This window comes from Stakelama saccharophila (assembly GCF_032229225.1).
Taxonomy (GTDB): Bacteria; Pseudomonadota; Alphaproteobacteria; order Sphingomonadales; family Sphingomonadaceae; genus Sphingomonas; species Sphingomonas saccharophila.
The window spans coordinates 1,970,380-2,026,025 of sequence record NZ_CP135076.1 but is presented as its reverse complement, the minus strand read 5'-3'; the positions used below and the strand labels follow the sequence as shown (position 1 = coordinate 2,026,025).

At 66.0% G+C, this 55,646-nt stretch carries 56 protein-coding genes, 1 tRNA gene and 1 pseudogene (2 of these 58 only partly in view); 35 read left to right on the top strand and 23 right to left on the bottom strand.

Annotated elements, in window-relative coordinates; genetic code table 11:
• The 6 genes from RPR59_RS09455 to RPR59_RS09430 all read left to right on the top strand — a co-directional run.
• On the top strand, positions 1-721 hold the final stretch of the coding sequence (locus RPR59_RS09455; protein WP_313913399.1) for a TonB-dependent receptor. It extends 1,580 nt beyond the left edge of the window; 721 of the gene's 2,301 nt are visible here — the last part of the coding sequence; its start codon lies beyond the left edge, outside the window; the stop codon is at positions 719-721.
• The gene (locus RPR59_RS09450; RefSeq protein ID WP_313913397.1) at positions 721-2,388 is read left to right on the top strand and encodes a carboxylesterase/lipase family protein; all 1,668 of its coding nucleotides are present in this window, start codon (positions 721-723) and stop codon (positions 2,386-2,388) included. The genes RPR59_RS09455 and RPR59_RS09450 overlap by 1 nt, the downstream gene beginning before the upstream one ends.
• Before the next feature lie 11 nt (positions 2,389-2,399).
• The gene (locus RPR59_RS09445; protein ID WP_313913395.1) at positions 2,400-3,974 is read left to right on the top strand and encodes a long-chain-fatty-acid--CoA ligase; all 1,575 of its coding nucleotides are present in this window, start codon (positions 2,400-2,402) and stop codon (positions 3,972-3,974) included.
• Positions 3,975-4,021: 47 nt separating this feature from the next.
• Positions 4,022-4,720, top strand: a complete 699-nt coding sequence (locus RPR59_RS09440) for a TetR/AcrR family transcriptional regulator (RefSeq protein WP_313913393.1) — start codon at positions 4,022-4,024, stop codon at positions 4,718-4,720.
• 90 nt (positions 4,721-4,810) lie between these two features.
• On the top strand, positions 4,811-5,707 hold the full coding sequence (locus RPR59_RS09435) for an SDR family NAD(P)-dependent oxidoreductase (protein WP_313913391.1): 897 nt from the start codon (positions 4,811-4,813) through the stop codon (positions 5,705-5,707).
• Positions 5,708-5,826: 119 nt separating this feature from the next.
• Positions 5,827-7,494, top strand: a complete 1,668-nt coding sequence (locus RPR59_RS09430; RefSeq protein ID WP_313913390.1) for an MFS transporter — start codon at positions 5,827-5,829, stop codon at positions 7,492-7,494.
• A 14-nt stretch (positions 7,495-7,508) separates the two neighbouring features.
• On the opposite strand, the gene RPR59_RS09425 is transcribed toward RPR59_RS09430, so the two are convergent.
• A complete protein-coding gene (locus RPR59_RS09425) occupies positions 7,509-8,246 on the bottom strand; it encodes a hypothetical protein (RefSeq protein ID WP_313913388.1) in 738 nt (245 codons plus the stop codon).
• 52 nt (positions 8,247-8,298) lie between these two features.
• Between RPR59_RS09425 and RPR59_RS09420 the strand changes: the two genes are divergently transcribed.
• Positions 8,299-8,619, top strand: a complete 321-nt coding sequence (locus RPR59_RS09420) for a hypothetical protein (protein WP_313913386.1) — start codon at positions 8,299-8,301, stop codon at positions 8,617-8,619.
• Between the two features lie 333 nt (positions 8,620-8,952).
• Complete coding sequence (locus tag RPR59_RS09415) at positions 8,953-10,614, top strand: carboxylesterase/lipase family protein (protein WP_313913384.1); 1,662 nt, start codon at positions 8,953-8,955, stop codon at positions 10,612-10,614.
• Between the two features lie 260 nt (positions 10,615-10,874).
• Here RPR59_RS09415 and RPR59_RS09410 read toward each other — a convergent pair whose 3' ends face one another.
• Together RPR59_RS09410 and RPR59_RS09405 are read right to left on the bottom strand one after the other, a co-directional pair.
• A complete protein-coding gene (locus tag RPR59_RS09410) occupies positions 10,875-11,240 on the bottom strand; it encodes an MmcQ/YjbR family DNA-binding protein (protein ID WP_313913382.1) in 366 nt (121 codons plus the stop codon).
• Positions 11,237-12,559 carry a replication-associated recombination protein A gene (locus tag RPR59_RS09405; RefSeq protein ID WP_313913380.1) on the bottom strand — a complete coding sequence of 441 codons (1,323 nt, stop codon included), beginning with the start codon at positions 12,557-12,559 and terminating at the stop codon, positions 11,237-11,239. Before RPR59_RS09405 ends, RPR59_RS09410 begins: the two co-directional genes overlap by 4 nt.
• Before the next feature lie 115 nt (positions 12,560-12,674).
• Between RPR59_RS09405 and RPR59_RS09400 the strand changes: the two genes are divergently transcribed.
• Positions 12,675-13,232 (top strand): PadR family transcriptional regulator, encoded by a 558-nt coding sequence (locus RPR59_RS09400; protein ID WP_313913379.1) that lies wholly within the window; start codon positions 12,675-12,677, stop codon positions 13,230-13,232.
• 43 nt (positions 13,233-13,275) lie between these two features.
• Positions 13,276-13,596 carry a DUF2218 domain-containing protein gene (locus RPR59_RS09395; protein WP_313913377.1) on the top strand — a complete coding sequence of 107 codons (321 nt, stop codon included), beginning with the start codon at positions 13,276-13,278 and terminating at the stop codon, positions 13,594-13,596.
• Here RPR59_RS09395 and RPR59_RS09390 read toward each other — a convergent pair.
• A complete protein-coding gene (locus RPR59_RS09390; protein ID WP_313913375.1) occupies positions 13,575-14,735 on the bottom strand; it encodes a glycosyltransferase family 4 protein in 1,161 nt (386 codons plus the stop codon). The two genes, RPR59_RS09395 and RPR59_RS09390, sit on opposite strands and share 22 nt — an antisense overlap.
• A gap of 239 nt (positions 14,736-14,974) precedes the next feature.
• On the opposite strand from RPR59_RS09390, the gene radA reads away from it, so the two are divergent.
• From radA to RPR59_RS09365, 5 genes are all read left to right on the top strand, one after another.
• Entirely contained in the window at positions 14,975-16,348 is a 1,374-nt protein-coding gene (radA, locus tag RPR59_RS09385; RefSeq protein ID WP_313913372.1) for a DNA repair protein RadA, read from the top strand.
• 9 nt (positions 16,349-16,357) lie between these two features.
• Positions 16,358-16,900 (top strand): CvpA family protein, encoded by a 543-nt coding sequence (locus tag RPR59_RS09380; RefSeq protein WP_313913370.1) that lies wholly within the window; start codon positions 16,358-16,360, stop codon positions 16,898-16,900.
• A gap of 92 nt (positions 16,901-16,992) precedes the next feature.
• Positions 16,993-17,430 carry an iron-sulfur cluster assembly scaffold protein gene (locus RPR59_RS09375; RefSeq protein WP_313913368.1) on the top strand — a complete coding sequence of 146 codons (438 nt, stop codon included), beginning with the start codon at positions 16,993-16,995 and terminating at the stop codon, positions 17,428-17,430.
• On the top strand, positions 17,430-19,202 hold the full coding sequence (locus RPR59_RS09370) for a cation:proton antiporter domain-containing protein (RefSeq protein ID WP_313913366.1): 1,773 nt from the start codon (positions 17,430-17,432) through the stop codon (positions 19,200-19,202). Before RPR59_RS09375 ends, RPR59_RS09370 begins: the two co-directional genes overlap by 1 nt.
• Complete coding sequence (locus tag RPR59_RS09365; protein ID WP_313913364.1) at positions 19,199-19,531, top strand: DUF423 domain-containing protein; 333 nt, start codon at positions 19,199-19,201, stop codon at positions 19,529-19,531. The genes RPR59_RS09370 and RPR59_RS09365 overlap by 4 nt, the downstream gene beginning before the upstream one ends.
• A 15-nt stretch (positions 19,532-19,546) precedes the next feature.
• On the opposite strand, the gene aroB is transcribed toward RPR59_RS09365, so the two are convergent.
• Positions 19,547-20,647: a 3-dehydroquinate synthase gene (gene aroB, locus RPR59_RS09360; RefSeq protein ID WP_313913362.1), complete on the bottom strand. Its 1,101-nt coding sequence runs from the start codon at positions 20,645-20,647 to the stop codon at positions 19,547-19,549.
• A complete protein-coding gene (locus RPR59_RS09355; RefSeq protein ID WP_313913360.1) occupies positions 20,644-21,183 on the bottom strand; it encodes a shikimate kinase in 540 nt (179 codons plus the stop codon). Before RPR59_RS09355 ends, aroB begins: the two co-directional genes overlap by 4 nt.
• A gap of 197 nt (positions 21,184-21,380) precedes the next feature.
• On the opposite strand from RPR59_RS09355, the gene RPR59_RS09350 reads away from it, so the two are divergent.
• Genes RPR59_RS09350 through RPR59_RS09340 form a run of 3 tightly spaced genes read left to right on the top strand, consistent with a single transcriptional unit; the run spans position 21,381 to position 25,080 of the window.
• Positions 21,381-23,216, top strand: a complete 1,836-nt coding sequence (locus RPR59_RS09350) for a hypothetical protein (RefSeq protein ID WP_313913357.1) — start codon at positions 21,381-21,383, stop codon at positions 23,214-23,216.
• A 42-nt stretch (positions 23,217-23,258) separates the two neighbouring features.
• Positions 23,259-24,119, top strand: a complete 861-nt coding sequence (locus RPR59_RS09345; RefSeq protein ID WP_313918441.1) for a tyrosine-type recombinase/integrase — start codon at positions 23,259-23,261, stop codon at positions 24,117-24,119.
• A 13-nt stretch (positions 24,120-24,132) separates the two neighbouring features.
• Positions 24,133-25,080, top strand: a complete 948-nt coding sequence (locus RPR59_RS09340; protein ID WP_313913355.1) for an acetyl-CoA carboxylase carboxyltransferase subunit alpha — start codon at positions 24,133-24,135, stop codon at positions 25,078-25,080.
• Between the two features lie 194 nt (positions 25,081-25,274).
• On the opposite strand, the gene RPR59_RS09335 is transcribed toward RPR59_RS09340, so the two are convergent.
• Positions 25,275-25,454, bottom strand: a complete 180-nt coding sequence (locus RPR59_RS09335; RefSeq protein WP_313913352.1) for a Flp family type IVb pilin — start codon at positions 25,452-25,454, stop codon at positions 25,275-25,277.
• Positions 25,455-25,573: 119 nt separating this feature from the next.
• Positions 25,574-25,762, bottom strand: a complete 189-nt coding sequence (locus RPR59_RS09330) for a Flp family type IVb pilin (RefSeq protein WP_313913350.1) — start codon at positions 25,760-25,762, stop codon at positions 25,574-25,576.
• An 89-nt stretch (positions 25,763-25,851) separates the two neighbouring features.
• Between RPR59_RS09330 and RPR59_RS09325 the strand changes: the two genes are divergently transcribed.
• Positions 25,852-26,247 (top strand): (deoxy)nucleoside triphosphate pyrophosphohydrolase, encoded by a 396-nt coding sequence (locus RPR59_RS09325; RefSeq protein ID WP_313918438.1) that lies wholly within the window; start codon positions 25,852-25,854, stop codon positions 26,245-26,247.
• Positions 26,248-26,252: 5 nt separating this feature from the next.
• Here the strand turns inward: RPR59_RS09325 and RPR59_RS09320 are convergent, their stop codons facing one another.
• Positions 26,253-27,104, bottom strand: coding sequence for a class I SAM-dependent methyltransferase (locus tag RPR59_RS09320; RefSeq protein WP_313913348.1), 852 nt, complete (start codon positions 27,102-27,104; stop codon positions 26,253-26,255).
• A gap of 44 nt (positions 27,105-27,148) precedes the next feature.
• Here RPR59_RS09320 and RPR59_RS09315 point away from each other — a divergent pair, with 44 nt between their 5' ends.
• From RPR59_RS09315 to RPR59_RS09295, 5 genes are all read left to right on the top strand, one after another.
• Positions 27,149-27,880, top strand: coding sequence for a ComF family protein (locus RPR59_RS09315; protein ID WP_313913345.1), 732 nt, complete (start codon positions 27,149-27,151; stop codon positions 27,878-27,880).
• A gap of 32 nt (positions 27,881-27,912) precedes the next feature.
• Complete coding sequence (grxC, locus tag RPR59_RS09310) at positions 27,913-28,167, top strand: glutaredoxin 3 (RefSeq protein ID WP_313913343.1); 255 nt, start codon at positions 27,913-27,915, stop codon at positions 28,165-28,167.
• Entirely contained in the window at positions 28,164-28,985 is an 822-nt protein-coding gene (locus RPR59_RS09305; RefSeq protein ID WP_313913341.1) for a carbon-nitrogen hydrolase family protein, read from the top strand. The genes grxC and RPR59_RS09305 overlap by 4 nt, the downstream gene beginning before the upstream one ends.
• Positions 28,982-29,428, top strand: coding sequence for a DUF1178 family protein (locus RPR59_RS09300; protein ID WP_313913338.1), 447 nt, complete (start codon positions 28,982-28,984; stop codon positions 29,426-29,428). Before RPR59_RS09305 ends, RPR59_RS09300 begins: the two co-directional genes overlap by 4 nt.
• Positions 29,429-29,464: 36 nt before the next feature.
• Positions 29,465-29,541: transfer RNA gene (locus RPR59_RS09295), tRNA-Arg, on the top strand.
• Positions 29,542-29,567: 26 nt separating this feature from the next.
• On the opposite strand, the pseudogene RPR59_RS09290 reads toward RPR59_RS09295, so the two are convergent.
• The 5 genes and pseudogenes from RPR59_RS09290 to RPR59_RS09270 all read right to left on the bottom strand — a co-directional run.
• Positions 29,568-30,659: pseudogene (locus RPR59_RS09290) on the bottom strand (TonB-dependent receptor domain-containing protein); the annotation flags it as partial.
• A gap of 95 nt (positions 30,660-30,754) precedes the next feature.
• On the bottom strand, positions 30,755-31,474 hold the full coding sequence (locus RPR59_RS09285) for a TonB-dependent receptor plug domain-containing protein (RefSeq protein WP_313913337.1): 720 nt from the start codon (positions 31,472-31,474) through the stop codon (positions 30,755-30,757).
• Between the two features lie 248 nt (positions 31,475-31,722).
• The gene (locus tag RPR59_RS09280; protein WP_313913336.1) at positions 31,723-32,514 is read right to left on the bottom strand and encodes a 3-keto-disaccharide hydrolase; all 792 of its coding nucleotides are present in this window, start codon (positions 32,512-32,514) and stop codon (positions 31,723-31,725) included.
• Positions 32,511-33,917: a Gfo/Idh/MocA family protein gene (locus RPR59_RS09275; protein ID WP_313913335.1), complete on the bottom strand. Its 1,407-nt coding sequence runs from the start codon at positions 33,915-33,917 to the stop codon at positions 32,511-32,513. The genes RPR59_RS09280 and RPR59_RS09275 overlap by 4 nt, the downstream gene beginning before the upstream one ends.
• 78 nt (positions 33,918-33,995) lie before the next feature.
• Positions 33,996-35,030: a LacI family DNA-binding transcriptional regulator gene (locus RPR59_RS09270; RefSeq protein WP_313913334.1), complete on the bottom strand. Its 1,035-nt coding sequence runs from the start codon at positions 35,028-35,030 to the stop codon at positions 33,996-33,998.
• 126 nt (positions 35,031-35,156) lie between these two features.
• Between RPR59_RS09270 and RPR59_RS09265 the strand changes: the two genes are divergently transcribed.
• Genes RPR59_RS09265 through RPR59_RS09230 form a run of 8 tightly spaced genes read left to right on the top strand, consistent with a single transcriptional unit; the run spans position 35,157 to position 43,051 of the window.
• Positions 35,157-36,407: an MFS transporter gene (locus tag RPR59_RS09265; protein WP_313913332.1), complete on the top strand. Its 1,251-nt coding sequence runs from the start codon at positions 35,157-35,159 to the stop codon at positions 36,405-36,407.
• Positions 36,404-37,474, top strand: coding sequence for a sugar phosphate isomerase/epimerase family protein (locus RPR59_RS09260; RefSeq protein ID WP_313913330.1), 1,071 nt, complete (start codon positions 36,404-36,406; stop codon positions 37,472-37,474). The genes RPR59_RS09265 and RPR59_RS09260 overlap by 4 nt, the downstream gene beginning before the upstream one ends.
• Entirely contained in the window at positions 37,471-38,619 is a 1,149-nt protein-coding gene (locus tag RPR59_RS09255) for a Gfo/Idh/MocA family protein (RefSeq protein WP_313913327.1), read from the top strand. The genes RPR59_RS09260 and RPR59_RS09255 overlap by 4 nt, the downstream gene beginning before the upstream one ends.
• Positions 38,616-38,999, top strand: coding sequence for a c-type cytochrome (locus RPR59_RS09250; RefSeq protein WP_313913325.1), 384 nt, complete (start codon positions 38,616-38,618; stop codon positions 38,997-38,999). Before RPR59_RS09255 ends, RPR59_RS09250 begins: the two co-directional genes overlap by 4 nt.
• Positions 39,000-39,017: 18 nt before the next feature.
• Positions 39,018-39,929, top strand: coding sequence for a hydroxypyruvate isomerase family protein (locus tag RPR59_RS09245; RefSeq protein WP_313913323.1), 912 nt, complete (start codon positions 39,018-39,020; stop codon positions 39,927-39,929).
• A 16-nt stretch (positions 39,930-39,945) separates the two neighbouring features.
• Positions 39,946-40,515, top strand: coding sequence for a gluconate 2-dehydrogenase subunit 3 family protein (locus RPR59_RS09240; RefSeq protein ID WP_313913321.1), 570 nt, complete (start codon positions 39,946-39,948; stop codon positions 40,513-40,515).
• Positions 40,512-41,354 carry a sugar phosphate isomerase/epimerase family protein gene (locus RPR59_RS09235; protein WP_313913319.1) on the top strand — a complete coding sequence of 281 codons (843 nt, stop codon included), beginning with the start codon at positions 40,512-40,514 and terminating at the stop codon, positions 41,352-41,354. Before RPR59_RS09240 ends, RPR59_RS09235 begins: the two co-directional genes overlap by 4 nt.
• Before the next feature lie 20 nt (positions 41,355-41,374).
• Entirely contained in the window at positions 41,375-43,051 is a 1,677-nt protein-coding gene (locus RPR59_RS09230; protein ID WP_313913316.1) for a GMC oxidoreductase, read from the top strand.
• Between the two features lie 60 nt (positions 43,052-43,111).
• On the opposite strand, the gene RPR59_RS09225 is transcribed toward RPR59_RS09230, so the two are convergent.
• Complete coding sequence (locus tag RPR59_RS09225; protein ID WP_313913313.1) at positions 43,112-44,989, bottom strand: M61 family metallopeptidase; 1,878 nt, start codon at positions 44,987-44,989, stop codon at positions 43,112-43,114.
• Between the two features lie 292 nt (positions 44,990-45,281).
• On the opposite strand from RPR59_RS09225, the gene folE reads away from it, so the two are divergent.
• Both folE and RPR59_RS09215 read left to right on the top strand, forming a co-directional pair.
• Positions 45,282-45,905: a GTP cyclohydrolase I FolE gene (folE, locus tag RPR59_RS09220; protein ID WP_313913311.1), complete on the top strand. Its 624-nt coding sequence runs from the start codon at positions 45,282-45,284 to the stop codon at positions 45,903-45,905.
• A 165-nt stretch (positions 45,906-46,070) separates the two neighbouring features.
• The gene (locus RPR59_RS09215; protein ID WP_313913309.1) at positions 46,071-46,529 is read left to right on the top strand and encodes a hypothetical protein; all 459 of its coding nucleotides are present in this window, start codon (positions 46,071-46,073) and stop codon (positions 46,527-46,529) included.
• 200 nt (positions 46,530-46,729) lie between these two features.
• On the opposite strand, the gene leuA is transcribed toward RPR59_RS09215, so the two are convergent.
• The 7 genes from leuA to miaA form a co-directional block, all read right to left on the bottom strand.
• The gene (gene leuA / locus RPR59_RS09210; protein WP_313913307.1) at positions 46,730-48,415 is read right to left on the bottom strand and encodes a 2-isopropylmalate synthase; all 1,686 of its coding nucleotides are present in this window, start codon (positions 48,413-48,415) and stop codon (positions 46,730-46,732) included.
• Between the two features lie 148 nt (positions 48,416-48,563).
• Positions 48,564-48,704: a hypothetical protein gene (locus RPR59_RS09205; protein ID WP_313913305.1), complete on the bottom strand. Its 141-nt coding sequence runs from the start codon at positions 48,702-48,704 to the stop codon at positions 48,564-48,566.
• Positions 48,701-49,321 carry a YceI family protein gene (locus tag RPR59_RS09200; protein WP_313913303.1) on the bottom strand — a complete coding sequence of 207 codons (621 nt, stop codon included), beginning with the start codon at positions 49,319-49,321 and terminating at the stop codon, positions 48,701-48,703. The genes RPR59_RS09205 and RPR59_RS09200 overlap by 4 nt, the downstream gene beginning before the upstream one ends.
• Before the next feature lie 87 nt (positions 49,322-49,408).
• On the bottom strand, positions 49,409-50,428 hold the full coding sequence (ilvC, locus tag RPR59_RS09195; protein WP_313913301.1) for a ketol-acid reductoisomerase: 1,020 nt from the start codon (positions 50,426-50,428) through the stop codon (positions 49,409-49,411).
• A gap of 112 nt (positions 50,429-50,540) precedes the next feature.
• Positions 50,541-51,056 carry an acetolactate synthase small subunit gene (ilvN, locus tag RPR59_RS09190; RefSeq protein WP_313913299.1) on the bottom strand — a complete coding sequence of 172 codons (516 nt, stop codon included), beginning with the start codon at positions 51,054-51,056 and terminating at the stop codon, positions 50,541-50,543.
• Between the two features lie 130 nt (positions 51,057-51,186).
• Complete coding sequence (locus RPR59_RS09185) at positions 51,187-52,956, bottom strand: acetolactate synthase 3 large subunit (protein WP_313913296.1); 1,770 nt, start codon at positions 52,954-52,956, stop codon at positions 51,187-51,189.
• A gap of 49 nt (positions 52,957-53,005) precedes the next feature.
• Complete coding sequence (gene miaA / locus RPR59_RS09180; protein ID WP_313913294.1) at positions 53,006-53,944, bottom strand: tRNA (adenosine(37)-N6)-dimethylallyltransferase MiaA; 939 nt, start codon at positions 53,942-53,944, stop codon at positions 53,006-53,008.
• Here miaA and serB point away from each other — a divergent pair.
• Positions 53,943-54,824, top strand: coding sequence for a phosphoserine phosphatase SerB (gene serB / locus RPR59_RS09175; protein ID WP_313913292.1), 882 nt, complete (start codon positions 53,943-53,945; stop codon positions 54,822-54,824). The genes miaA and serB overlap by 2 nt on opposite strands.
• Positions 54,825-54,831: 7 nt before the next feature.
• Here serB and RPR59_RS09170 read toward each other — a convergent pair whose 3' ends face one another.
• Positions 54,832-55,646 carry the 3' portion of an SPOR domain-containing protein gene (locus RPR59_RS09170; protein ID WP_313913290.1) on the bottom strand. It continues 175 nt past the right edge of the window, so the window shows 815 of its 990 coding nt (coding positions 176-990); the start codon falls outside the window, past its right edge — the gene reads right to left on this strand; its stop codon occupies positions 54,832-54,834.

Sequence of the window (55,646 nt, the reverse complement as noted above, 5' to 3'; positions counted from 1 at the left end):
CGCAGGTCTGGCGAGCGTGGTCGACCCCAGCGACATCGTAATTCCGGAAGGCGCGGCTTCCGATACGCTCACTAACTATGAGGTGGGCGTGAAGGGGAGTTTCCTCGACGGTGCGCTGACGGCGAATCTCGCCGCATATTATATCGACTGGCAGAATATCCAGGTGCAGGCGAACCGTTTATCGGACCAGGTGCAGTTCGCGACCAATATCGGTGCGGCGGTCAGCAAGGGCATCGAGTTCGAAATCGGCGTGCGACCCGTCACCGGGCTCAGCATCGCACTTAACGGATCGGTCAACGATGCCGAGGTGACCGAACTCACGGATCAGGAGGCCGCGATGTCGGGCGCGGAGAACGGCATCCAGCTCGCCTCGCCGCACTTTCAGGGTTCGGCGACGGTGCGATACGATTTCGCGCTGGGCGGAGATGCTGATGCGTTCGTGTCGGCGAACGCCGCGCATGTCGGCAAATTTCCCGGCCTGTTTCCCAACGTTCCGGGCCATCCAGACCAGGTGAACCCGACCTACGATTATACCGATGCCTATACGACGGTGAACCTGACGGGCGGTGTCGATTTCGGTTCGTGGAAGCTCACCGCCTATGTCGAGAACCTGCTCGACGACCATTCGATCACCTATGTCCACCCCGAAGCATTTCTCGACGGGCGCTATGCCAGGTTGCGGCCGCGCACCGTCGGCTTGCGGCTGGGGTGGGACCTGTAATGCGCAGCTACGGCGTCACGAAGCTCGGCAGGGCGGCGGGCGGTCTGGCCGTCGCGCTGGCGCTGACGGCCACGCATCCGGTGTCGTTCGCGGCCGAAGCGCCCGTCGTCGAAGCGCCGGCGGGTACGGTGCAAGGCATCGAGAGCGGGGATCTGCGCATCTTCAAGGGGCTGCCTTATGCGCTACCGCCGATCGGCGATGCGCGCTGGAGGCCACCGCGGCCGATGCCGGCTTGGGGCGGCGTGCGCGACGCCGCGTCTTTCGGTCCCGCATGTTTCCAGCCGGGATCGGCGGGCAAGAGCATCTATCACGACGAACTCCCCGCGATGAGCGAGGACTGCCTGACGCTCAACATCTGGACGCCCAAGGATGCCGAGCACGCGCCGGTGTTCGTCTGGATTCATGGCGGCGCGCTGACCAACGGTGCGAGCAGCGAGGCGATGTATGACGGCGCGAAGCTTGCCGAGGAAGGCATGGTGGTCGTGTCGATCAACTATCGCCTCGGTGTGCTCGGCTATCTGGCGCATCCCGCACTGAGCGCGGAATCGCCGCGGCACGTGTCGGGCAATTACGGGCTGCTCGACCAGATCGCCGCGCTCAAATGGGTGAAGGCGAATATCGCGGCGTTCGGCGGCAATGCCGATAACGTGACGATCGCCGGGGAATCCGCCGGAGCGCTGAGTGTGATGTATCTGATGGCGTCGCCGCTCGCGCGCGGACTGTTCGACAAGGCGATCGCCGAAAGCGCATATATGGTTTCGACGCCGGAGTTGCGCGGAAAACGGTTCGGCATGGAATCCGCCGAAGCGAGTGGCGCGGCGCTGATGAACAAGCTCGGCGCCGGCAATAGTCTCGCTGCAATGCGCAAGATGGACGCCGCGACGCTGGTCAAACAGGCGCCCGCGACAGGCTATCTGCCATGGGGCACGATCGACGGATATGTCCTGACCCGCCAGCTCGTCGACACGTTCGACCGGGGCGAGCAGGCGCCCGTTCCGCTGATCGCGGGCTTCAACAGCGGCGAGATCCGCTCGCTGCGCATCCTGCTGCCGCCCAGGCCCGACAGTGCGGAGGCGTACCGCAAGCGCATTCGGGCCGGTTATGGCGAACTCGCCGACACCTTTTTGAAATTCTATCCGGCCGACGATGTCGACGAGAGCATGCTCGCCGCAACGCGCGACGCCATGTACGGGTGGACCGCCGAGCGGCTGGTGCGCAAGCAGACAGCAATCGGCGCGCCGTCCTATCTTTACCTGTTCGATCACGGCTATCCGGCGGCCGACGAGATGGGGCTGCACGGATTTCACGCGAGCGAGTTGCCCTATGTGTTCGGCACCGCCGACCGCACGCCGCCACTATGGCCCAAGGTTCCCGACGATCCCGTCGAACGGAATCTGTCCGAGGCGATGCGCGACTATTGGTCGTCCTTCGCGCGGTCGGGCGACCCGTCGGCGGCTGGACAGCCCAACTGGCCCTCTTTCGGACATGACGAGGCGTATATGTATTTCGCGCAAGCGCCGCAGGCCGCGACGCGGCCGCTGCCGGGGCGTTATCGACTGCACGAGGAAGTCATGTGCCGCCGACACGCGGCTGGCGACATCGCCTGGAACTGGAATGTCGGCATCGCATCGCCCCCGTTGCCGCCGGAGGCGCCCGAGTGCCAGTAATCGACGGTGCCATGCAGCCGTTCGCGCTGACACTGGACAAATTTCTCGACCATGCGGCCAAATGGCATCCCGAAGCGCAGGTCGTCACCGCGCGGGGGGACGGGACGCATGCGCGCATCGGCTATGCCGGGCTGTGCGAACGGGCGCGGCGCGCATCGGCGGTGCTCGCCGATCTGGGCGTCCGCCAGGGCGACCGGGTAGCGACGCTGGCCTGGAACAGCCAGGCGCATGTCGAGGCCTGGTATGCCGTCATGGGAATGGGGGCGGTGTGCCACACGCTCAATCCGCGGTTGATGGCATCGCAACTCGCCGAGATGCTCAAGCAGTCGGAAGCGCGCGTGCTGATCGCGAGCGCCGATCTGACCTCGCTGGCGGAACGGATCCTCAAGCTCGTTCCGCGCATCGCGCACTTGTTGGTGATCGATGGTTCCGTGCCGACGCCAGGTGGGACGCGGTCGGTGGTCGATTTGGCGCGTGCGATCGAGGGCGCGCCCGACGGTGTCGCATGGGGCACCTTCGACGAAAACGCGCCCAGCGGCCTTTGTTTCACTTCAGGAACGACCGGTGCGCCGAAGGGCGTCACCTATACCCATCGGTCGAGTTATCTGCACACCTTGCGACTGTTGCAAGCCGATGTGATCGGCATCACCGCCGCCGACGCGGTGCTGGCCGCTGTGCCGATGTTCCATGCCAATGCCTGGGGACTGCCATTCGCAGCGCCGGCGGTGGGTGCGAAGCTGGTGCTGCCCGGACGCCACTCCGACGGCGAGAGCCTCGCTCGGCTGATCGGGGAGGAGGGGGTCACGGTGGCGGTCGGCGTGCCGACGGTGTGGCTCGGCCTGCTCGAGCATCTGGAGGCGACCGGTGGCGAGGTGCCGTCGCTCAAGCGCATCATGGTGGGCGGGGCGCCGATGCCGCCGGCGCTGATGGCGCGTCTGGAACGCCGGCTGGGCGTGAGTGTGCAGACGAGTTGGGGCATGACCGAACTGTCGCCGCTGGGCACCATGTCGCCGCCGGATGATCCGGGACGCGAGGCATCGCTGTCGGGGCGGCCGGCGGTTGGTGTCGACCTGCTGTTGACCGATGCGACGGGGAAGCCGCTTCCCGAGCAGCGCGGGGTCGAGGGGCATTTGCGGGTGCGTGGTTCCGCCGTGGTCGATCGCTATTTCGGACACCAGGAAAGCGCGACCGAGAATGGCTGGTTCGACACCGGCGATCTCGCGCGGATCGATGCCGGCGGCAACCTGACCATCACCGGCCGCGCGAAGGACCTGATCAAGTCGGGCGGCGAGTGGATCAACCCGGCGGAGATCGAGGCCATGGTCGGCGCGCTGCCGCAGGTTTCACTCGCCGCGGTCATCGGACGGGCCGACCCCAAATGGGGCGAACGGCCCATCCTTCTGGTCGAGGTGCGCGAAGAGGAAACTATCAGCGACGAAGCGCTGCTCGAACCGCTCCGGGGCCGCGTTGCGCCCTGGTGGATACCGGATGCCGTCGTGCGCATTGCGAACATGCCACTGGCATCGACAGGCAAGATCGACAAGATAAGGCTCAGATCGGAGTATAGCCACGCATGCGCCAGTTGAATTCGTCGCTGGGCCTGCGTGCGACCGCAACGCAGAAGGGGCCAATCTTGTCCACAGCCGAAAAACCGCGGCGCAACCGTCAATCGAAAGCGGAGCGGCGCGCGGAAACGACCGAGCAGATCCTCGACGCCGCCGAATACCTCTTTTCCCGTCACGGACTGTATGGCGTGACCTTGAAGGACGTCGCCAAGCGTGTCGGCGTGCATCACACGCTGCTCAATTATTATTTCAACGACAAACAGAAGCTGTTCGACGCCGTCTTCGCCAGGCGGGCCCAGGTGACGAGCGAACGCCGGATGCGTGTGCTCGACGAATATGACAAGGCGACCAACGGCAAGCCGACGGTGGAAGGTGCATTGCATGCCTATCTCGATACCGACCTCGATCTTTATATCGAGGGTGGGGAAGGCTGGCGGAATTATGCCGCCTTGAGCGCGCAGGTCGCCAATACGCCGGAATGGGGGGCGGAAATGATGGACGAGCATTTCGATCCGGTCGTGCTCAGGCTGATCGGAATGCTCAAAAAGGCACTGCCCGACTCCGCCGAAGAGGACATTTTCTGGGGCTATCATTTCGTGACCGGCGCGCTGATGCTGACGCTGGCGCGCACCGGGCGTATCGACAAGCTGTCGGGCGGGCTCTGCAAATCGGAGGATTTCCGCGCGGTAAAGGAGCGGATGGCGAAGTTCATGGCGGCGGGATTTCTGACGATCTGCGAGGAACGACGGGCCGAACGCTCCACCTGACCGCGCGCTCTGCCCGGTCATTTGACCATAACGCTAACTCGCGCGATAGTGAACATAACAGCGCGGATGAACGATGGGAGGAAGAACCGAATGAAACTCCAGAACCGCGTTGCGATCGTTACCGGTGCCGGAGCCGGGCTCGGGCGGTGTCACGCACTGCTTCTGGCGGAGCTTGGCGCCAGAATTGCGGTCAACGACATGAACATAGAGGCCGCGGAGCGCGTCGCGGCAGAGATTCGCGCCGCGGGCGGCGAAGCCATTGCCACGCCGGCGTCCGTAACCGACGCCGGACGGGTTGCCGACATGGTTGATCGGGTGATGGGCGAATGGGCCCGGGTCGACATCCTGGTCAACAATGCCGGTATTTTGCGCGACAAAAGCTTCGCCAAGATGGATCTCGATGATTTCCGGCTGGTGCTGGACGTCCATCTGATGGGCGCGGCGATCTGCACCAAGGCGGTGTGGGGCATCATGCGCGAGCAGCGCCACGGCCGTGTCGTCATGACGACCTCCTCTTCCGGCCTTTACGGCAATTTCGGCCAGGCCAATTACGGCGCCGCCAAGATGGCGCTCGTGGGACTGATGCAGACGCTCGCGATCGAGGGCGAGAAATACGGCATCCGCGTCAATTGCCTGGCGCCGACCGCGGCCACGGGCATGACGGAGGGCGTGTTGTCGGCCGAGGCGCTGGTGCAGCTCGATCCGGCAAAAGTCAGCCCCGGCCTGTTCGCGCTGGTCGGCGACGACGCACCGACCCGCGCAATCCTGTGCGCCGGCGGCGGCCACTTCGCCCGCGCCAACGTCACGCTGACGGACGGCGAATATGTCGGCGGGACGGATGCGGCGGCGGCCGGACGCGTGGTGGAGCGGTGGAATGCGATCGGCGAGCGGTCCGGCGAGATCGTCCCGGCTTACGGCTTCGTCCAGGCCGAACGCGAACTCGCCAGCGCGGGCCACGAGGTCGAGACGATGGCCGTAGCCCGCTAGGCAAGGGAACACCGGTCCGCTGCCAATAGCGGCGGACCTTGGCGGCGCGACCGGCACGATAAGGCGGCGCGCCAGGCGAGCAGACGGTCGTACGGCCGCTGCTCGGGAGGGGAATGGAAATGGCGACGACCGAGGCGGCACTGCCCAGACACCATGAGCCGACGGGAAACGAGAAGCTCGTCATCCTCGGCTCGTCGCTGGGAACGATGTTCGAATGGTACGACTTCTACCTGTACGGACTCCTGGCGACCTACATTTCGAGCCACTTCTTTTCCGGGGTCAACGAAACGACCGCCTTCATCCTGGCGCTGGCGGCATTCGCGGCGGGTTTCGCGATCCGGCCGTTCGGGTCGATCGTCTTCGGCCGCATCGGCGACGTGGTCGGGCGCAAGAATACCTTTCTCGTCACCATGGGGTTGATGGGGCTGTCGACCTTTGCCGTCGGTTTCCTGCCGAACTACGCCTCGATCGGGGTTGCGGCGCCGATTATCCTGGTCGGGTTGCGTTTGCTTCAAGGGCTGGCGGTCGGCGGGGAATATGGCGGTGCCGCGACCTATGTCGCCGAACATGCACCATCTGGAAAGCGCGGCTTTTTCACCAGCTTCATCCAGACGACGGCGACGATCGGGCTGTTTGTTTCGCTCCTTCTGGTCATCGGCCTGCGCACGATCATGGGCGAAGAGGTCTTCGCCGACTGGGGCTGGCGGGTGCCGTTCCTGCTGTCGATCTTCCTGCTCGCGGTGTCGCTGTGGATCCGTCTGCAGCTCGCCGAGAGCCCGGTCTTTCAGCGAATGAAGGAGGAGGGCACGACGTCGAAGGCGCCGCTGAAGGAGGCGTTCGGCCAGTGGCGCAATGTCCGACTGATCCTGATCGCGCTGTTGGGCGCGGTCGCGGGGCAGGGGGTGATCGGCTATACCGGCCAGTTCTACACTTTGTTCTATCTGGAAAAGATCGCCAAGGTCGACGGTGCGACGGCAAATATCCTGCTCGTCATCGCGCTCATCATCGCGACGCCAACCTTCGTGCTGTTCGGCTGGCTGAGCGACAGGATCGGGCGCAAGCCGATCATCGTTACGAGCTGCGCGCTTTCGGCGCTGACGCTGTTTCCACTGTTCCACGCGCTCACCAACGCCGCCAACCCGGCACTTGCCGAGGCCGTTCGCAACGCGCCGGTAACGGTGGTCGCGCAGCCGGACGCGTGCTCGTTTCAATTCGATCCCATAGGCAAGAACCGGTTCGACGCGTCGAGTTGCGATATCGCCAAGGCCTATCTGGCGCGAAGCGGCGTCAACTACGACAATCGCGAGGCGCCGGCGGGAACCGTCGCACAGGTGTGGATCGGCGACATCGCGATCACCGCGCCCGATCCGGCCAACATGAGGGGGACGGGAAAGGAGGCGGCGATAGCGGCCTTCCAGCAGCGTGTCGGCGACGCCCTGCACGCCGCGGGCTATCCGGACGAGGCCGACCCGGCGAAGATCAATCGGCCGATCGTCGTGCTCATCATCCTGGGGATCATGATGCTGGTGACGTCGGCCTACGCTCCGCTCGCGGCGATGCTGGTCGAGCTGTTTCCGGCGCGAATCCGGTACACTTCCATGTCGCTGCCCTATCATATCGGCAATGGCTGGTTCGGCGGTTTCCTGCCGACCACGGCCTTCGCGATGGTCGCGGCGACGGGGGACATCTATTACGGGCTCTGGTATCCCGTGGTGATCGCCGGGTTGACGGCGGTCATCGGCCTGTTGTTCCTGCCCGAGACGTTCCGCCGCAATATCGACGCGTAGCGTGAGGGCAGACTTCACCCGGCCTTGAGGCTGTGCGCGACCAGGTCGCGGAAGGCCAGCGTGGTCCGCGCGACATGCTCGGCCGATACGCAGCGTTCGTCGTCGCCATCGACGTGATGGAAGCGGTGGATGCCGAATATGCCCGCGACCGGGCGATACCCCGCCTCGATGATGCCGGTCAGTTCGCCCGCCGACAACTGGTCGCTGGCATAAGGCGCTTCCAGCCCGACCAGGCCAGCGAACATGCGCCCGGCCACCGCTCGCAATTCGGGGCTGACGACGAGATAGCGTTGGCTGTCGGTTCCGGGTAGCGCTCGCATCGCGCCGACCGATTCATGCCAGTCGCGCGCCGCCAGATTGGCGCCGAGATGCAGCCAGAACGCGGTTTCGCGCGGTTTCGGCGCGATGGCGCGAAGCGATTCCCCGGCACCGAGATACTGATATTCGTGGCCGCTGTTGCATATGAAGGCGAGGTCGTGATCGGGCGCGTTGCGTGCCGCCCAGCGTGCGATATGGAGCCAGGCTGCGATCCCGCCGCCGCGTTCGCCGGCGCAGGTGAACCAACCCGATCGCGGCGTCGAAACCGCGACCCAGCGTCCCTTGCCGCGATCGAGCCTGCCGACGAAGTTGAATGCAGGGCGCCGCCCGCCTTTCCCGGACAGATGCAGCGTCGCCGCCCCGCCGCGCATCGCTCGCGCGAAGAAGGGCGGGGCGTCTTGCGGGGCCATCAGTGCGACGGGACCGGAGAACATCGGTTCGCGGCCATCGGTGTTGAGCGCAATGATCTTGCCGGTCGGGCCGTTCGTGACGACAACTGCAGCGCGCGCCGGCAGTGAAGGCGGCCTCGACCGGCTGGCGAATTTCCTTCGACAGCGCGGTGGACCAGCGCGCGAAGGGTATGTCGACCAGCGCGATCGCGCCTTGCAGCGATGCCGCCGCGTGGCCTTCGGCGTCGATCCGAACGAGAGGGGCGGTGATGCCGTCGGCAGGGACGGGGACGACGACGGGTTGCGGCCACAGGACCGCATGCGCGGCACCGGCTCGCAGTTCGCTGCGACCGGATTCGAACCACGGCACCGACACCGTCTGCCGCTCGATCGCGAAGCCGACCTGCTCCAGTTCTGACGCCAGCCACTCGCCACATGCGTTGTCGCCTTCGCCGCCGGCCTGCTTGCTGCCGAAGGCGATGTAGCGGCGAAGATCATCGGCAACGGTGGCGATAATTTCAGTCGACGGCGCCCTCGTGCCGGCCACCAGCGGAAGGGCGGCCCCGCCCGCCAGAAAATGGCGCCGCGTTGGGTCCGGGATCGCCATGCCTCTCTCCCCATCCGTGTTGTTCGCGCGCCGATCCGACAAGCGCGTGCGCCGTTGATATTAACTGGCATGTGAGTTTATGTTCATGGCAGCCGGTTGACAATAACGACCATGCGCCGGCCTGCCTGCGGAGGGGAATGAAGCGTGACGCCATGTTCGCTGTTCGGATCGTTGCCGGGCTGGACCGCCAGCATGTTGCTCGCGGTGGCGGCGCTCACTTCGGCCCATGCCGCAGAGCGGCCCGTCGCAACGATTGCGCAGGGCCGGCTTGCGGGAACGGCGGAGGACGGGCTGCGGATCTTCAAGGGCATTCCCTATGCACTGCCGCCGACCGGCGAGCGGCGCTGGAAGCCGCCGATGGCCCCGGTGCACTGGCAGGGCACGCGCGACGCGGCGGCATTCGGACCGAGCTGCATTCAGCCGCCCGTGCCCGCGAACAGCATCTATTTCGATCCGCCCCAGCGGACGAGCGAGGACTGTCTCACCTTGAACATCTGGGCGCCGGCGGACGCGAAGGACGCGCCGGTGATCGTCTGGATCCATGGCGGCTCGCTGCGCATCGGCGGCAGCGCGGAGCCGATGTACGACGGCGCCGCTTTCGCCAGGCGCGGCGTCGTTTTCGTGTCGATCAACTACCGCCTCGGCGTGCTCGGCTGGCTCGCACTGCCGGGGCTGAGTGCGGAGTCGCCGGACCATGTGTCGGGAAATTACGGTCTGCTCGACCAGATCGCCGCGCTGAAATGGGTGCGTGGCAATATCGCCGTGTTCGGTGGCAATGCGAAGAACGTCACGGTGATGGGCGAATCCGCCGGCGCGCTCAGCGTCAGCTATCTCCTCACCAGCCCGCTTGCACGCGGCCTGTTCGACAAGGCGATCGCGCAAAGCACGAACACGCGGGCGGTTCCGGCGCTCGACCGGTCGGTATTCGGCCTGCCGTCGGCCGAGACGATCGGCAGCGAGGTTGCCGCCAAGATCGGGGCCGGTAACCTGAAGGCCCTGCGCGCGATGGATGCGAAGATACTGACCAGGGCCGCGACGGCAGCGCGGTTCGTGCCGCAGGGGACGGTGGACGGCCGGGTGCTTCCGCATCAGGTGGTCGAGACGTTCGATCGGGGCGAGCAGGCGAAGGTGCCGCTGCTCGCCGGTTTCAACAGTGGCGAATTACGGTCGCAGCGTGTCTTCCTGCCACCTGCACCTGCCGATGCGATCGCTTATGAAGCCGCGATCCGCAAGGGCTATGGCGATCTCGCGCCCCGATTCCTGCGGCTCTACCCGGCATCGGATATCGAAAACAGCATGCTCGCTACGTTGCGCGATGCGATCTATGGCTGGGCGACCGAGCGGATGGTGCGAAAGCAGTCCGAGGCCGGTTTGCCCGCCTATCTCTATATCTTCGACCATTGCTATCCGGCCGCGCGCGAGCGGGATCTGTGTGCGTTTCACGCCAGCGAGTTGCCCTATCTGTTCGATCAGATCGGGGCGGATGCGGCACTTCCCCCCAACTGGCCGCGCCCGACGGGCGCTGAGGAAGCGCGGCTCTCATCGGCGATGATCGACTATTGGATAAGCTTCGCGCGCACCGCAAGGCCGGCGCGTCGGGGACTGCCGGTCTGGAAATCCTATTCGCGCGGTCAGTCCTATATGCGTTTCTCGGGCGTGCCCGATCCGGGCCGCGATCCGCTGCCGGGCATGTTCGAAATGCAGGAGGAACTGGTGAAGCGCCGCCGCCACTCCGGCCAACAATGGTTCGTCAACGTCGGCATATCCGCCCCGCCGATGACGGGGCCCAGCTGCCAACAGCGATAGACCGGACCTGTCCTCCGCGAAGCTGATCGGTGCGGCACCGGTGATCGACGCGATCGCGCTACTGCTGGCGGCGTGCATGCTGATCTTTCGCAGGCACAGCCTGAAGCGGGCCAATGGACGGCGTGCGCGACAGCGTATGGTCCGCGCCTCGCCCCGCTGCATGTTCACGCCGGACCCGGCGCCGGGCCTTTGATCCCGACTGCGGGGAAGCAAATAGCTGGAACGGCTATAAGTGTTGCCAGGATGGCGCAGCGCTTCGATCAGGAGCGGCGCCTGGCGTGGCGGTTGCCGACGGCGCGGCGGACCGGCTTTCGCGCTGCCGCCTGATCGCGGGCGCGCTCGATCATCGTGCGGACCCGATCCGGATCGCTCGTATCGTACCGCACCAGGATTGCGGGCCAGCCGACATAATGCGGCGTCTGATAGAAGGTGTCGGGATCGGTTTCCATGAGCATCTCGACCGTGTCGCGATCGAGCGCGAGGCAGAAGGATTCCCGTGGTTCGTGCCCGCGCGACAGGAAGGCGCGGCCGTTGCTCGCCACGGCGACCGCCGGCTTGCCGTAACGGGTCGAGCGCGCGGTGTCGGGCAGGGCGAGCGCTTGGGCGACGGCCTCTTCCCACGTCACTGTCCGTTGCCCTCCTTCAAGCGGCGCCAATAAGCCATGCGCTCCGCGATACGCTTTTCAAAGCCGCGCTCCGTCGGCCCATAGAAGGTTTGCGGCGCCATTTCCTCCGGCCAGTAATCCGCGCCGGAAAAGCCTTCGGCGGTGTTGTGGTCATAGGCATAGTCCCGGCCATAGCCGATGTCCTTCATCAGCCTGGTCGGCGCGTTCAGGATATTGTGCGGCGGCATCAGCGAGCCCGTTTCCTTCGCTGTGCGCCAGGCCGCGCCCGCCGCCTTGTACGCCGCGTTCGATTTGGGCGCCGTCGCGCAGTAGAGGCAGGCCTGCACGATCGCCAGTTCTCCCTCGGGCGAACCGAGAAAATCATAAGCGTCCTTCGCCGCGAGGCACTGTACCAGCGCGTTGGGATCGGCCAGGCCGATGTCCTCGCTGGCGAAACGCGTGATCCGGCGCATGACGTAGAGCGGTTCCTCGCCGGCGGTCAGCATGCGGGCGAGATAATATAGCGAGGCCTGGGGGTCGCTGCCGCGCATCGCCTTGTGAAGCGCGGAAATGAGATTGTAATGCCCCTCGCGGTCTTTGTCATAGACGGCGACGCGTCGTTGCAGGAATTGCGACAGGGCCTGCGGATCGAGGGGCTCGTCGACCGTGACGGAAAATAGCGTTTCCGCCTGGTTGAGCAGGAAACGACCGTCGCCGTCGGCGCTGGCGATCAGTGCGGCGCGCGCGTCGTCGGTGACTGGCAGCGGGCGCCCCTCCAGTTCCTCCGCACGGTCGAGCAGCATCGACAGCGCCTTCGCGCCAAGCCGGTGCAGGATCAGCACCTGGGCGCGGCTGAGCAGCGCGGCGTTGAGTTCGAAGCTTGGATTTTCGGTCGTGGCGCCGACAAGCGTCACGGTTCCGTCCTCGACATAGGGCAGGAAACCATCCTGCTGGGCGCGGTTGAAGCGGTGGATCTCGTCCACGAACAGCAGCGTGCGTTTTCCGATCCGTGCGTGCTCGCGCGCCTCGGCGAAGACTTTCTTCAGATCCGCCACGCCGGAAAATACCGCTGAGATCGCGGTGAAGCGAAGGCCGACGGCGGCGGCGAGCAGGCGGGCGATCGTCGTCTTGCCGGTGCCGGGCGGCCCCCACAGGACCATCGAGGAGAGCTTCCCCGCCGCGACCATGCGGCCGATCGAGCCGTCCGGGCCGGTCAGATGTTCTTGTCCGACCACGTCTTCCAGCCGACGCGGGCGCAGTCGGTCGGCGAGCGGCGCGGCCTCGGACTGCTCCGCTTCGGCGGGCGCCTGCGGTTCGGTATCGGCAAAAAGGTCGGCCATCGCGGCGAAGATAGGCGCTGCGGGGCAAATTTCCCATGGGGCCTTGAATCGGAACATACGCGATATATCTTAGTGCTATCTAGACACCGTAAGGGAACATGAAATGCGATTTGGAATGGGACACGACGCCTGGATGGGCGGCCGCGGGCGTCACGCCCATCACGGCCACGGGTCGCATGGCAGTCATCGCGGCCCGGGCTGGGGCCGGCGGGCGAAACGGATGTTCGATGGCGGCGAATTGCGGTTGGTGTTGTTGAAGCTGATCGCCGAAGAACCGCGCCACGGCTATGATCTGATCCGCGAGATCGAGGAACGGACCGGCGGCGCCTATGCGCCCAGCCCCGGCGTCGTCTATCCGACCATCACGATGTTGGGCGATATGGACTTGATCGCGGAGCAGGACAGCGAGGGCGCCAAGAAGGTCTATGCCGCCACCGATGCGGGCCGAACGCATCTGGAGGAGAACGCGCAGGAGGTCGAACGCCTGTTCGCACGCCTGGACGAGGTCGGTTCGATGCGGGAACGCACGAGCGGCGGGCCGGTGCGCCGGGCAATGGGCAATCTGCGTTCGGTGCTGCAGGACCGGTTGACGCGCGAGGACGTGTCGGATGACACGCTCCACGACGTGGCCGGGATTATCGACGATGCCGCGCGCAGGATCGAGCGCCTCTGACCCGGCGCCACCCAAGACGAAACTGCACGGAGATTCGAATATCATGACGACGAGCGTCACCGCGACCATTCCCACCGAAAACGCCAGCCGCTACCTGCAGCAACTCTGCAAGCACTGGCAGCATAATCTGAAGGTCGAATTCACGCCCGAGCACGGCACGATCGTATTCCCGAAGGACGCGCGTGGCGCGGACTGGGCGGCCGATGCGCTTGCCACGCTCGATGCGGGGGACAACGCCCCCGGCATCCGGATCGACGCCAGCTCGCCGCAGCATTGCGAGGCGATGCAGGGCGTGATCGAACGTCATCTCGACCGCTTCGCCTTCCGTGAAGCGCCGCTCGCTTACGACTGGCGGTCGACCTGATCGGCCGCGAGCGCGCGATAGGTTTGCAGGACGGTCTCGTTGATGCGGCGCCATTCATACCCGATCGCCTTGCGATGACCGGCCCGGCCGGCGGCGAGGCGAAGGCCGTCATCGCCGCATAGGCGCGCAATCGCATCGGCATAGGCCGGGATGTCGCGCGGCGGCACCAGCATTCCGTTCACCCCTTCTTCGATCAGATCGACGGCGCCGGTCGCGCGCGCAGCCACCACGGGCACGCCGGCGGCCATCGCCTCCAGCGTGACGTTGCCGAAGGTTTCGGTCACGGAAGGGTTGAAGAAGACGTCCATGGACGCGACCGCGCGGCCCAGATCGTCGCCCGTCTGAAAGCCGGCGAACACGGCATCGGGCACCTGTTCGGCGAACCAGCCGCGCGCGGGGCCTTCACCGATGACGAGGACGCGGTGCTTTACGTCCCGGCGCTTCAGGGTCTTCATCACCTCGGCAAAGACGTCGAGCCCCTTTTCCAGCACCAGCCGCCCAAGAAAGCCGACCGCCACCTCGTCATCGGCGATGCCGAGCGAGCGTCGCCAGGCGAGATCGCGTGCGTCCGGCCTGAACCGCGCATGGTCGACCCCGCGCGACCAGATGTCGATCGGCGTCTCCACGCCCCAGGCGCGGACGATATCGGCAAGCGATCGTCCCGGCACCAGCACCTGCGAGGCGCGGTTGTAGAATCGGGTGAGCAACCGGATCATGATCGGTTCGAGGAAACCAAAGCCGTAATAGCGGGCATAGGTTTCAAACCGCGTATGAAGCGAGGCAACCGCCGGGATGCCCCGCCGCCGCGCGAAGCTGATCGCGCGGTGGCCTAGAATGTCGGGCGCGGACACATGGACGATGTTCGGGCGGAATCGATCGAGATCGGAACGGATCCGGTGCGGCAGGCCGCGGGCCAGCTTGTATTCCGCGCGACCCAGCGGCAGCGACAATGCCGGCACGCTGACAAGCTCGCCGGTCGGCTCGAACGCGGGAGTGCGCGTCGTCGGCGAATAGACGCGCACCTTCACCCCCCTGTCGAGCAGATGGCCGACGAGCAGGTTGAGCGCCTGGTTCGCCCCATCGCGGGTATAATTGTAATTCCCGCTGAACATTGCCACGCGGATGTCACTCGGCTGCATGACGGCGGGGCTTAGCGACGTGACGCGAAAAAGGCCATCGGAACGATGCACACAACCGAAAGGTTTGTGATCCCGTGCTTTCGAGCAGGAGCGGCGCCGATGTAGAACGGTATCGCGTACACCCGTGTGCAAGTGCGGATCGGAGCTGTCGACCGGCTGAAATTTTACCGGACGCGGGGCCGGGCGCATTTTCCGGCCTTCGATATTCCCTTTTCGTTCCGCTTTGCTATGGATGGGGCATGGCGAAGCCCCAGAAGCGATATGTCTGTCAGCAATGCGGTGCGGTCGCGACCAAATGGTCGGGCCAGTGCGGCGATTGCGGCGAATGGAACGCGATGGTGGAGGATGCCGGCGCCGTCGTGACTCCGTTCCAGGCGCGGCACAACCTGCAATCCGGCGGGCGCGCCATCTCGATGTCCGGCCTGAACACCGACGTGCCGTTGCCGGAGCGGATGGCGACCGGAATCGCGGAATTCGACCGTGCTATTGGCGGCGGCTTCGTGACCGGATCGGCAACCCTGATCGGCGGCGATCCCGGTATCGGCAAGTCGACGCTGCTTTTGCAGTCCGCGGCCCGGCTGGCGCGGGCCGGCAAGAGTGTAGCCTATGTTTCGGGCGAGGAAGCGGCGGATCAGGTCCGGCTGCGCGCGCGGCGGCTGGGGCTGGGCGACGCCCCGGTGCAGCTCGCGGCCGCGACGTCGGTGCGCGACATTCTGACGACGCTGGGGGAGGGGGCGCCGCCCGACCTGCTCGTGATCGATTCGATCCAGACCATGCATTCCGATCTGATCGAGGGAGCCGCCGGTACGGTGAGCCAGGTGCGGGCGGCATCGGGCGAACTGATCCGTTTTGCCAAGGAGCGGGGAACGGCGGTCGTGCTCGTCGGTCACGTAACCAAGGACGGCAGTATCGCCGGGCCGCGCGTGCTGGAGCATATGGTCGATACGGTCCTCAGCTTCGAAGGCGAGCGCAGCCACCAATATCGCATCCTGCGCGCGGTAAAGAACCGGTTCGGCGGAACCGATGAAATCGGGGTCTTCGCGATGGCGGGCGAGGGGCTGAGCGAGGTTGCCAACCCATCCAGCCTGTTCCTGACGTCGCGCGACGAAAACGTGACCGGCACGGTCGTCTTTCCAGCGCTGGAAGGGACCCGGCCGGTATTGGTGGAGGTGCAGGCGCTCACCGTTCGGCTGGCGAGCGGGGCGACGCCGCGACGTGCGGTGGTCGGTTGGGATTCCGGTCGGCTGGCGATGATCCTGGCCGTGCTGGAGGCGCGCTGCGGCCTCAGTTTCTCGACCTGCGAGGTCTATCTGAACATCGCCGGCGGATACCGGTTGCAGGATCCGGCCGCCGATCTCGCGGTGGCCGCGGCCCTGGCGTCGGCGCTGTCGGAGCGCCCGGTGCCGGCGGACGCCATCGCGTTCGGCGAGATCGCGCTGTCGGGCGAGATCCGCCCGGTGGCGCATGGCCCGGTTCGGTTGAAGGAGGCGGGAAAGCTCGGCTTCGAGCGCGCGCTCGTTCCCGCTGCGCAGAGCGACGGCGAGGGGGCGATGCGGCTGTCCGGCTTCGCGACGCTCGCCGGCTTTGTTGACCACATGCTCGGACGCGGCTAGCGGCGCGCCATGGGCCTTACCGCACTCGACATCATCGTACTGGTCGTCATCGGGGGTGCGGCGCTTCTCGGCCTCAGGCGCGGCTTCGTGACCGAGGTGCTGTCGCTGATCGCCTATATCTTCATCATCTTCACCGTGAAGGTCTTCCACACGCCGGTCACCGCATGGCTGGACGGCATTGTCGGAACGGCCTCGGGCGCGGCGGTGCTGGCCTTCGTCATCATTGCCGGATTGACCTATTTCGGCGGGCGGATGGTGGCCAATGCGATCGGATCGCGGGTGCGCACCTCCATCCTGGGTCCGATCGACCGCGCGCTGGGATTCGGTTTCGGCGCGCTGAAGGGCCTGATCCTGACCAGCCTCGCCTTCCTGCTGCTGTTGCTGGTGATGGACACGATCCACGGTGGGCCGCAGGATCGGCCGACATGGATCACGGCGTCGCGCAGCTATCCGCTGCTGAACGCCACCAGCGCCAGCGTCGCCGATTTCGTCGACCGCCGGCGGCACGGCGAGCCGGTATTTCCGGAAGGAACCTGGCGCGGCGACGGCTGATCGCGCAGGCGGCGAAGCGGCGCAACGGGCGGGCTGGAAGGATACGGTAAAATCCCCTCGCACTCGATAATAGGCCGTCCTACATGGGTGGTGTGAACGCACCGCTTTACAATGCCGAGATCCTGCGCCTCGCGGCGTCGATCCCCTATCAGGAGCGCCTCGACGCGCCGATGGCGTCGGTAGAGAAGCGCTCGCCCATTTGCGGCAGCCGGGTCACGGTCGATGTCGATGTCGACGATCAGGGCCGAGTGAAGGCGATCGGCCTGTTGGTGCGGGCCTGCGCCCTCGGACAAGCGTCTGCCGCGCTGATGGCGGCCGAGGTGATCGGGAAATCGCCGGAGGAACTGGCGGCCGCGCGCGACGCCTTGTCGGACTGGCTCGCGGGCGGCGAAGGGCCGCCGGACTGGGAGGGGCTGGAGCTTTTTGCCCCCGCCTTGCCGCATAGCGCGCGGCATCCCTCGATCCGGCTGGCATTCGAGGCCGTGGCCGAAGCCGCCGAAAACGCCCGTTCCAACAGAGGCGCCGCCTGATGGAGGCCCATGAGGGCATGTCGTTGCTGCGCGAGGGCGTGCCGCTGCTTGGGGCCGCGTTGCTGTTCGTCCTGCTGTTCCGCCGCTTCGGCCTGGGCGCCACATTGGGCTATCTGGTGGCGGGCGCCGTCGTCGGGCCGCAAGTGCTGGGCATCGTCGGCGGCGCCGAATCGAAAATGGGGATCGCCGAACTCGGCATCACCTTGCTGCTGTTCCTGGTCGGCCTGGAGCTGAGCCCGACCAGGCTGTGGCGAATGAAGCACGACATCTTCGGCTTCGGCCTGTTGCAGGTCGCCTTGTGCGGCGCGGCGTTGGTCGGTGTCGTCTATCTGCCAACCGGCTTTTCCCTGGCGGCGGCGATCGCGCTGGGGCTTCCGCTCGCGCTGTCGTCCACCGCGCAGGTGCTACCGATGCTGCAATCGGCGGGCAGGTTGCGCACGCCCTTCGGGGAGCGTGCTTTCTCGATCCTGCTGTTCCAGGATTTGTCGATCGTGCCGTTGATCACGATCGTCACGGCGCTGTCGCGCAACCCGGCGGACGCGGCGGGGCCGCCGGGCTGGCTGCTGGGCCTGTACACCGTGCTGGCGATCGTCGGTCTGACGCTGGCCGGGCGCTTCCTCCTGCGGCCGCTGTTTCGCCTTATCGGCGTATTGGGCGAGCGGGAAATGTTCGTGTTCGCCGGCCTGTTCACGGTAATTGCCAGTGCGGGCGTGATGGAGGCGCTGGGCCTGTCCACGGCGCTGGGCGCCTTCATCGCCGGCACCATGCTGGCCGACAGCCCCTACCGCCACGAGCTGGAGGCGGATGTCGAGCCGTTCCGCTCGATTCTGCTGGGCTTGTTCTTCCTCGCGGTCGGCATGATGCTGGATCTGCATGCCATCGCCGATCGGCCCTTGTTCGTGCTCGGCCTGGCAGTCGCGCTGATCGTTACCAAGGCGAGCGTGATCACCGGCCTGGCGCTGGCGTTCCGGATGCGCTGGCGGCAGGCGCTGGCGCTCGGCTTGCTGCTCAGTCAGGGCGGCGAGTTCGGGTTCGTGCTCTTCGCGGAAGCGCGCGACGCCTTTCTGATCGCACCCGAAGCGGCGAGCATCTTCGGCGCGGTCGTCACTCTGTCGATGGCGACGACTCCGTTTCTGATGATGTTCACCCGGCGTATCCGGGCTGAACCGAAACGGGAGGTGGACGATCTGGAGGAGCCGAAAGAGGATGGCGCCAGCGCGATCGTCGTCGGCTATGGCCGCTTCGGCCAGAGTGTGGCGCAGATGCTGATCGCCAACGGCATCAGCGTCGGCATCGTCGATACCGATCCGGAGATGATCGAGACAGCGGGCAGTTTCGGGATGAAGGTCTATTACGGCGACGGCACGCGCATGGACGTGCTGCGCCGTGCCGGCGCGGCGGATGCGCAGCTCCTGCTGTTCTGCCACGACCGCGACGATCTGGACGCGGAAAAGCTGGACAGCATACACAATGCCTGGCCGGAAGCGGCGATCTTCGTGCGGGCCTATGATCGCCGGTCGGTCATCCGCATCGACGGTGCTCCCGTCGCCGGCGTGTTTCGCGAGGTGCGCGAATCGGCGATCGCGATGGCCAGGGCGGCCTTGTCCAATGTTGGCGTCGACGAAAGCGAACTGGACGACACCGAAAGCGCGTTTCGCGAACATGACCGGAAGCGGCTGCGCGCGCAGATCGACGCCGGCGACCTGCACGCCGGCAGCGAAGAGATGTTCCGGCATGGCAATGGTGAGAATTTGCGGGAGGGATGCGGATGAGTATCTGGCTGGTTCTGGCGGCGCTCTCCGGGGCCATGGCGGTCGCGGCCGGCGCCTTCGGCGCGCACGGGGCGAGCGGTGACGCGGCGGAATGGTTGAAGACCGGCGGCCAATATCAGTTGATCCACGCCGTCGCCGCCCTGGTTGCGCTTCGCCTGGAGGCGAAGGCCCCGGCGATCCTGTTCCTCGGCGGCGCCACGCTCTTCGCCGGGACGTTGTACCTGATGGCGTTGGGGCTGCCGCGTTGGCTTGGCGCAATCACCCCGATCGGCGGAACCGCGCTGATCGTCGGTTGGCTTTGGCTCGCCTGGATCGGCCTGAAGGGATAGCGAACTTGCCGGTCGTCAGCGCGGCTGGCGATCGAGGAACGCCGCGACATCGGCCAGATCGACGCGGCGATCGAGATAGGTCCGGCCGATACCGCGCGCCAGCAGGAAGGGCAGCGTTCCGCCCTCCATCTTCTTGTCATGGCGCATGTGGCCGGCGAGCACGTCCCCGGTGGCGGTGATCCCGGCCGCCTTCAGCCCGTCAGGCAGACCGACGCTTCGCAGATGTGCAGCGACGCGGGCACTGTCGGAGGGCGGACACAATCCCCGCTCGGCCGAATAGGCGAAGGCCAGGGCCATGCCTGCCGCGACCCCTTCGCCGTGCAGCAGGCGGTCGGAAAAACCGGCCTCCGCCTCCAACGCATGTCCAAAGGTGTGGCCGAGGTTGAGCAGCGCCCGCATGCCGGAACGTTCCTCCTCGTCCTGTGCGACGATGCGGGCCTTGGCGGCGACCGACCGGGCGATGGCGTCGGCGCGCGCCGTAATGTCGCCGTCGATGAGGGCGGGGCCGTTGCCCTCGCACCAGGTGAAGAAATCGGCGTCGTCGATCAGGCCGTATTTCACCACCTCGGCATATCCCGCCCGCACCTGTCGTGCAGGCAGCGTGTCGAGCGTTTCCGGATCGATGAGGACGATCGACGGCTGGTGGAAGGCGCCGATCAGGTTCTTGCCCGCACGGGCATTGATCGCGGTTTTTCCACCGACGGAGGAATCGACCTGGGCGAGAAGCGTGGTCGGTATCTGCACGAATCGGCAGCCCCGTTTCAGGATGGCGCAGGCAAAGCCGACCAGGTCGCCGATGACACCGCCGCCGAGGGCGACGACATGATCGCCGCGTTCCACGCCGCGGTCGAGCAGCCAGTCGGTGACCCGCTCCAGCGTCGCCCAGCTCTTGCTACCCTCGCCCGGCGGCAGGACGAGCACGTCGGTGGCGATCCCGGCGGCATCGAAGGACCGGCGGAGCGATGCCAGATGATCCGCCAGATTGCTATCGGTCACGATCGGCATCGGTCGGCCGGTGGCCAGCGGCGCGAGCATAGTGCCGGCGCGATGCAGCAGCCCCGCTTCGATATGGACGTCATAGCTTCGCGCGCCCAGCGCGACGGACAGGGTGGTCACTTGCCGAGGGCCTTCATGATATCGTTGACGGTGGCGTCGTGCGGCGCCTGATGGCTGACGATCCGGAGCGGCGCCAGCGCATAGAGCGGATTGCGGACGCGGGCCAGTTCGGTCAACACCGCGAGCGGATCCTTGCCGCGCAGCAAGGGGCGGGTGTCGCGGCGCCGAACGCGTTCGGCCAGCACCTGCGGTTCGGCGTCGAGCCAGATCGCCAGCGTCCTTTCCAGGATGAGCGCGCGCGTATCGGCGTTGAGGAAAGCGCCGCCGCCGGTGGCGATCACCTTGCATTCGCCGTCGACCAGCCGCGCGATCACCCGACGCTCGCCATCGCGGAAATGATCTTCGCCATAGCGTTCGAAAATCTCCGCGACGCTCAGCCCCGCCGCTTCCTCGATCTCCTGGTCGGCATCGGTGAAGGGCAGGCGGAGCCGCTGCGCAAGGCGCCGGCCCACGGTCGATTTGCCCACGCCCATCAATCCGATCAGCGCGATCGGCCGGCCATCCCAGGGCGAAGGTTCAACAGGGGTTTGTAACATGGTCGAGGGGGCTATACAGCGTGGTCACGCGTCGGGCAAAAGGCCGGACGCATCCTTTTCGCGTTAACTGGACGGCTGAATGTCTCGATCTCTGGTACTTCTGCTTATCGTACTGATCCTCGTGGTCGGCGGTCTCTTCTATCTTGCGAACCGTGACACGGAACAGCCGACGACCCAGGTGGAAAAGGTGGTCCCGCTTGAAAATCTCTCGAGCTAGTGTCGCGCTCGCGGCGGTTGCCGTCGTGCTCCTGAGCGTCGAGCTACCGGCTTCGGGCCAGGATACACCCGAATCGCTGTTGCCGCCCGGTTTCGGTGAGCAGCCGGCCCCGACGCCCACGCCGTCGCCGACTCCGCGTCCCGATTCCGCCACGACGACCGGTGGCGCGACACCGCGGCCCGCCGGCGGCGCGGAGCAGGGTGACGGCGCGATTGTGCAGCCGACGCCAAGTCCGACACCGACCCCCAGCGATACGCCTACCCCCAGTCCGACGCCGCTGAGTGCCGAGGAATTGCTGAAATACGAGCTGCCGCCGTTCGCGCGGCGGTCGCTGACGCGGACCGGCTTTGCCGCACCGCCCGAGGGCGGGCTCGGTCTGAACGCGTTCGGACAGGCTGATGGGCAGTATCTCGAAACGCTGATGCGGCGGCTGGACACGCCGCTGCCGTCGCGGTGGATGCACATCGGCCTGCGCCGCGCGCTGACTTCGGTCGCGACCACGCCGCCTTATGTGAACGGCGCCGATTTCGCCGCCGAGCGCGCATGGCTGCTGCTGCGCATGGGCGAGGCGAATGCGGCGCGGGCGGTGGTCGATACCGTCGATACCGAAAATTACACGCCGAAGCTGTTCCAGATCGCGATGCAGGCCGCGCTGGCGACGGCGGACCCGGCCGGCCTCTGTCCGCTGCAGCGGCTGGCGCGGGTGGTTTCGCCGGAAAAGAGCTGGGCGCTGGCCGAGGCCATGTGCGCCGGCCTTGCGGGCAAGCCGAAGCAGGCCAGCCGTCTGATCGACGCGGCCGAGGACAAGGACGTGGCGAGCGGTGTCGACCTGCGCCTGGCGGAAAAGGTGATCGGGCAGGGGGCCCAGGGCAATCGCTCGGCAACCATCGAGTGGACCGGTGTCGACGGCCTGACGTCATGGCGATACGGCCTTGCGACTGCGACCGGAGCGGACATTCCCGAAGACCTGCTCGACGAAGCGTCGCCGCAGGTTCATTTCTGGCGGGCGCTGGCGCCGATGCTGTCGCCGTCCGAACGGCTGGCCGATGCCGACCGGGCGGCGGCGCAGGGCGTGTTGTCGGCGGATGCGCTGGTCGATCTGTACGGTACGCTCGAACGCGATACCGATGCTTCGAGCGCGCAGATCGCGATGGCCCGGGATTTGCGCAGCGCCTATACCGAACAGGCGCCCGCCGACCGGGTGGCGATGCTGCGGCGGCTCTGGACCGATCCGATGAACGAGCGCGAACGGTTCGCGCGCAATGTGCTGACGGCCTATGCCGCAAGCCGGGTGCCGCCGGCCGCAGCCTATGCCGACGCGGCGCCGGCGCTGATCGGATCGATGCTGACGGCCGGGCTGGACAGGCAAGCGATGCGCTGGGCCGGCGCGGTAAAGCGCGGCAGCGCGGCATGGGCGTTGCTGGCGCTTGCTGATCCGGACCCGATCGAGCCGCTCGGCGCAAGTGCCATCGACGCCTATCGCATCTCCGGCGCCGCCGGCGATTCGTTCAAGACGCGGATGCTGTTCGCGGGGCTCGCGGGGCTGGGCAGGATCAAGGAAGGTGACGTGCCGGCGATCGCGCGCGATCTGAACGTTCAACTCGGCGCCTCCAACGCTTGGACGAACGCGATCGACGGTGCCGGCGAACGGGGCGAGAAGGGCACGGTCATGCTGCTCGCCGCAATCGGCATGCAGACGGGGAACTGGCGCGGCGTACCGCCGGAGGCACTGTTCCACATCGTTGCCGCGATGCGCGCCGCCGGGCTGGAGGGATATGGCCGCATGATCGCGGCCGAGGCCGTGTCGCGGCTATAGGCGGTGGCGCGGGACCGCGATCTGATCGAGCGCTTCCTGGAGATGATGGCGGCCGAGGCCGGGGCATCGCCCAATACGATCTCGGCCTATCGCAGCGACCTGAACCTTTCGGCGACCGTGCTCGATGGCACGCTGTGGCAGGCGGATGCTGCGAACCTGCAGGCGCTGGCGGAGGCATGGCGCGATCTCTCCCGCGCCACCGTCGCGCGCAAGTCGGCGGCGTTGCGGCGGTTTTTCGCCTTTCTGGTCGATGAGGGGCTTCGCGACGACGATCCCGGTGCGGCACTGCCCCGGCCCGGATCGGCACGCAGGCTGCCCCGAACGCTGTCGACGGCCGATGTCGACCGCCTGTTCGCCGGCGTGGCGACGCGCCTAGACCGCGATCCGCAGGACCCGCGCGATTATCGGCTCGCGGCCCTGATCGAGCTGCTTTACGGCTCCGGCCTGCGGGCGACGGAACTGGTGTCGCTGCCGAGGAACGCGATCGCGGGGGACCGGCCCTATTGCATCCTGCGCGGCAAGGGCGGGCGCGAACGGCTGGTGCCGATTTCCGACAAGGCGCGCGCGGCGGTGGCTGCCTGGACGAGGCACGTACCGGCGGATCAGCCCTGGCTGTTTCCGTCCGGCCGATCGCATCTGAGCCGAATCCGGCTGTATCAGATCCTCAAGGCATTGGCGGCGGAGGTCGGCATCCCCCCCGACCGGGTGAGCCCGCACGTGCTGCGCCATGCCTTTGCGACCCACCTGCTGGAAGGCGGCGCCGACCTGCGCGCGCTGCAGGCGATGCTGGGACATGCGGACATCGCGACCACCGAAATATATACGCATGTCGACAGCCGGCGGCTGATCGAACTGGTCAACCAACGTCACCCGCTCGTTGACGCGGGCGCGCGGCGGCCGTAACCGACAGCGCCTGATGCCTAGTTTTCTCGACTTTGAAAAACCGATCGCCGAACTGCAGGGGCGAATCGACGAGCTTCGCGACACGGCCGCCGACGGCGCCGTCGATATCGACGCGGAGGTAGCGCGCATCCAGTCGAAATCCGACCGGATGCTGAAGGAAACCTATGCCAAGCTGACGCCGTGGCAGAAGACGCAGGTCGCGCGCCATCCCGAACGCCCGCATTTCAGGCATTATGTCGACGGCCTGATCGAGGATTTCATGCCCCTGGGCGGGGACCGTGCCTTTGCCGACGACCAGGCCATCATCGGCGGACTGGGTACGTTTCGCGGCCGGCGCGTGATGGTGATCGGCCATGAAAAGGGCGACGACACCACCAGCCGGATCAAGCACAATTTCGGCATGGGCAAGCCGGAAGGGTATCGCAAGGCGATCCGGCTGATGCAGCTTGCCGATCGGTTCGGCCTTGCCGTGATTACGCTGGTCGATACGTCCGGCGCCTTTCCCGGTGTCCAGGCGGAGGAGCGCGGCCAGGCGGAAGCGATCGCGCGCGCGACGGAGCAGTGTCTGAACCTTCGCGTGCCGTTGGTCTGCGCGATCCTCGGCGAAGGCGGTTCCGGTGGCGCCATCGCACTGGCGGCGGGCAATCGCGTGCTGATGTTCGAGCACGCCGTCTATTCGGTGATTTCGCCCGAGGGCTGCGCCTCGATCCTGTGGCGCACTGCCGACAAGGCGGGCGATGCGGCCGAAGCGATGAAGGTAACGGCGCAGGATCTAAAGCAACTGGGCGTCATCGACCGGATCATCGACGAACCGCTGGGTGGCGCGCACCGTGATCATGCAAAGGCGATCGACCTGCTGGGCGACGCGCTGTGGCGCGAACTGGGCGATCTGGATACGATCGACGGCGATGCACTGCGCAAGGCCCGGCGCGAGAAATTCCTGAAAATGGGGCGAGTCTGAGGCGCTCCGGCGGAGCGTATTCGCCAGCCCGAACGCTTGTGCTCCTGCGAAAGCAGGAGCCTAGAGCCGTATGGGACAGTGCTTGCCGCTCTGGGCTCCTGCTTTCGCAGGAGCACGAATTGCGTTGACGAACAGCATAAAAATGGCGGCGGAACCGATGGTCCCGCCGCCTCCGCCATTCGGTCGAACGACGATTAGTTGTCGACCTGATTGTTTTCCAGCTTGGTCGAAACGCCGTTGAAGGTGTTGCCCAGGCTGTCGCCAAGGCTCGTCATCGCCGCGATCGCGGCGACGGCGATCAGGGCGGCGATCAGGCCGTATTCGATCGCTGTGGCGCCCTTGGAATCGCGAATCAATTTAAGGAAATTCTGCATACCGGTCTCCATTGCTTGCAACGCTTCACTTCCCGGCTGGTCCGGAATCGTCCGGTCAGCATCGTCCGGTCTAGGGCGGCGATATTGAAAAAGTCTTAAGCGCGCGCCTGCGGAGGGATTCAGCCCATGACCCTGGAAACCGCGCCGCGCACGCCGTCCCACATGCCGATGGTGGCGTCTGCCACACCCGCCACGCTGGCCATGATCGCGAGCACCACGAGAGCCAGGATCAGGCCGTATTCGATCGCGGTTGCGCCGCGCCGGTCCTTGAGAATCCGTCCAAGGCTTGGTCTATTCGTCGGGAACAAGGCGCGTTTTCTCCCCGTGGTCGCTGCGCCGGGTCTAGCAAGGAGGCGTTAAGAAAGTGCTTGCCGAAACCGGAGGGTCGCCCGTGAAAATGCTGCATTTCGTCGTCGCGGCCGCCCTCGTCGATGCCGACGGCCGGGTGCTGGTCCAGCAACGCCCGGACCACAAGCCCATGCCGGGCTTATGGGAATTTCCCGGCGGCAAGGTGGAACCGGACGAATTGCCGGAGGCCGCGCTGCTGCGCGAGCTGCACGAGGAACTGGGGATCGAGACCGACCGGGCCTGCCTCGCCCCGGCATCCTTCGCCAGCGAACCGCTCGGCGATCGGCACCTGCTGCTCCTCCTCTATGTCCTGCGCAAATGGCGCGGGACGCCGGCGGCCCTGCACGCGACCGCGTTGCGATGGGCGCGGCCGCCCGAACTGTTCGCGCTCGACATGCCGCCGGCCGATCGGCCGCTCATCGGTCTGCTCGATGCGCTGATCTGAGCGGTTCAGCCGGGCGATTCGCCCGAAGGCGGCTTCAGGGCGTCGGCGAGCGAGGCGGTGGCGCTGCCGCGCCGCGCCGGTTGCGGCTGAGAGGCATCGGGCGCCCAGCCGGTGCAATAGACGATCTCGAACCGTTCCGCCGTTCGCCCGCTCTCATCGGTCTGCGCAGCGAAGGCCTGCGCCGCCGCCGCCAGTTCGGATCGCCGGAGCAGATGACGTTCGCGCAAGCTGTTGGTCGCCGCCATGCCGCGCAGATCGCGCAGCAGGTCGAACAACGAGCCGTAGCGCACCGAAAGGCTCTCCGTATCGGCGACAGGCAGGGCGAAGCCCGCTCGCGCCAGCAGATCGCCGGCGGAACGAACATCGATCTGCGGGTGCATGCGTGCCACCGGCTGGTCCCGCTGCGCCGCGCGCAGGGCGGCGCGGAGCGCGGGGAGCGTACCTGCACCGAGAAACGCGCCCAGGAACAGGCCGTCCGGCCGCAGAACCCGCCGAATCAGGCGCAGCGCGCCCGGCAGGTCGTTGATCTGGTCCAGCACGCCGACGGAAACGACCAGATCGAAAGCCTCATCGGCGAAGGGCAGCCGATCCTCGTCGCACTGAACCCCGCCGGCGACCTTTGCGAAGGACCGGCCCGGATCGGCCCGGACCACCGTTGCCGATGACGGCGGCGGAAATCCCGCGTCCCAGCAGCCGAGGTCGAGCATGTCGCGGAACGTCCGCTTCACCCCGGCAAGGCGTTCGGTCAGCCCCTCCATCATGAAGCGGTGCAGGAAGTCCGCCGATGCGAACTGGCCCGCCGCGCGGTCCCGGTGCAGGCGCCGGGCGGTGCGGTCGAAGATTTCCGGTGCGGTCACGCCCCCGCTTGTGCAGCGCCACGATCGCCGCGACAAGGGGCGGCATGAGGCTGGCCATCCCGATCCTGCGGCGGGTGCTCGATTACGCGCTGCCGCCGCGCTGTCCGGCTTGCGGCACTATCACCGAGGCGGATCACCGCTTCTGCGCGCCTTGCTGGGCCCGGCTGGAGTTCGTGGGGCCGCCCTGGTGCGCCTCCTGCCAGTCGCCCTTCGCCTTCGATCGTGGCGCGGAGGCGCTGTGCGGGCCCTGTCTTGCCGCGCCGCCCCGCCATGACGGGGTCCGCGCCGCCGTCGCTTATGGCGACATCGCCCGCGACCTTGCGCTGCGGCTGAAATATGGCGGACGAACGGCCTGTGCGAAGACGATGGCGCGGGTCATGGCGCGCACGCTGGACGGCGATATCGACGTGTTCGTGCCGGTTCCCCTGCATCGTTGGCGCATCTGGCGGCGCGGCTACAACCAGGCCGGCCTTATTGCCGATGCGCTTTCGCGCCAGTGGGCGGGGTCGCGGCGCGTCGATCCGCTCCTCAGGACCCGATCGACACCGGCGCTGCGCGGGATGGGTCCCGATGCGCGGCGACGGACCGTCCGCGGCGCCTTCGCGTTGCGCGAGGGGGCGAGGCGCGACGTGGAGGACAGAAATGTCGTGCTGGTCGACGACATCTATACCAGCGGTGCGACCAGCGATGCCTGCGTGCGGCTGCTGAAGCAGGCGGGCGCCCGCAGCGTCGTCGTGGCCGTCTGGGCGCGGGTGCTGCCGGGCGAGAGCGATTGACATATGCCCTGGCCCGACACACTTGTTCGACCATGGCGAAGATCGAAATCTACACCAAGGCCTTCTGTCCGTTCTGCATTCGCGCCAAGCGGCTGCTCGATGGCAAGGGCGCGGACTATGCGGAATATGACATCACCCTCGGCGGCAGGGAGCGCGACGAGATGATCCAGCGCGCCGGCGGCCGTTCGACGGTGCCGCAGATATTCATCGACGGCCGTCATATCGGCGGATCGGACGAGCTTGCCGCGCTGGACCGCGAAGGAGGGCTCGACCCGCTGCTCGCATGAAGATCGCGCTGCTTCAGATGACGAGCGGGATCGATCCGCTCGCCAATTCCCGGACGATCGTGAACGCCGTCGCCAAGGCGGCGGGCGAAGGGGCGGGCATGGTGTTCACGCCCGAAATGTCCGGCCTGCTGGATCGGGACCGCACACGCGCCGAACCCCATCTGCACCGGGAAGACGAAGATCCGGTGCTGAGTGCGGTCCGGGAAGCGGCCGCGCTGCACGGCATCTGGGTGGCGCTGGGCTCCCTGGCGGTGCGGAGCGCGGGGGATCGTCTGGCGAACCGTTCCTTCGTCATCGACGATCAGGGCGGCATCCGAGCCAGATACGACAAGCTGCACCTGTTCGATGTCGACTTGCCGACCGGCGAGAGCTGGCGCGAATCGAAGGTGTACGCCGCCGGCGATACCGCCTGTGTAGCGAATGTTCCGGCAGGCGCGTTGGGGCTGTCCGTTTGTTACGATCTGCGCTTTCCGGACCTGTACCGCGCGCTCAGCGACGCCGGGGCGACGTTGATCGCCGTTCCCGCCGCCTTCACCCGCCCGACCGGCCGCGCGCATTGGGAGCCGTTGTTGCGCGCGCGCGCGATCGAGGCGGGCGCATGGGTCGTGGCGGCGGCGCAGACCGGTGAGCATGCCGATGGCCGGGCGACCTGGGGGCATTCGATGGTGGTTGATCCCTGGGGCGAGATCATGCTCGACATGGGCATAGCACCGGGGCTTGGCTTTGCCGATATCGACCCGGATCGCGTCCGCGACGTTCGCGCGCGTATCCCCGCGCTCAGGCATCGCCGCCAGATTCCCGGCGTGGACCGAAGGTGATCGTCTTCGACCTTCGTTGCGACGCCGGGCACGTTTTCGAAAGCTGGTTCGGATCGAGCGCCGCTTACGCCGAGCAGCGGGACGGCGGCCTCGTCGTCTGTCCGGTCTGCGGGACGAGCAAGGTGGAAAAGGCCGTGATGGCGCCCAACATCGCCGCGAAGGGTGACAGGCCGGTGTCGGATGCGAAGAATGGAGCGCCCTCCGATCCTGCATCGAAGGCGGTGCTCGGGGAACTGGCGCAGCTCCAGCGCAAGCTGCTCGCCGATTCGCGGTGGGTCGGCAACGCGTTCGCCACGCAGGCCCGCGCCATGCACGACGGTGAAATGGAGCAGGCGGCGATCCATGGCCGGGCGAGCGTGCAAGAGGCCCGCGCGCTGATCGAGGACGGGGTCGAGGTGATGCCGCTGCCGCTCCCGGTCATCCCGCCGAACGCGCGCAATTGACCCGCTGCGGGGCAAAGTCTACCACCCGCGGCGCACGCCCCGGTAGCTCAGCAGGATAGAGCAACGGTTTCCTAAACCGGAGGTCAGAGGTTCGAGTCCTCTTCGGGGCGCCATCCAGGAACAGCGTCCGCTCGGCCAATGCGGTCTTCACACCCACTTCATAGCTGTCCACCGTCTCCGACGGCAGCACGTCGAAGCGCGTCGCGCCGAAGGGCGCGGCGGGGCCGCTCGGCGCGAGAATCTCCGGACGCCGGCCGCGCGCATAAGTGGCGTAGATGCTGGCGTCGTCGCTCGGCATGTAGCGCGCCGTCAGTCGCCAGGAGAAGCCGCCATCCTGATGCGTGGCGACATCGATATCGCCATTATCGGCGGTCGGCTGCGCACCGAGGCCGAACAGCGGCACCGGATACGCGGCCGAAGGCGGGATCGATGCTGCGCCAGGCGCGGCAAGCGCCGTAAGCAGCGCGGCGGGATCGCTTCCCTCGGCCGCGATCGTCTGTGCCGCAATGACGCCGCCCAGGATAGAGCGGCCGTTGAGGACGGAGGCAGTATAGGTGCTTCGCTTGTCGTCATGGCTGTAGCGCGTCCCACCGCCGATCTCGAACTGGTCGGAAAGCGTGATCGTGACGTCGCCGAACAGGTCGAACGCCGTGGTCCGGGAGCCATTGGTCGAGGTCTCGATATGGCTGGTCTTCACGTTCGCGGCGATGCCGTCGGCCAGAGCCGCGGGCAGGCCGAAACCCTGCTGAAGTATGCCGCTGGTCAGCGCCAAATTGTCGATCACGCCGATGGGGGCAGGCGTGTCCGCGGGTAGTCCAGGTACGAAGCCGCCACCGTTGAGGGCGTCGGCAAGGCGGGCGAGCGCTGCCCGCTCGTCGAATTCGGTGGGAGTGCGCTGCGCCCCCTTTTCCCAGAAATAGCTGGCGCCGACAAAAGCCGAGACGGGACCGTTATCGAAACTCAGTCGCAAATCCTGGCTGAACTGCTTGCCCCACGCGTTTTCGGCCGCCGTCAGGATCGGCAGCGACGTGCCGTCCGCGTCGAAGATCTCCAATCCATCGAACCGGCGATAGGCGGTGGTCGATACCAGCGTGAAACGGTCGTTCAACTGGTAATTGGCGATGCCGGTAACACCCCAGACCTGGCGATCGAGGCCGAGCCGGTCACCATCGGGAAAGTCGCTCGCGGCGGCCAGCGCGGCGCCGCTATTGCGGTCCCTGTCGCCGAGCACCGCGCCCGTCACCGGATCGGTAGGGTTATAGGCGATCGACTTGAAGGACGTGCCGGCCGGCTCGTCCTTCTGGTAATTGCCGATGATATCGACCGTCAGGCCACCGGTCTCGGCGCGTAAGGCGCCGCGGACGGCCTTGGTGTCCGCCGAATCGAAGTCCTGTCGCCAAGCAGGTTTTCGACATAGCCGTCGCGTTGGCGAATACGGCCGGCGACGCGGACGGCGACATCGTCGCCAATCGGTTCATTGACCATGCCTTCGAACGTGCGGGCATCGTAATTGCCATAGGAGAGCTTGCCATCGAACTCCCTCTGTCCGAGACGGGCCTTGTTCTGGATGACGTTCACGGCGCCGATCAGCGCACCGCGCCCATAGAGCGTGGTCTGCGGCCCCTTGGCTACTTCGATCCGCTCGACATCGAACAGCTCGACATAGGAGCCGCGCGACTTGGAGATGGAAACGCCATCCTGATAGACCGAAACGCGCGGCTCGGTGGTCGCCGCCCCGCTGTCGGACGTGATGCCGCGCATCACGAAGCCGGGATTGTTGGGCGACTGGTTCTGCACTTCGAAACCGGGCACGAAACGCGAAAGCTCGTCGAATTCCTCGATGCCGAAACGGTCGAGTTCATGCCCGTCGAGAACGCTCAGCGCGATCAGCACGTCCACCGGATCCTGTTCGCGCAATTGCGCGGTGACGAGGATCGTCGCGTCGTCTGCCGGCTCGGCGTCAGCCTGGGCGGTTTGCGCATGGGCGGCCGATGCTGCAAGCGAGGCAAGGCTGACCGCAGCCAGCGCGAGAGTGCGGAACGTCATAGGATCACGCACCTTTCACGAGCCGGCTAAAGCCGATCCGTGAAAGGTGCGTGACAATATCTGTCCTTAGGCGCTGTCTGCATTCAGCGTAGCCAGATCATGGCACCGGCGAGGTGGACGACGCCATGAAGGCAAAGAGCGTCTTCTCGCAGCGCCGGGCGGCATCCGGGCTCGCTTCACGGCGCTGCTCCGAATCACCGTCGGTCGGCGGGCGAGTTTCCGGGAAACCCGCGCCGCAGTTCCTGCGGTTATCCGGCGTGGTCGGGAAGCTCGCGGACCCAGATGTTGCGGAAGCTGATCGGCGGGCTGGGATCGCCATGCGCCTGCAGCTTGATCGGGGCGCGGTCATACGCCTTGTAGCTTGGCTTGCCGACATAGACGGTTTCGCCGTGCAGTGCGGCGTGATCCTGCACGAGGACGCCGTTGATGTACGCCGTGACATAGGCCGGAGTCTTCACCGAACCGTCGCCATTAAAGGTCGGTTTCGTCCACACCACATCGATGCTCTGCCATTCGCCCGGCTTGCGAACGGGATTGGCGAGCGGCGGATGCTGTTTGTAGATGCTGCCCGCCTGGCCGTTGACGTAGGTGTCGTTGTGATAGCTGTCCATGATCTGCAACTCGTACCCGGCATCGCCCTTGCCGGTGGACGCGAGGAAGAGGCCGCTGTTGCCCCGCGCCTGGCCTTCACCGGTGATGTCGGCCGGAATGCGATATTCGAGGTGGAGCTGATAGTTGCCGAAGGACTGGCGGGTCTGGATATTGCCGGCGTCCTTTTTGACCGTCAGGATACCGTCCGCCACCGTCCAGGCCGCGGGTGAGCCGTCTTCCACGCTCGCCCAGCGGTCGAGCGACGTGCCGTCGAACAGGACGGTCGCATCCGAAGGCGGCGTCGCGCTTTCGAAATTGCCCGGGGTCACGACGGGCACCGCGGGCGACCATTGTTCGGTGTCTTCGGGCTTGGGCTTGGCCTCCTGCGCTGCCGCCGCAAAGGGCAGGGCAAGCAGCAGGAAGGACGCGCCCGATACGATCAAGTTCATAATTCCCATCCTTTTCGATAAGTGCGGCCGAGATAGCGGTTCGCGTCCGCCACGTTGGTGATGCGTCCTGCCGCGCCGTCATATTCGATCGGCTGACCGGCGCGCATGGCCACGATGCCGAGCAACATCGTTTCGGTAAGCGGCACGGCGACGGCGAAGGGCGAGGACACCTTCTCCTCACCGCGGATGGCGCGAATCCAGTTCATCTCATGCCCGTCGATGCTGCCTTGGATGCGTGGCAGCGATTGCGGGATCGCGGCGGCACGACCGGCGGCGCCGTCGCCGATCAGCACGGGATTCTGGCCATAGGTTTCGTGCATCAGCTTGCCCCGGCTGCCGACGTACAGCACACCGCCTTCGGGCTTCATCGTCGCGCCCGGCGGCAATCCGCGCGGCGTCGGCGGCATCAGCCCGCCGTCATACCAGGTAAGTTTGACCGGCCCGCCCGTCGCATTGCCGAACTCGAAATGGGTGACGGTGACGAGCGGATAGCTGCCGCGCCGATCGCCCTCGGCGGCTTCCGCAGGCCGTTCGTTCTCGCCCCATGCCGAATGCCGTGTCTCGATACGGGTCGGCAGTCCGGGCTCGAGCGCCCAGACCGGAAAGTCGATCAGATGCGCGCCCATATCGCCCAGCGCGCCGCAGCCGAACGGCGCCCAGCCGCGCCAGTTGAAATGCGCGTAAAGCGGGTTGTAGCCCCAGCCGACCGTCGAGGGGCCCAGCCACACGTCCCAGTCGAAGCCGGCGGGGGTCGGCTGCGCCGCCGGTCGCGCCACGCCCTGCGGCCAGACGGGCCGATTGGTCCAGACATGAACCTCGCGCACATCGCCGATCGCGCCGCCCCGGAGCATCTCGACCACGCGCCGGCCGTCGTCGCCCGAATGGCCCTGATTGCCCATCTGGGTCACGAGGCGGGGATTGCCCCGTGCGAGGTCGTTCAGCACGCGACCTTCGCGTACAGTATAGGTGAGCGGCTTTTGCACATAGACGTGGAGGCCGCGTTCCATCGCCATCTTCGCGGCGACGGCGTGGTGCTGGTCCGGCGTGGCGATGACGACGGCGTCGATATCCTTGCGGGCACCAAGCATCCGCCGGTAATCCGCATATTTGTCCGCCTTGTCATAGGCGGCCTTGAGCACGGCGCGGCCGGCGATCGGCGCTCCCCGGCCGTCGACGAACGCCTTGGTCACGTGCGACAGGTCGGGATCGGCGAGCGCGACGATGTTCTGGCTGGTGAGCCGTTCCATGTTCGCCGCCCCCATGCCGCCGGCGCCGATGACCGCAAGGTTGACCCGGTCGCTGGGCGCGGGCCCGCGCCGGAGCACGACTGCACAAGCCGGCGTGGCGGCCATTCCGGCGGTGGCGGCGGCTCCCTTGAGCCACGAACGTCGGTCGATCGTCATCGTCACCTTTCCGTTTCCATGGTTGCGCCTTGATGCGGCCGAGCATGTCTGGCGCGGCGATTCAACAGATTTGTCGGCTCAGTAAGCATGGACGTCACCGGTCACTTGCGCGTTCGGGCGGCGGCGTGCGGTGCTTTTCCGGACGATCAGTTCATGGTCGAGGGTAACCTGTCGGTCCGGCAGCTCGTCGCCGCTCAGAATGGCGACGAGGAGTTCGACCGCGCGGCGGCCGATCAGCCCCTTGGGCTGGGCGACGGTCGTCAATGCAGGGTGGAAGAAGCGGGCGAGGGGCAGGTCGTCGAAGCCGATGATCGAGACGTCTTCCGGGCAGGACAGGCCCGCTTCGTCGATCGCGCTCATCGCGCCGATCGCCATTTCATCGCTGAAGCAGAAGATCGCCGTGACTCCGCGATCCAGCAGGTCACCGGTATGGTCAAACGCGGCGTTCGCGGAATAGTCGCCGATGCGGACCTGGAGGCGATCCGCCAGCCCGTGGCGCTCCGCGGTGCGTGTCGCCCCGGCGAGCCGGTCGCGGGTGAGGGGGCTGATCGGCGGGCCGGTGATGATGCCGATGTCGCGGTGGTCGAGGCCGATCAGATGCTCGACAGCGTCGCTGCTCGCGGCGGCATTGTCGATATGCACGCTGGGAACGCCGATATCGGGGCTGTATTCGCAGCCATTGACGATCGGCGCGGCGGCGCCGTCGCGCGTCATCAGGGGCGCCAGGCTCGCCGGAAGCCGGTGGCCGAGGAAGATCAGACCGTCGACCTCGCGCCGCGCGAGCATTTCGGCATATTGATCTTCGATCTCGGGATCGTGTCGGGTGTCGCCCACCACGATCGCGTAGCCGACGTCGCGTGCGGCTTCTTCGGCGCCGCGGATGACGCTCGCGAAGAACGGATTGGAAATGTCGGGCACTGTCAGCAGGATCTTCGCCGCGCGCAGCGTGCGCAGGCTGCGCGCGGCGACGTTGGGGGAATAGCCCAGCGATTCGACCACCTCCAGCACGCGGCGGCGCGTCGGTTCGGCCACGCGGTGCGGCTGGCTGAGCACGCGCGATACCGTGGCGGTGGAAACGCCGGCGACCGCGGCGACCTGGATGATCGTTGTCATGGCGATCTTGTGTCGCGTGACGCCGGCCGTGTCGAGAGGCACCGATGTAATCCTTTACATCGACAACGTCGCTGCATAGGCTCGCGTCCGAGAGCAGCAAAGCTGCGCATAGGGGAGGGCAGGCGCATGGTCGCTGCTGAAGGGACGTTGACAGGGGCGGAGCGTCCGGCATCCGAAATGCTGACGGGCCGCCTCAGCGCGCTCATGTTCATGCAGTTCTTCGTCTGGGGCGCGTGGAACGTCACGCTCGGTCTGGTGATGCAGACCGTCGGGATAGGCAATCTGATCGGCAATGCGTTCTCGGTGGGCCCGATCGCGTCGATCGCGGGCTCGTTCCTGCTCGGCATGGCGGCGACGCGCTATCTGACGCCGAAGATGCTGATGGTGGTGCTGCACCTGGTGGGCGGCGCGATCCTGTTCGTGCTGCCGTCGCTGGTCACGCCCGAACATGGCGACGCGTTCGTCTGGCTGCTGCTCGGCTACATGATCCTCTACATGCCCACCGTCGGCCTCGCCAACACCATCGCGCTCAAGAGCTTCGGCGAGCGGGTCGACCGGTTCCCGTTCGTGCGCGCGTTCGGCACGCTGGGCTGGATCGCCTCCGGCCTCATCATCGGCTGGGCGGGGCTTTCCGCCAGCCCCCAGATATTCGTGGTCGCCGCCATCGTGTCGGTCGCGCTTGGGCTCTACGGTTTTACGTTGCCCAACGTGGAAGCCGACGCGCCTCGCGACGAGGGCGTGATCCGGCAGGTGCTGTGTGTCGAGGCATTCGCCCTCATGCGGCAACGCTCGTTCCTGATCTTCATCGTCTGCGCGACGCTGATCTCGATTCCGCTTGCGATGTATTACGCCTATGCCTCGGCCTATGTCGGCGCGGCGGGGGTCGAGAATGTCGGCGGCACGCTGGCGATCGGCCAGATGTCCGAGCTGGCCTTCATGTTTTCGATGCCGTGGCTCTACCGCCGTTTCGGGGTGAAGCCGCTGCTGCTCGTCGGCATGGTCGCCTGGGCCGCGCGCTATGCCCTGTTCGCGATCGGTGACGGCGGGGACTCGCTCTGGGCGATCTATCTCGGCGTCGCGCTGCACGGCGTTTGCTACGACTTCTTCTTCGTCGCGGGCGCGATCTACACCGGTACGATCGCAAATCCGAAGGGCGTCAATGCGCAAGCGCAGGGAATGCTGACGCTGTTCACCTATGGCGTGGGGATGCTGCTCGGCGCGCAGGTCGGTGCGCTGCTCTACGCACAGATGCCGGAGGTGGCGTCGATCGCGGATTGGCAGCAAATGTGGTGGTATCCCGCGATCGCGGCGGCGGCCATCGCGATCCTGTTCCAGCTTACCTTCCGCGACAACAGCAGGATGGAGGCGCGGACGTGAGCGACATGAAGGGGCCGGCCGTATTCCTGGCGCAGTTCCTGGGTGACACGGCGCCGTTCGACACGCTCGACCACCTCGCCGAATGGGCGGCGGGGCTGGGCTATGTCGGCGTGCAGATTCCCTGTGATCCGCGGCTGATCGACCTTGAGCAGGCGGCGGCGAGCAAGGGCTATTGCGACGATTTGCGCGGACGCCTGGCCGGGTTCGGGGTCGAGCCGACGGAATTGTCGACGCATCTGCAGGGGCAACTCGTCGCGGTGCATCCGGCCTATGGCTCGCTGTTCGACGGCTTCGCGCCCGCGGCGCTCCACGGCAAGCCCGCCGAGCGGCAGGCATGGGCGGTCGAACAGGTCACGCTTGCGGCCAAGGCGAGCGCCAATCTGGGACTGTCGGCGCACGCCACCTTCTCGGGCGCGCTGGCATGGCCCTATGTCTATCCCTGGCCACAGCGGCCTGCGGGATTGGTCGAGGAAGCCTTTGCCGAGCTGGCGCGGCGCTGGACGCCGATCCTTGACGCGTTCGAAGCGGCGGGAGTCGATTGCGCGTTCGAAATCCATCCCGGCGAAGATCTGCACGACGGCGCGACCTGGGAGCGGTTCCTTGCCGCCGTCGATCATCATTCGCGGGCGCGCATCCTGTTCGATCCGTCGCACTTCGTGCTGCAACAGCTCGATTATGTCGACTTCATCGACCGCTATCACGACCGGATTTCGTGCTTCCATGTCAAGGACGCCGAGTTCAACCCGAGCGGCCGCACAGGCGTTTATGGCGGCTATGAAAGCTGGATCGACCGCGCCGGGCGCTTCCGCTCGCCGGGTGACGGGCAGGTGGAGTTCGGGGCGATCTTCAGCAAGCTGGCGCAATATGGCTATGACGGCTGGGCCGTGGTCGAGTGGGAATGCGCGCTGAAACGCGCCGAGGACGGCGCGCGCGAGGGCGCCCCCTTCATCCGCGACCATATGGTCCGCGTGACCGACCACGCCTTCGACGATTTCGCCGCGAGCGGCGCGGATCGTGGTGCGATCCGCAAGCTGCTCGGCCTCCCGGTGCAGGGGACGAGCGAATGAACCGTCACCCTCTCCGGCTCGGCATGGTGGGTGGCGGCGAGGGTGCGTTCATCGGTGCGGTTCACCGCATGGCTGCCGCGCTCGACGGCGATTGGCGGCTGACCGCCGGCGCGTTCAGCACCGATGCCGGGCGCAATGAGCGAACAGGCGAGCAGCTCGGGCTCGACTCCACGCGCGTCTATCCGTCGATCGAGGCGTTGATTGAGGGCGAGCGCGCGCTGCCCGAAGGCGATCGTATCGACGCGCTGGCGATCGTCACACCGAACCATCTTCACGCGCCGATGGCGATCGCGGCGATGGAGGCGGGCATCCACGTGTTCTGCGAAAAGCCGATGGCGATGAGCGTCGCGGAGGCGCAGGCGATCGCGGCGGCAGCCGAGGCCAGCGGGCGGCGCTTCGCGCTTGCCTTCACCTATAGCGGCTATCCGCTGATCGAGGAGGCGCGCCTGCGCGTCGCGCGCGGCGATTTCGGCGCGATCCGGCTGGTGCAGGTCGAATATCTGCAAGGCTGGCTGAGCGCGCCGATCGACCGGGACGGTAACAAGCAGGCCGAATGGCGCACCGATCCGGCGCGCGCCGGCCTGGGCGGGTGTCTCGGCGACATCGGCACGCATGCTTTCCAACTCGCCGAACACGTTTCCGGGCTGCACGCCGAGGCACTCTGCGCCGATCTCGCGATCCATGTGCCCGGACGGCGGCTCGACGACGATGTCAGCGCATTGTTGCGGTTCGACGGCGGGGCGCGGGGCACGCTCAAGGCCAGTCAGGTCGCGGCGGGCGAGGAGAACGGCCTCAAGCTGCGCATCCATGGCGAACGCGGCGGCCTCGAATGGGCGCAGATGGAACCGAATACGCTGACACTGCGCTGGCTCGACCGCCCGGCCGAGATCGTGCGCGCCGGCGGCCCTGGCTTGGATGATGCGACGATGCGGCTGCTGCGCGTACCGGCGGGTCATCCGGAAGGGTATATCGAGGCGTTCGCGAACCTTTACCGCGGGTTTGCGGCTGTGATCCGGGATGAAGATGGCGCGTATGTGCCAGGCCTAACCGACGGCCTTCGCACGATGAAATTCGTCGAGGCGGTTGTCGCAAACGCCGTCTCCGACCGGAAATGGACACCACTCGAACCGGGAGAGAATGAATGAAGCTTCTCGTGTGCCTGGGAACCGGGACGGCCGCTGCCGCGGCGCTTTTCGTCTCCTGCGCGCCCACCGCTGCGCGCACCGCGCCGTCGGCCGCGCCCGCCGCTTTCGCTGCGTGCAAGGCATGCCACACCGTCGAAGCCGGCGGCAGAAACGGCGTCGGACCCAATCTGCACGGCGTTGTCGGCAGGGATGCCGCGTCGGTATCCGGCTTCAACTATTCGTCCGCGATGAAGCAATCTGGCCTGACCTGGGATGCGGCGACGCTCGACGAGTTCCTCGCCGCGCCGGGCAAGAAGGTGCCGGGCACCCGGATGCCGATCGGCATGACCGATCCCGCGAAGCGCGCGGCGATCATCAAATATCTGAAGGCGCAAAGCTGAGCGCGAAGAGGGGCGGGGATGACGATTACACGCCGAACGCTGATTGCCGCGGGTGCGGCAGCCCCGCTTGCCGCCGGGCTGGGGAGCGCGGCGGCGCGACCCTCGAACGCCGCGCGCTTTTCGCTCGGCTTCGCACCGCACGAGGGCAGCTTCGCCAGCCGCGGCGGGCTGATCGAGCAGATCGCCTTCGCCGCCGACCAGGGGTTCACCGCCTGGGAGGATAACGAGGCGCGCAGCCGCTCCGTCGCCGAACAGACGCAGATGGCGAAGGCGCTCGCCGATCGCGGGATGACGATGGGGGTGTTTGTCGCGAGTATGCCCAGATGGGGCGAATCCCGCCCGATCCTGGGCGCTACCGACGGCGAGGAGCGCGAGGCGTTCCTGGCGGATGTGCGCAGCGCGGTGGATGTCGCCAGGCGCTTGGGCGCCAAGCACATGACGGTCGTCACCGGCTTTCTCGACAAGAAGGTGCCTGTCGATATCCAGACCGCGCGGGTGATCGACGTGATGCGCCGCGCGGGCGACATCGTCGCGCCGCACGGGCTGGCGATGGTGATGGAGCCGCTCAACACGCGCACCAATCATCCGGGCATCTTTATGCGCAGCATCGCGCATGGGTTCGCGGTAGCGCGCGGGGCGAACAGCCCGGGCGTGAAGATCCTCGCCGATCTCTACCATGAGCAGGTCCAGTCGGGGAATCTGATCCCGACGCTCGACACCTGCTGGAGCGAGATCGGCTACATTCAGTTCGGCGACAATCCGGGCCGTAACGAGCCGGGCACCGGCGAGATCAACTTCGCCAACATCTGCAAATGGCTGCGCGATCGGCGCTACGGCGGCGTCATCGGCATGGAACACGGAAATTCGGCCGAAGGCCGCGCGGGCGAGGATCGACTGATCGCCGCCTATCGTGCGATCGACGCGCAATGAAGGGAGAAGGGATCACATGATCGATCGTAGGACCGCGCTCGCCGGGGTGGTGAGCATGTTCGGCGCGGGGCTGTTCGCGCCGATCGCGCGCGCCGCCGGCGCCGCGAAGGCATCGCGTATCCCGGTGATCAGCGAGGGACCGCCGAGTATCGCCGTGTTCACCCCAAGCCAGCGTGCGCTGGTGAGCGCGCTCAGCGAGCGGGTGATCCCTACCACCGACACCCCCGGCGCTGTCGCCGCCGAGGTGCCGGCCTTCATCGAGAAGATGCTCGCCGATTGGGCCGAGCCCGACGACCGGGTGCCGATCCTGGCGGGGCTTCAGGCGATCGAGGCGCGCAGCCTGAAGGACTATCGCGTCTCCGCCGCGCAGGCGACGCCCGAGCAGCAGGATGCGCTGCTGACGCTGGCGATGAACGACCAGCTTCCGGGCGGCGAGGATTTCTTCGAGGCGTTTCGCCAACTCGTCGTCACCGGTTACTACACGTCGGAGATCGGGATCACGCAGGAGCGCGAATATCTGCCCGTTCCCGGCAAGTATGACGGCGCGTTCCCCTATTCCAAGGTAAACAAGGTCTACAGCTCATGATCAGCCGGCGCACTCTGTTCGGGGGCGCCGGGAGCGCCGCCGCCTTCGCCTTCGCCCATCGCCTCATCCCGCCGGCCTTCGCCGCACAGATCACGGCGGTCGGTATCCAGCTCTATACCGTGCGCGAGATATTCCAGAAAGATCCGGTCGGCACGCTCGAGAAGATCGCCCGCATCGGCTATCGCGAGATCGAGTTCGGCGGCGGCAATTACGAGGCGATGGACGCCACGATGCTGCGCGAAACGATGGACCGGCTCGGCCTGCGCTCGCCTTCGGCGCATATCGGCTATGACGCGCTGCTCGAGGATTTCGATACGTCGGTCGCCATGGCGAAGACACTCGGCGCGACCACGGTGGTGCTGCCCTATATGGCGGACGAGCATCGCACCGAAGCGGGATGGAAGGCGGTGCTGCCCAATTTCAGCCGCTTCGCCGCGGACCTCAAGAAAGCGGGCCTCGATTTCGCCTATCATAACCACGATTTCGAATTCGTCACCAAGCCCGGCGGCGTAAGCCTCTACGACCGGTTCCTCGCCGAGACCGATCCTGCGCTGGTGCGCTGCGAACTCGATCTTTATTGGGCCGCGCATGCCGGGGAGGATCTCGCCGCGCTGATCGACCGGCTGGGCAACCGCATCTACGCCTATCACGTCAAGGACATGCGCCCCGACGGGAGCATGACGGCGGTGGGCGAGGGCACCATCGACTTCGCCGCGCTGTTCAGGCGCAAGGCGAGCGCGGGCGTCCGGCATTTCTACGTCGAGAATGACGAGGCGCCCGCGCCCTACCTTCCCGACATCACCACCAGCTTCGAGACGCTGCGCGCGCTGCGCTTCTAACGATCACCCGGAGGGAACATATGGCTTCGACCAACAGGTTCGACGCAATCGTCATCGGCTCGGGCGTGAGCGGCGGCTGGGCAGCAAAGGAACTGACCGAAAAAGGGTTGCGCGTGCTGATGCTCGACCGCGGCGTGATGGTCGAACATGGGACCGACTATGCCTATGACGGCAAGCCGGCCTATGAGGTGCCGGCGCGCAACATCATGCCCAAGCCGCTGATCGAGAGCGATTACTTCATCGCGACCCATGGCTATGTCGCGCCCAGCAACCAGCGCTTCTACAATGACGACCGGCTCAACCCCTATGCCTTTGACGAGGGCAGCAAATTCTATTGGATCCGCCCCGGCGCGGTGGGCGGCAAATCGCTGATCTGGGGGCGCTGGAGCTTCCGCTGGGCGCCCGCGGATTTCGAGGCGAACAAGCGCGACGGAATCGATGGCGAATGGCCGATCGGCTATGACGATGTTGCGCCGTGGTACAGCTATGTCGAGAAATTCGCCGGCGTTTCGGGCTCGCGCGAGAATTTGCCGTATCTGCCCGACAGCGAATTCCAGCCGCCGATGCCGATGAACATCGCGGAGAAATGGTTCAAGCAGCGGCTCGAGACCAAGTTTCCGGGGCGCAAGCTGATCCACACGCGCCTGTCGAACATGACCGAGGACAAGCTCGATCAGGGCCGCACCAAGTGTCAGTTCCGTAACCAGTGCGGCAACGGCTGCTCGTTCGGCGCCTATTTCTCGACGCAGGCGGTGACCTTGCCCGCGGCGCGCGCGACGGGGCGGCTGACGCTCCAGTCCGATGCGGTCGTCACCAATCTTGAATATGATCCGGCGGCCAGGCGCGTCACCGGCGTGCGCTATATCGACGCCAAGACCGGCGAGGCGCAGACGGTGCGCGCCGATCTCGTCTTCCTGTGCGCTTCGGCGATGGCATCGACGCAGATTTTGATGAATTCACGCGCGCCGGGCAGCGAGCGGAGCCATTTCGACGAGAGCGGGACGCTGGGCCGGTATGTCATGGACCATATCTTCCGCGTCGGGATGGAGGGCGAGATTCCGGGCATGACCGACTATATCGAATATGGCCGGCGCCCCGGCGGCGTCTATATCCCGCGCTTCCGCAATATCGGCGAGGGAGAGGATGTCGGGTTCAAGCGCGGCTACGGCTATCAGGGCAGCGCCTATCGGCCTCCCGCGGCGCCAGAGGGATTCGGTGCGGCGATGAAGCACGGGATGCGGCGATATGCATCGTGGAAGTTCGGCATGGGTGCGTTCGGCGAATGTCTGCCGTACCGGGATAACCATGTTTCGTTGCATCCGAACAAGGTCGACCGTTTCGGCGTACCGCTGATGCGCTTCGACGTGCGCTTCCGCGATAACGAACTGAAGATGATGGCCGACGCGCGCGAACAGGGCGAGGCGATGCTGAAGGGCGCCGGGCTTGCCAATGTCACGAGCTGGGAGGGCGAGCACGTCCCCGGCGATGCGATCCACGAAATGGGCGGCGCGCGCATGGGCGCCGACCCGCGCGCTTCGGTGCTGAACCGCTGGAACCAGGCGCACGCCGCCTCCAACCTCTATGTAACCGATGGTGCGCAGATGGCCTCGACCTCTTGCGTCAATCCATCGCTTACCTTCATGGCGTTGACCGCGCGTGCCGTCGATCACGCCGTCACGCAGATGAAGCGGGCATAGCCGGGCCGGTGCGCGTCTGATCGCGCGGCGGCAAGCGCCCGGACAATGCCTGGCGCCGGGTCAGCGATCGTCGGTCGTGGGGCCGAGCCAGGCGGTGCGGAATGCGAGCTGTTTCGTGCTGAGCGGCTTGCCGGTCATTTCATTGCGCACGATCGTCAGGGTCGGGTCGGGCATCGCCGTAAGATCGGCCGAATGCCGGCCCGATCGGTTGCTATAGACGACATGAATGGAAGCGCCGGGACGGACGTTCGCCAACGTCCGATCCCATGTTTCGACGCTGTCGATGGATTGGCCGTCGATGCTGATGATCGCGTCGCCCCGGTCGAGCCCGGCTTCATAGAGCGGACTTTTCGGCGCAGGAATTGCGTCCAGCCTGACGATACCGTCGGATTCGGCGAGGCGGTCGGCGCCCAGCCAGCCCTTGTCGGGATTCCGGCGACGCAGCGTAAGGCCCGCTTGCGCCAGCAATGGTGCAAAATCCGGCAGCGCGCTGTTGCGAACAGAGCGGTCGAAGAATCGGGCCGCGAATGCGGGATCGTCCGTCAGTTCCGCCAGGCCGGCCTGCAGATCCTCCGGAGAATAGGGACTGACGGGGGCATAATCGTTCTGTGCCCTGCCGTTCCTGCGCCACATGTGCCGCATATAGTCGTCGAGCGTCAGATCGTAACGCTGCCGGAGTGTCAGATCGAGTGCGAGTGCGACCACCGCGCCATAGGGATAATAGGAGGTGAAGATATTCCCGTTCACCGGGTCGATGGCGGTCGCGGCATCGACGAAGGGCGCGCGCAGGCTCATCTCCTGTGGCGAGCCGTAGAGCCGCCCCGGCGCGTTCACGACATAGCTGAGGGTGCTGCCCAGCGTCTCGAGATAGTCATCGACGGATCGTTCACCCGCGCGCCGGATCAGCAGCGGTCCGTAATATTGCGTGAACCCTTCGGCGAACCACAACGAAGGCGTCGGATTGGCACGGGTAAAGTCGAATGGCTCCAATCCTGCCGGTCGCAGACGCTCGACATTCCAGGCATGGGTGAATTCGTGGCTGAGCGTGTCGATCTGCGCGAAATCCGCCGCCCGCAGCGATCGCGGCTGGCTGATCATCGTGGAGTTGCGATGCTCCATGCCGTCGCCGCTGATCTGCGGCATATAGTCGGCGATGAAGGTATAGGTGCCGAAATCATAGTCCGGCGGGCCACCGAACAGCTTGAAATGTTGCGCGATTACCTTGCGCACCTTCTTCGCGAAGGCGTCGACGGTGGCTGCATCGTCTTCGCTGTGGACGGCCAGGCGGATGGTGTAGTCGCGACCCTGGCCCCGAACCTTCCAGCTTCGCAGTTGGAAATCGGACAGTTCGGTCGGGCTGTCCATGAAATATTGCAGGTTCGGCGCGCGGAAGCTGTTCTTCGCACTCGGTAACGGCGGAAGCTGGGTCGCGATCTTCCAATCGGGATCGGCCGGGTGGAAGGTAACGCGGATCGGGCGGTCGTCATAGCCGGTCGCCCACATGAACGTCGCGGGCATGTTCAGATGGGCGTGGGTGGGATCGATCTGTGCATAGGTGCCGTCGCCGCGATCGCCGTACAGGGTATAGGTGAGCGTCACCGTGCCGTCATGGCCGACGACGCGCCAGCCATAGGGATTGTCCCGCAGCACGGGCAGGGCTTTGCCCGCACCGTCCACGGCCGAAACCGAATAGACGTTCTTGGCGAATTCGTGGAGCGCGTAGCGGCCGGGCGACGAGCGCGCCATGCGAAAGGTGACCGGCCCATCGGCGAGATCGCGATAGGTGACGCTGATCCGCGCTTCGTGATGTTCGGGATGAGGAAAGCGTACATCGTACCGCACCGCGGCATCCGTCGTGCCGATTGTCGCTGCCGCGCGCGCATGTGCCGGCATGGCCGTCGCCGCCAGAAGCACCGCAAGGTGATAGGAAATCTTCATCGGTCCCCCGCTCGCACCGCCGTCACATGCGCGGCACGCCCTTCATAGGCGACCCGGTCCCGGCGGGTCCAGTCGCGGAGCGATCGTCCGCGAAGCGCTGGTCCCGCGAACGATCTCCAACCAACTCTTCCGACCAACTCTAAAGCCTGAGATCCGTCCCGCAGCCGCTGGGACTGGCGTTGCGCCGGGGCGACGATGTCGCCATAGGAGGATATCGCGGTGTGTCGTCCCCATCGGTGCGGACCGCATTCCGCAGCGCCGGCGCCTTTTCGAAACGGGAGAATAGTTGCTCATGGCAGCGCATGAGGTCAGCCCCGACGACGGCGACACCGTATCGGAGCAGAAGAAGATAGCGGTTCCGCCGGAGGTGGAAGACGCGGTAAAAACATTGTTGCGCTGGGCGGGCGACGATCCCGAGCGGGAAGGGCTGGTCGACACGCCGAAGCGGGTGGCGCGCGCGTGGAAGGAATATTGCCAGGGATATGCCGAGGATCCGGCCCATCATCTCTCGCGCGTGTTCGAGGAAGTCGGTGGCTATGACGAAATCGTGCTGCTGAAGGACATCCCGTTCCAGTCGCATTGCGAGCACCACATGGCGCCCATCATCGGCAAGGCGCATATCGCGTACCTGCCGGACAGTTGGGTGGTCGGCATTTCCAAGCTGGCGCGCGTGCTGCACGCTTATGCCCGCCGCCTGCAGGTGCAGGAACGCCTGACCGCACAGGTCGCGGACTGCATCTGGGAGCATCTGAAACCGCGCGGCGTGGCAGTGGTGGTGGAGGCGACCCATGCTTGCATGACCGCGCGCGGGGTGCGGACGCCGGGCGTCACCATGACGACCAGCCGCATGATGGGGGTATTTCGTGAGGATCAGCGGAGCCGGAAGGAAGTGCTCGCGCTGATGGGATTCGAATAGGTACAGGAACGAATGAAACGCAGTCGACGTTCACAGACCATGAAACATGCTGCGCCCCTGCTTGCGGCCCTGATGCTTGCGGCCTGCTCGCAATCCGAGCCGCAGCCGGCGGACAATGACCTTTCCGCCGCGCAAAACGCGGCGGATTCCGCCGAGCCGATGATGATGACCAATTTGATGCGGGAGCCGATCCTGCCGGAAAACGAATCAGCGGCCAATGTGCTGGCGCCGACGAACAGCGCCCAGGCCGCCGGAGAAGCATCGGCTGACCGGCTCCAGCCGATCGTCTATAACGATATCGAAAGCCTCGGCCTGCTCGGCCCGGGATGCAGTTTCCACGCCGAACAGCCGGATGCCACGCTGGCGATCGTCACCAACGATGCCGAGGGGGCCGTGAAGATCGACGACGACTTCCGCAAGCTCACCGCGCGCAAGGCCGGCGAGGAATATGTGACCCGCGGTCCGATTCTGGAAGGGGAGGAGGCGCTGGTGATCGTGACCCGCAGCGAAGGCGCCGGACGCCTGATCGGCATTGATACGCGCGGGTGGCCGGCGAGCATGCGTGTGGCCATCGGTGACAGGGCGGAACGCACCTATCAGGGCGAATGGCAGTGCGGCGCATAAACAACCCCTCAGGCGGGCGACAGTCGCTCTGACCGTCTTCGCTCAGTTCCCGCCTTATTCCGGGCGCTTGCTCTCCGTTCGTGCCGAGCTTGTCGAAGCGCAGCTTTCTTGTGTCGGCCCGGAAAAGGAATAGGATTCTTCGACAAGCTCGGGGCGAAATGGGGCGGTAGTGCGGCACCGGCGCTGATGCGCCGTCGCCGTTACGGCACGCGGAGATCGTGGCCGGCGGCGCAGTTGGCCGCCGACAGCACGGCACGGACGCTCGCCGTCGCAATATCCTCGTCGATGCCCACTCCCCAATGCGTCACGCCGCGCGGATCGGTGCACTCGACATAGGCAGCGGCGCGTGCGTCGGATCCGTGGCCGATCGCGTGTTCGGAATAGCTCTGCACGTCGAGTTGGATTCCCTGTGCCTCCCTGAGCGCACCCAGCACGGATGAGATCAGGCCGTTGCCGCGTCCGCTGAGACGCAGACTTTCGCCCGCGACATCGACAGTTCCGGTGAAGATGCGCTCGCCCGACGCGGAACGCCGTTCGTCCCAGTCGACCAGTTCGATGGGCTGGTTGCCTTCCAGGCGATAGGCCTTGGCGAATGCCTGCCAGATATCGGCGGCGTCGAGTTCGCGGCTGCTGGTATCCGCCAGTTGCTGCACGTGACGGCTGAAATCCGCTTGCAGCCGCTTGGGCAGTTTCAGCCCCTTGTCCTGCTGCAGCACCCAGGCGACGCCGCCCTTGCCGGACTGTGAGTTGACGCGGATCACCGCCTCGTAATTGCGGCCGAGATCGGCGGGATCGATGGGCAGATAGGGCACATCCCACTGTTCGTCGTTGCGGCTCTCCTGCGCCGCGAACCCCTTCTTGATCGCGTCCTGATGGCTGCCGGAAAAGGCGGTGAAGACGAGGTCGCCGGCATAAGGATGGCGCGGGTGTACCGGCAGTTGGTTGCAATATTCGACGGTGCCGATGACACGGTCGATGTCCGAGAAATCAAGTCCGGGATCAATGCCTTGCGTGTACATGTTCAGGGCAAGTGTCACGAGATCGACATTGCCGGTGCGCTCGCCATTGCCGAAGAGGCAGCCCTCGACGCGATCCGCGCCGGCCAGCAGGCCGAGTTCGGATGCCGCGACGCCCGTGCCACGATCATTGTGCGTATGCAGGCTGATGACGACACTGTCCCGGTTGGGCACGTTGCGGCAGAACCATTCGATCTGGTCGGCATAGATGTTGGGTGTCGCGGCTTCGACGGTTGCCGGCAGGTTGAGAATCAGCGGGCGTTCCGGCGTCGGGCGCAATATCTCCATCACGGCGGCGCAGACCTCGACCGAGAAATCCAGCTCGGCGGTCGAAAAGGTTTCCGGGCTGTATTCGAAATGCCAGTCGGTATCGGGCTGTCGGGCCGCTTCGTCGCGCAGGATCTTCGCGCCCGACACCGCGATCTCGCGTACCTCGTCGCGGCTCATGTCGAACACGATGCGGCGCCAGGCCGGCGACACCGCGTTGTAGAGATGGACGATCGCCGCCCGCGCGCCGCGCAGGGATTCGAAGCTCCTTTCGATCAGGTCGCGGCGCGATTGGGTAAGGACCTGGACCAGCACGTCGTCGGGAATGCGATCGGACTGCACGAGGCCGGAGATGAAGTCGAATTCGGTCGCTCCGGCCGAGGGAAATCCGACCTCGATCTCCTTCACGCCGATTTCGACCAGCAGGTCGAAGAAGCGGTTCTTCTTCTCGGCGTTCATCGGGTCGATCAACGCCTGATTGCCGTCGCGCATATCGGTCGAAAGCCAGCGCGGCGGTGCGGTGATCGTGCGGCTGGGCCATTCCCGGTCGGGCAGGTCCACCTGCGGAAAAGGCCTGTATTTTACCGAAGGGTCGTGAAGCATGATGATGTCTCTCGAAACGGTTGGCGCGGCGACGTCGCTCGCCGGAAGCCGTCAAGGTCGGTCGGCGCTCTCCCTTAGGGCGGGGGCGCGACGACGCACCCGTCCTAAGGGCGGATAAGTCGTAGTGCGAACCGCTTCGGCGCAATCATCATGCGCGCTCAATGGCAAAGGCGATCGGAATTGTCCAGCCCGCTGCGCAAAAGACGGCGAAATTGTTCGCAGACACCCGGTTTCGACGCACATCCTCGGCGCCGCCGGCGCCGCCGGCGCCGCCGGCGCCGTCGGTCATTGCTTCTCGAAAGCGGCGTTGATGACGAGGTCGACGCGGTCCGATACCAGCGGGATGCCGTAATCGATGCCGAAATCGCTCCGCTTGATCTGCGTCGTCGCGCGGAAGCCGATATTGGTCTTGTGCTCGCCCATCATCCCTGGGCCGGCGCCGATGAATTCCGCCTTTAGCACGACGGGTTTCGTCACGCCGCGCAGCGTCAGATCGCCGGTGATCGTCGCCGTCCGTCCGCTGGCGTCGACATGGGTCGAAACGAACTTGCCCTCGGGATATTTCTCGGCGTCGAAAAAGTCCGCTTTCATCAGGTGCTCGTCGAGCGCTTTCGCGGTGGTCGATACCTTGTCGATGGGGAATGTGACCATCACCTTCGCGGCTTCCGGGTTCGCCGGATCGAGCGTCAGCGTTCCGCTGGGGTCGGTGAACTGTCCGGTATACTGGCTGAATCCGAGATGATTGACGGTGAACAGGACCTGCGTATGGGCCGGATCAACCGTGTAGGTGCCGGCTGTGACGCGGGCGGCGTCGGGCTTGCCGGGCGCCTCGGAAGGCATCTGCTGGGCGGCGAGCGGAACGGCAGCGGTGAGGGTGAGGGCAAGGGCGAGAACGGCACGGCGCATCGGAGTGTCTCCCCAAATTGAGAACCGGGCGGAAGGGTGGTCCGCTCCCGCCCGGCTGTCAAACTGCTTTTGCGGAAACGCTGCGGTTCAGTTCCTGTCCTTGTCGACCAGCTTGTTGGCGCCGATCCACGGCATCATCGCGCGCAGCTCGCTGCCGATCTTTTCAATCGGATGCGCTGCCGCCGCCTTGCGCGATGCCTTGAGTTCGGGCTGGCCGGCGCGGTTGTCGAGCACGAAATTCCGGACGAAGCGCCCGCCCTGAATGTCGGCGAGCACGCGCTTCATCTCCGCCTTGGTTTCGTCGGTGATGATGCGCGGACCGGTAGTGACGTCGCCATATTCGGCGGTGTTCGAGATCGAGTAGCGCATGTTGGCGATGCCGCCTTCATACATCAGGTCGACGATCAGCTTCACCTCGTGCAGGCACTCGAAATACGCCATTTCAGGGGCGTAGCCGGCTTCCACCAGCGTCTCGAAACCGGCCTGGATCAGGTGGGTCAGGCCGCCGCACAGCACCGCCTGTTCGCCGAACAGGTCGGTTTCGCACTCTTCGCGGAAATTGGTTTCGATGATGCCCGAGCGCCCGCCGCCGATCGCCGAGGCATAGGCCAGGCAGATATCATGTGCGTTGCCGCTCGCATCGTGTTCGACCGCCATCAGGCAGGGCACGCCGCCGCCGCGGACATATTCGCTGCGCACAGTATGGCCAGGGCCCTTGGGCGCGACCATGATGATGTCGACTTCGTCGCTCGGCTCGATCAGCCCGAAATGGACGTTCAGACCGTGGGCGAAGGCGATTGCCGAACCGGGCTTCATCCGGCCCTTGATACCGCCTTCCCAGATCGCGGCCTGATGCTCGTCGGGCGCCAGCATCATGATGAGGTCGGCCCATTCGGCGGCGTCGGGCACGGACATGACCTTGAAGCCCGCCTCCTCGGCCTTCTTCGCGCTGGCCGACCCCTCGCGCAGTGCGATCACCACGTTATCGACACCGGAATCGCGCAGGTTGAGGGCGTGGGCGTGACCCTGACTGCCATAGCCGACAATGGCGATTTTTTTACCCGTGACCAGGTTCAGGTCGGCATCGCGATCGTAATAGACACGCATGATTGTATTCGTCCCTTTCGGTTTTGTGTGTCCCCGCGAGGGCGGGGACCCAGAGTTTTTGCAGGGCTGCGCTCCCGCCTTCGCGAGAGCACTGTGGTTGTTGCGGGAATGCCTACGCCGCCTCTTTCCCGCGGGAAATGGCGACGATGCCGGTGCGCGCGACTTCGACGAGGCCGACTTCGCGCATCAATTCGACGAACTTGTCGATCTTCTCGCTGCCGCCGGTCACTTCGAAGACGAAGCTCCCTATCGTCGCATCGACCACGCGGGCGCGGTACACATCGGCCAGGCGCAGCGCCTCGATGCGGTGTTCGCCCTTGCCGGCGACCTTCACCAGCGCCAGCTCGCGCTCGACATGCTCGCCGAGCACCGTGAGGTCGGCGACCTTGTGCACCGGCACCAGCCGTTCGAGCTGGGCGATGATCTGTTCCATGACGTGGCGGTTGGCCGATGTGACGATGGTGATCCGGCTGACGAGATCGTCCTCCGAAATGTCGGTCACCGTCAGGCTTTCGATATTGTAGCCGCGCGCGGTGAACATGCCGGCGATCCGCGCGAGGATCCCCGGCTCATTGTCGACGATGACGGCGAGCGTGTGCCGCTCGATCGCTTCTTCCCTGATGTGCATGGCTAAATCCCCCTCCCGCCTGCAGGAGGGGCCAGACGAGGGAAAGCGCCTCGCCGCGATTGGCGGAGGGACAAGCCCTCCCTCGACCCCTCCCGCTTTCGGGAGGGGAGCATCGTCGTCGCTCTTCGCATCAGACCAGCGCCTTCGCTTCATCGCCCATCTCACCCGAGACCTCGTTCGCCTGGAGGATCATCTCGGTATGAGCGGCGCCGGACGGGATCATCGGGAAGCAGTTGGCGAGCTTTTCGACGACGCAGTCGACCAGCACCGGCCCGTCATGCGCCAGCATGTCGGCGATCCCGGCGTCGAGCTGGTCGCGGCCCTCGATACGGATACCCTTCCAGCCATAGGCTTCGGCGAGCTTCACGAAATCCGGCAGGCTTTCCGAGTAGCTCTCTGCATAGCGGCTTGAATAGGTCAGTTCCTGCCACTGGCGGACCATGCCCATATACTGGTTGTTCAGGATGAACACCTTGACCGGCAGGCGGTACTGCGTCGCGGTCGCCAGTTCCTGGATGTTCATCTGGATCGAGGCTTCGCCGGCGATGTCGATGACCAGCGCATTCGGATTGCCGAGCTGCGCGCCGATCGCGGCGGGCAGGCCATAGCCCATCGTGCCGAGGCCACCGGATGTAAGCCATTTATTGGGCGCCTCGAAGCCGAAATGCTGGGCCGCCCACATCTGATGCTGGCCCACCTCGGTCGTAATGATCGGCGCGCGGCCCTCGGTGGCGGCATACACTGCGCGGATCGCGCGTTGCGGCATGATGCCGTCGCCGTCCTCGGGAAAGTCCAGGCACTGCGCCGCGCGCCAGCCTTCGATCCGCCGCCACCATTCGGCGAGATCGGGCTTCGGCGTCTGGCGCGCCTTCCAGACACGGATCATGTCTTCGAGCGCATGGCCGACATCGGCGATGACGGGCAGATCGACGCGGACATTCTTGTTCACGCTCGATCGATCGATGTCGACATGGATTTTGCGGGCATGCGGCGCGAACGCGTCGAGCCGGCCGGTTACCCGGTCGTCGAAGCGGGCGCCCAGCGCGACGATCAGGTCGGCCTTGTTCATCGCCATGTTGGCTTCGAACGTGCCGTGCATGCCGAGCATGCCCAGCCATTGCTTCGATGAAGCGGGAAGCGCACCCAGACCCATCAGCGTTGAGGTGACGGGCGCGCCGGTGACGCGTGCGAACTCGCGCAGCAACTGGCTGGCCTGCGGCCCCGAATTGATGATGCCGCCGCCGGTATAGAAGACCGGACGTTCGGCCGCCGCGATCATGTCGACCGCCGCCTCGATCGCCTGCTTGTCGGCCTTCACCTGCGGGCGATAGGTCTTGTGCTGGATCGGGCCGGGCTTCTGGTAGCGCGCGGTGGCGACCTGGACGTCCTTCGGGATGTCGACGACGACCGGACCGGGGCGGCCCGAGGTGGCGATGTGGAAAGCTTCGTGAAGCACCGAACCGAGGCGTCCGGGGTCCTTCACGAGATAATTGTGCTTGGTGCAGTGTCGCGTGATGCCGACGGTGTCGGCTTCCTGGAACGCGTCGGTGCCGATGAGCGCGGTGGGAACCTGTCCGGTGATGACGATCATCGGGATCGAATCCATCAGCGCGTCGGTGATGCCGGTGACGGCATTGGTGGCTCCCGGACCCGAGGTGACGAGCACGACGCCGGGCTTGCCGGTCGAGCGGGCGTAACCCTCCGCCGCATGCGTCGCCGCCTGTTCGTGACGGACGAGGATGTGGCGAATGCGTTTCGATCGAAACAGCGCATCGTAGATCGGAAGCACGGCGCCGCCGGGATAGCCGAACACGACTTCCACGCCGAGATCGCACAGCGCCTCGACCAGAATGTCTGCTCCGCTCTTCTCGGTCACGATCTGTCTCCTGCCTGCTAACATGCGTAATATCGCATCGGAGGCCGGCAGCTAGCGGCATCAAAACATCGCGTCAACCGGACAGAAGATATTTAATTTCAAACTCACATAAAAGTTCGTTCGTTTGTGTCCCTGCGGTTCGGTGCCAGAAGGGCGGCGGCTGGCGACGGAACCAGGTATATTGGCGCTTGGCATATTGCCGCGTTGCCGCCTGTGCGCGGGCAACGGCGTCGCCGCGGGAAAGCGTGCCGCATTGCCATTCGACGATCTCCCGAACGCCGATGGCACGCCGCACCGGGGCGTCGGCGGCGATGTCGCTGCGGGCGTCGAGGGCCAGGGCCTCCGCCACTGCGCCCCGTTCCAGCATGGCTTCGAAGCGGCGATCACACCGCTCGCGCAGCCAATCGCGATCGGGCAGAAGGATGAAGGGCAGGAGGGTGACGCTGTCGCCGATGCCGCCGGTCCTTTGACGCTGCCACTCATCGAGCGGGCGGCCGGTCGAACGCACCACCTCCAGCGCGCGGGCGATGCGGTTGGCGTCGGTGGGGACAAGGCGGCGAGCGCCGGCAGGGTCGGCCTGGTCGAGTGCCGCGTAATTTTCCTGCACGGATGCGGCGCGGATTTCGGCGCGGATGCCGGGGTCGATTGCCGGCACCGGCGCTATCCCCTCGATTAATGTGCGCAGATACATGCCGGTGCCGCCGACGAGGACGGGCAGCTTTCCGCTCGCCTGGGCTTCGGTGACCGCTTGCCTGGCCTCCGCCGCCCATTGCGCGGCGGAATAGGGATCGGCTCCGTCCACATGGCCGAACAGCCGATGCGGCACCCGCGCCTCTTGCTCGGCCGAAGGACGGGCGGACAGCACACGCAGATCGCGATAGACCTGAGCGGAATCGGCGTTGATGACGATGCCGTTATGGCGTTCGGCGATCGCCATGGCGAGTGCGGACTTGCCGCTGGCGGTTGGCCCTGCAATGAGCGCCACCTTCGGATAATCACGGGAGTCGGCCATGTTCATCGCCACGCTGATAGCATCGGATATGCTTGCCGCGGGGGATATTTCATCCGCGCGCGACCGGCTGGCCGATGCCGGATGTGCGCCGAGCGAGGGCGGCTGGATCGACGCCGGACGGGCCGCCGACATTCCCTTCGCCATGGGCAGCGAAAGGGCGCGCGCAGCATTGGAAGGTGCCTTTGCTGGTGTCGACCTGGTCGTGCAGCCGGCAGAGGGCAGGCGCAAGCGCTTGCTGATCGCGGACATGGATTCGACCATGATCACGGTCGAATGTATTGACGAACTGGCCGATTATGCCGGAATCAAGGCGGAGATCGCGGCGGTGACCGAGCAGGCGATGCGCGGCGAACTGGACTTCGCCGAGGCGCTCGATGCGCGGGTGGCGCTGCTGAAGGGGCTGGAGGCGACTGCGATCGAGCAGTGCCTGGCGGAGCGCGTCATGATAACCCCCGGTGCGCGCCAACTCGTCCGCACCATGCGGGCGGGTGGCGCGATGACGGTGCTGGTTTCGGGCGGCTTCACCCATTTCGCCGGCCCGGTGGGACGGGAGATCGGTTTCGAGCGGGTGGTGGCGAACGATCTGCTGATCGACGGCGCCGCGCTGACCGGTGCGGTGGGCAAGCCGATCGTCGATTCCTCCACCAAGGAGCGCACGCTGGAAGAGGAACTGACGCGGCTCGATCTTCCGGCGGATGCGGCGCTGGCGGTCGGCGACGGCGCGAACGACCTGGCGATGATCGGGAAAGCGGGGCTGGGGGTCGCCTATCACGCCAAACCGGTCGTTGCTGCCGCCGCGCGTGCGCGTATCGATCACGGTGATCTCAGCGCACTGCTTTATGCGCAAGGAATCCCGCGCGCGCGCTGGATCACTGACTGAGCGACGTTCAGGGGCGCACGACCAGACAGGCATTTCCCGCGGCCTTGACCTGATCGCAGGCGTTTTCCGCCTGGCGCCGGGACGCAAAGGGGCCGACCTGGAGCCGGGTCAGCCCGCCGCCGGTTTCGTAGAAGGCCGAACGATTCGAAAACAACGCGACCCGGTTGCCGATCTTCCGCCACAGTGATCTGGCGTTGCCGGCCTGTCCGAAGGCGCCGAGTTGAACCCGCCAGCGTCCGGTGGGACGCGAGGCCGGCCGGCTTGTCGCCGCCGGTTCGGGTGCCGGCGAAGGCGCGGGCGCGCGGTCGTCGGCGGCTGGCGCAGCGTCCGCCGACGCCGCGATCGTCTTCGTCATAGGCCGGGGGCGCGCCAGCGGATGGATGGTATCCGCAATCCGGATGGGCGCATCGCCCTCCGCCGCGCGTTCATAGGTGCGCGCCAGCTCCGTCCCGCGTTGGCGCTGTTCAAGCGAGATATATTGGTCCATCTCGCCGAGCGTTCTGGACGCTTGCGGCAATCCCGCCGCCGCGGCGCGCGATACGAGCGCATAGGCCAGGGCCCAATCCTTCTGCACCGCCTCGCCGTTGAAAAGCATGGTGCCGAGGACGAATTCGGCCCTGGACTCGCCGCGCTCGACAGATTTTTCAAGCCAGGGGAGCGCCGCGGCGTGTTTGCCGTTCTGGTACAAGGCCAGGCCGTAATTATCGGCCGCCTGCTCATGCCCCTGCAGCGCCGCCTTGCGATACCATTGCTCGGCCAGTTCGAAATCGACCGGAACCCCGCGGCCCAGCTTGTACGCCTGACCCAGGTTGAACTGTGCAT

Excerpts from the sequence above, each read along its gene's own strand:
- RPR59_RS09450 (WP_313913397.1), top strand. The coding sequence starts at position 721 with ATGCGCAGCTACGGCGTCACGAAGCTCGGCAGGGCGGCGGGCGGTCTG.
- RPR59_RS09445 (WP_313913395.1), top strand. The coding sequence starts at position 2,400 with ATGCAGCCGTTCGCGCTGACACTGGACAAATTTCTCGACCATGCGGCC.
- RPR59_RS09435 (WP_313913391.1), top strand. The coding sequence starts at position 4,811 with ATGAAACTCCAGAACCGCGTTGCGATCGTTACCGGTGCCGGAGCCGGG.
- RPR59_RS09430 (WP_313913390.1), top strand. The coding sequence starts at position 5,827 with ATGGCGACGACCGAGGCGGCACTGCCCAGACACCATGAGCCGACGGGA.
- RPR59_RS09425 (WP_313913388.1), bottom strand. The coding sequence starts at position 8,246 with ATGTTCTCCGGTCCCGTCGCACTGATGGCCCCGCAAGACGCCCCGCCC.
- RPR59_RS09405 (WP_313913380.1), bottom strand. The coding sequence starts at position 12,559 with ATGGCCGACCTTTTTGCCGATACCGAACCGCAGGCGCCCGCCGAAGCG.
- RPR59_RS09400 (WP_313913379.1), top strand. The coding sequence starts at position 12,675 with ATGGGACACGACGCCTGGATGGGCGGCCGCGGGCGTCACGCCCATCAC.
- RPR59_RS09395 (WP_313913377.1), top strand. The coding sequence starts at position 13,276 with ATGACGACGAGCGTCACCGCGACCATTCCCACCGAAAACGCCAGCCGC.
- RPR59_RS09390 (WP_313913375.1), bottom strand. The coding sequence starts at position 14,735 with ATGCAGCCGAGTGACATCCGCGTGGCAATGTTCAGCGGGAATTACAAT.
- radA (WP_313913372.1), top strand. The coding sequence starts at position 14,975 with ATGGCGAAGCCCCAGAAGCGATATGTCTGTCAGCAATGCGGTGCGGTC.
- RPR59_RS09380 (WP_313913370.1), top strand. The coding sequence starts at position 16,358 with ATGGGCCTTACCGCACTCGACATCATCGTACTGGTCGTCATCGGGGGT.
- RPR59_RS09370 (WP_313913366.1), top strand. The coding sequence starts at position 17,430 with ATGGAGGCCCATGAGGGCATGTCGTTGCTGCGCGAGGGCGTGCCGCTG.
- RPR59_RS09365 (WP_313913364.1), top strand. The coding sequence starts at position 19,199 with ATGAGTATCTGGCTGGTTCTGGCGGCGCTCTCCGGGGCCATGGCGGTC.
- RPR59_RS09355 (WP_313913360.1), bottom strand. The coding sequence starts at position 21,183 with ATGTTACAAACCCCTGTTGAACCTTCGCCCTGGGATGGCCGGCCGATC.
- RPR59_RS09345 (WP_313918441.1), top strand. The coding sequence starts at position 23,259 with ATGATGGCGGCCGAGGCCGGGGCATCGCCCAATACGATCTCGGCCTAT.
- RPR59_RS09340 (WP_313913355.1), top strand. The coding sequence starts at position 24,133 with ATGCCTAGTTTTCTCGACTTTGAAAAACCGATCGCCGAACTGCAGGGG.
- RPR59_RS09335 (WP_313913352.1), bottom strand. The coding sequence starts at position 25,454 with ATGCAGAATTTCCTTAAATTGATTCGCGATTCCAAGGGCGCCACAGCG.
- RPR59_RS09325 (WP_313918438.1), top strand. The coding sequence starts at position 25,852 with ATGCTGCATTTCGTCGTCGCGGCCGCCCTCGTCGATGCCGACGGCCGG.
- RPR59_RS09315 (WP_313913345.1), top strand. The coding sequence starts at position 27,149 with ATGAGGCTGGCCATCCCGATCCTGCGGCGGGTGCTCGATTACGCGCTG.
- grxC (WP_313913343.1), top strand. The coding sequence starts at position 27,913 with ATGGCGAAGATCGAAATCTACACCAAGGCCTTCTGTCCGTTCTGCATT.
- RPR59_RS09305 (WP_313913341.1), top strand. The coding sequence starts at position 28,164 with ATGAAGATCGCGCTGCTTCAGATGACGAGCGGGATCGATCCGCTCGCC.
- RPR59_RS09285 (WP_313913337.1), bottom strand. The coding sequence starts at position 31,474 with ATGACGTTCCGCACTCTCGCGCTGGCTGCGGTCAGCCTTGCCTCGCTT.
- RPR59_RS09280 (WP_313913336.1), bottom strand. The coding sequence starts at position 32,514 with ATGAACTTGATCGTATCGGGCGCGTCCTTCCTGCTGCTTGCCCTGCCC.
- RPR59_RS09275 (WP_313913335.1), bottom strand. The coding sequence starts at position 33,917 with ATGACGATCGACCGACGTTCGTGGCTCAAGGGAGCCGCCGCCACCGCC.
- RPR59_RS09270 (WP_313913334.1), bottom strand. The coding sequence starts at position 35,030 with ATGACAACGATCATCCAGGTCGCCGCGGTCGCCGGCGTTTCCACCGCC.
- RPR59_RS09265 (WP_313913332.1), top strand. The coding sequence starts at position 35,157 with ATGGTCGCTGCTGAAGGGACGTTGACAGGGGCGGAGCGTCCGGCATCC.
- RPR59_RS09255 (WP_313913327.1), top strand. The coding sequence starts at position 37,471 with ATGAACCGTCACCCTCTCCGGCTCGGCATGGTGGGTGGCGGCGAGGGT.
- RPR59_RS09250 (WP_313913325.1), top strand. The coding sequence starts at position 38,616 with ATGAAGCTTCTCGTGTGCCTGGGAACCGGGACGGCCGCTGCCGCGGCG.
- RPR59_RS09245 (WP_313913323.1), top strand. The coding sequence starts at position 39,018 with ATGACGATTACACGCCGAACGCTGATTGCCGCGGGTGCGGCAGCCCCG.
- RPR59_RS09240 (WP_313913321.1), top strand. The coding sequence starts at position 39,946 with ATGATCGATCGTAGGACCGCGCTCGCCGGGGTGGTGAGCATGTTCGGC.
- RPR59_RS09235 (WP_313913319.1), top strand. The coding sequence starts at position 40,512 with ATGATCAGCCGGCGCACTCTGTTCGGGGGCGCCGGGAGCGCCGCCGCC.
- RPR59_RS09230 (WP_313913316.1), top strand. The coding sequence starts at position 41,375 with ATGGCTTCGACCAACAGGTTCGACGCAATCGTCATCGGCTCGGGCGTG.
- RPR59_RS09225 (WP_313913313.1), bottom strand. The coding sequence starts at position 44,989 with ATGAAGATTTCCTATCACCTTGCGGTGCTTCTGGCGGCGACGGCCATG.
- folE (WP_313913311.1), top strand. The coding sequence starts at position 45,282 with ATGGCAGCGCATGAGGTCAGCCCCGACGACGGCGACACCGTATCGGAG.
- RPR59_RS09215 (WP_313913309.1), top strand. The coding sequence starts at position 46,071 with ATGACCAATTTGATGCGGGAGCCGATCCTGCCGGAAAACGAATCAGCG.
- leuA (WP_313913307.1), bottom strand. The coding sequence starts at position 48,415 with ATGCTTCACGACCCTTCGGTAAAATACAGGCCTTTTCCGCAGGTGGAC.
- RPR59_RS09205 (WP_313913305.1), bottom strand. The coding sequence starts at position 48,704 with ATGACCGACGGCGCCGGCGGCGCCGGCGGCGCCGGCGGCGCCGAGGAT.
- RPR59_RS09200 (WP_313913303.1), bottom strand. The coding sequence starts at position 49,321 with ATGCGCCGTGCCGTTCTCGCCCTTGCCCTCACCCTCACCGCTGCCGTT.
- ilvC (WP_313913301.1), bottom strand. The coding sequence starts at position 50,428 with ATGCGTGTCTATTACGATCGCGATGCCGACCTGAACCTGGTCACGGGT.
- ilvN (WP_313913299.1), bottom strand. The coding sequence starts at position 51,056 with ATGCACATCAGGGAAGAAGCGATCGAGCGGCACACGCTCGCCGTCATC.
- RPR59_RS09185 (WP_313913296.1), bottom strand. The coding sequence starts at position 52,956 with ATGTTAGCAGGCAGGAGACAGATCGTGACCGAGAAGAGCGGAGCAGAC.
- serB (WP_313913292.1), top strand. The coding sequence starts at position 53,943 with ATGTTCATCGCCACGCTGATAGCATCGGATATGCTTGCCGCGGGGGAT.
- miaA (WP_313913294.1), bottom strand. The coding sequence starts at position 53,944 with ATGGCCGACTCCCGTGATTATCCGAAGGTGGCGCTCATTGCAGGGCCA.